Annotated in this window: 48 protein-coding genes (2 of these 48 only partly in view); 36 read left to right on the forward strand and 12 right to left on the reverse strand. The window is 59.9% G+C overall.

Going from position 1 to position 57,671, the window contains the following annotated elements:
- Positions 1-927, reverse strand: partial view of an ISL3 family transposase gene (locus AAY81_RS03505; protein ID WP_066660379.1) — the 5' portion only. 447 nt of this gene lie to the left of the window's left edge; the window shows 927 of its 1,374 coding nt (coding positions 1-927); it begins with the start codon at positions 925-927; the stop codon falls past the left edge of the window.
- Between the two features lie 228 nt (positions 928-1,155).
- Here AAY81_RS03505 and AAY81_RS03510 point away from each other — a divergent pair, with 228 nt between their 5' ends.
- Entirely contained in the window at positions 1,156-1,353 is a 198-nt protein-coding gene (locus AAY81_RS03510) for a chorismate mutase (protein ID WP_240480631.1), read from the forward strand.
- Positions 1,350-2,159: a 3-deoxy-7-phosphoheptulonate synthase gene (gene aroF / locus AAY81_RS03515; RefSeq protein WP_066661436.1), complete on the forward strand. Its 810-nt coding sequence runs from the start codon at positions 1,350-1,352 to the stop codon at positions 2,157-2,159. Before AAY81_RS03510 ends, aroF begins: the two co-directional genes overlap by 4 nt.
- Before the next feature lie 476 nt (positions 2,160-2,635).
- On the opposite strand, the gene AAY81_RS03520 is transcribed toward aroF, so the two are convergent.
- The 5 genes from AAY81_RS03520 to AAY81_RS03540 all read right to left on the reverse strand — a co-directional run bounded on the left by AAY81_RS03520 (position 2,636) and on the right by AAY81_RS03540 (position 7,379).
- Positions 2,636-3,439 (reverse strand): ABC transporter ATP-binding protein, encoded by an 804-nt coding sequence (locus tag AAY81_RS03520; RefSeq protein ID WP_066661438.1) that lies wholly within the window; start codon positions 3,437-3,439, stop codon positions 2,636-2,638.
- Between the two features lie 20 nt (positions 3,440-3,459).
- On the reverse strand, positions 3,460-4,500 hold the full coding sequence (locus tag AAY81_RS03525; protein WP_177168525.1) for an ABC transporter substrate-binding protein: 1,041 nt from the start codon (positions 4,498-4,500) through the stop codon (positions 3,460-3,462).
- Positions 4,500-5,288, reverse strand: a complete 789-nt coding sequence (locus tag AAY81_RS03530; RefSeq protein ID WP_066661441.1) for an ABC transporter permease — start codon at positions 5,286-5,288, stop codon at positions 4,500-4,502. Before AAY81_RS03530 ends, AAY81_RS03525 begins: the two co-directional genes overlap by 1 nt.
- 16 nt (positions 5,289-5,304) lie before the next feature.
- On the reverse strand, positions 5,305-5,637 hold the full coding sequence (locus AAY81_RS03535; protein WP_066661442.1) for a thiamine-binding protein: 333 nt from the start codon (positions 5,635-5,637) through the stop codon (positions 5,305-5,307).
- A gap of 260 nt (positions 5,638-5,897) precedes the next feature.
- Entirely contained in the window at positions 5,898-7,379 is a 1,482-nt protein-coding gene (locus AAY81_RS03540; protein ID WP_066661445.1) for a response regulator transcription factor, read from the reverse strand.
- Between the two features lie 282 nt (positions 7,380-7,661).
- Here AAY81_RS03540 and AAY81_RS03545 point away from each other — a divergent pair, with 282 nt between their 5' ends.
- The 6 genes from AAY81_RS03545 (at position 7,662) to AAY81_RS03570 (ending at position 16,135) form a co-directional block, all read left to right on the forward strand.
- The gene (locus AAY81_RS03545) at positions 7,662-8,801 is read left to right on the forward strand and encodes a CDP-glycerol glycerophosphotransferase family protein (protein WP_082867846.1); all 1,140 of its coding nucleotides are present in this window, start codon (positions 7,662-7,664) and stop codon (positions 8,799-8,801) included.
- Positions 8,802-8,897: 96 nt separating this feature from the next.
- The gene (locus AAY81_RS03550) at positions 8,898-9,932 is read left to right on the forward strand and encodes a glycosyltransferase (protein WP_066661448.1); all 1,035 of its coding nucleotides are present in this window, start codon (positions 8,898-8,900) and stop codon (positions 9,930-9,932) included.
- A gap of 97 nt (positions 9,933-10,029) precedes the next feature.
- On the forward strand, positions 10,030-10,449 hold the full coding sequence (locus AAY81_RS03555; protein WP_066661451.1) for a GtrA family protein: 420 nt from the start codon (positions 10,030-10,032) through the stop codon (positions 10,447-10,449).
- Complete coding sequence (locus AAY81_RS03560) at positions 10,442-12,256, forward strand: DUF6056 family protein (protein ID WP_066661453.1); 1,815 nt, start codon at positions 10,442-10,444, stop codon at positions 12,254-12,256. Before AAY81_RS03555 ends, AAY81_RS03560 begins: the two co-directional genes overlap by 8 nt.
- The gene (locus AAY81_RS03565; protein ID WP_066661455.1) at positions 12,249-13,307 is read left to right on the forward strand and encodes a glycosyltransferase; all 1,059 of its coding nucleotides are present in this window, start codon (positions 12,249-12,251) and stop codon (positions 13,305-13,307) included. The genes AAY81_RS03560 and AAY81_RS03565 overlap by 8 nt, the downstream gene beginning before the upstream one ends.
- Before the next feature lie 8 nt (positions 13,308-13,315).
- Complete coding sequence (locus AAY81_RS03570; RefSeq protein ID WP_066661462.1) at positions 13,316-16,135, forward strand: YfhO family protein; 2,820 nt, start codon at positions 13,316-13,318, stop codon at positions 16,133-16,135.
- Here the strand turns inward: AAY81_RS03570 and AAY81_RS03575 are convergent.
- Positions 16,132-17,208, reverse strand: a complete 1,077-nt coding sequence (locus tag AAY81_RS03575) for a glycosyltransferase family 2 protein (RefSeq protein ID WP_066661464.1) — start codon at positions 17,206-17,208, stop codon at positions 16,132-16,134. The genes AAY81_RS03570 and AAY81_RS03575 overlap by 4 nt on opposite strands.
- Before the next feature lie 109 nt (positions 17,209-17,317).
- Here AAY81_RS03575 and AAY81_RS03580 point away from each other — a divergent pair, with 109 nt between their 5' ends.
- The 21 genes from AAY81_RS03580 (at position 17,318) to dxs (ending at position 42,651) form a co-directional block, all read left to right on the forward strand.
- Positions 17,318-18,406: a glycosyltransferase family 2 protein gene (locus AAY81_RS03580; protein WP_066661474.1), complete on the forward strand. Its 1,089-nt coding sequence runs from the start codon at positions 17,318-17,320 to the stop codon at positions 18,404-18,406.
- Between the two features lie 167 nt (positions 18,407-18,573).
- The gene (locus AAY81_RS03585) at positions 18,574-21,630 is read left to right on the forward strand and encodes a CotH kinase family protein (protein WP_156501487.1); all 3,057 of its coding nucleotides are present in this window, start codon (positions 18,574-18,576) and stop codon (positions 21,628-21,630) included.
- A gap of 71 nt (positions 21,631-21,701) precedes the next feature.
- On the forward strand, positions 21,702-23,018 hold the full coding sequence (locus AAY81_RS03590; protein ID WP_066661479.1) for a replication-associated recombination protein A: 1,317 nt from the start codon (positions 21,702-21,704) through the stop codon (positions 23,016-23,018).
- A 48-nt stretch (positions 23,019-23,066) separates the two neighbouring features.
- A complete protein-coding gene (locus AAY81_RS03595) occupies positions 23,067-23,642 on the forward strand; it encodes a DUF948 domain-containing protein (protein ID WP_066661483.1) in 576 nt (191 codons plus the stop codon).
- Positions 23,643-25,058, forward strand: a complete 1,416-nt coding sequence (locus AAY81_RS03600; protein ID WP_066661488.1) for an AI-2E family transporter — start codon at positions 23,643-23,645, stop codon at positions 25,056-25,058.
- A 161-nt stretch (positions 25,059-25,219) separates the two neighbouring features.
- A complete protein-coding gene (gene alaS / locus AAY81_RS03605) occupies positions 25,220-27,859 on the forward strand; it encodes an alanine--tRNA ligase (RefSeq protein WP_066661491.1) in 2,640 nt (879 codons plus the stop codon).
- Positions 27,859-28,320: a Holliday junction resolvase RuvX gene (ruvX, locus tag AAY81_RS03610; protein ID WP_066661493.1), complete on the forward strand. Its 462-nt coding sequence runs from the start codon at positions 27,859-27,861 to the stop codon at positions 28,318-28,320. The genes alaS and ruvX overlap by 1 nt, the downstream gene beginning before the upstream one ends.
- 127 nt (positions 28,321-28,447) lie before the next feature.
- Positions 28,448-29,482 carry an endolytic transglycosylase MltG gene (mltG, locus tag AAY81_RS03615; protein ID WP_240480618.1) on the forward strand — a complete coding sequence of 345 codons (1,035 nt, stop codon included), beginning with the start codon at positions 28,448-28,450 and terminating at the stop codon, positions 29,480-29,482.
- A gap of 14 nt (positions 29,483-29,496) precedes the next feature.
- Positions 29,497-30,033 (forward strand): YqeG family HAD IIIA-type phosphatase, encoded by a 537-nt coding sequence (locus AAY81_RS03620; protein WP_066661497.1) that lies wholly within the window; start codon positions 29,497-29,499, stop codon positions 30,031-30,033.
- Between the two features lie 107 nt (positions 30,034-30,140).
- Positions 30,141-31,310, forward strand: a complete 1,170-nt coding sequence (gene aroC, locus AAY81_RS03625) for a chorismate synthase (RefSeq protein ID WP_066661499.1) — start codon at positions 30,141-30,143, stop codon at positions 31,308-31,310.
- A 4-nt stretch (positions 31,311-31,314) separates the two neighbouring features.
- Positions 31,315-31,863, forward strand: coding sequence for a shikimate kinase (locus AAY81_RS03630; RefSeq protein WP_066661502.1), 549 nt, complete (start codon positions 31,315-31,317; stop codon positions 31,861-31,863).
- Positions 31,845-32,948, forward strand: a complete 1,104-nt coding sequence (aroB, locus tag AAY81_RS03635; RefSeq protein ID WP_066661505.1) for a 3-dehydroquinate synthase — start codon at positions 31,845-31,847, stop codon at positions 32,946-32,948. The genes AAY81_RS03630 and aroB overlap by 19 nt, the downstream gene beginning before the upstream one ends.
- Before the next feature lie 47 nt (positions 32,949-32,995).
- Positions 32,996-34,102, forward strand: a complete 1,107-nt coding sequence (locus AAY81_RS03640) for a M24 family metallopeptidase (protein ID WP_066664907.1) — start codon at positions 32,996-32,998, stop codon at positions 34,100-34,102.
- A 38-nt stretch (positions 34,103-34,140) separates the two neighbouring features.
- Positions 34,141-34,701, forward strand: coding sequence for an elongation factor P (gene efp / locus AAY81_RS03645; RefSeq protein WP_066661508.1), 561 nt, complete (start codon positions 34,141-34,143; stop codon positions 34,699-34,701).
- Between the two features lie 131 nt (positions 34,702-34,832).
- Positions 34,833-36,086, forward strand: coding sequence for a serine/threonine transporter SstT (gene sstT / locus AAY81_RS03650; RefSeq protein WP_066661517.1), 1,254 nt, complete (start codon positions 34,833-34,835; stop codon positions 36,084-36,086).
- Between the two features lie 198 nt (positions 36,087-36,284).
- Positions 36,285-38,189, forward strand: a complete 1,905-nt coding sequence (gene accB / locus AAY81_RS03655; RefSeq protein ID WP_066661521.1) for an acetyl-CoA carboxylase biotin carboxyl carrier protein — start codon at positions 36,285-36,287, stop codon at positions 38,187-38,189.
- Positions 38,189-39,535, forward strand: a complete 1,347-nt coding sequence (accC, locus tag AAY81_RS03660) for an acetyl-CoA carboxylase biotin carboxylase subunit (protein WP_066661524.1) — start codon at positions 38,189-38,191, stop codon at positions 39,533-39,535. Before accB ends, accC begins: the two co-directional genes overlap by 1 nt.
- Positions 39,536-39,537: 2 nt before the next feature.
- On the forward strand, positions 39,538-39,885 hold the full coding sequence (locus tag AAY81_RS03665; protein ID WP_066661525.1) for an Asp23/Gls24 family envelope stress response protein: 348 nt from the start codon (positions 39,538-39,540) through the stop codon (positions 39,883-39,885).
- 51 nt (positions 39,886-39,936) lie between these two features.
- Entirely contained in the window at positions 39,937-40,425 is a 489-nt protein-coding gene (gene nusB, locus AAY81_RS03670; protein WP_240480619.1) for a transcription antitermination factor NusB, read from the forward strand.
- Between the two features lie 13 nt (positions 40,426-40,438).
- Positions 40,439-40,690 carry an exodeoxyribonuclease VII small subunit gene (locus tag AAY81_RS03675; protein WP_066661527.1) on the forward strand — a complete coding sequence of 84 codons (252 nt, stop codon included), beginning with the start codon at positions 40,439-40,441 and terminating at the stop codon, positions 40,688-40,690.
- 104 nt (positions 40,691-40,794) lie between these two features.
- Positions 40,795-42,651, forward strand: a complete 1,857-nt coding sequence (gene dxs / locus AAY81_RS03680; RefSeq protein ID WP_066664913.1) for a 1-deoxy-D-xylulose-5-phosphate synthase — start codon at positions 40,795-40,797, stop codon at positions 42,649-42,651.
- On the opposite strand, the gene AAY81_RS03685 is transcribed toward dxs, so the two are convergent.
- Complete coding sequence (locus AAY81_RS03685) at positions 42,583-43,596, reverse strand: EFR1 family ferrodoxin (RefSeq protein WP_066661528.1); 1,014 nt, start codon at positions 43,594-43,596, stop codon at positions 42,583-42,585. The two genes, dxs and AAY81_RS03685, sit on opposite strands and share 69 nt — an antisense overlap.
- A gap of 170 nt (positions 43,597-43,766) precedes the next feature.
- Here AAY81_RS03685 and recN point away from each other — a divergent pair, with 170 nt between their 5' ends.
- On the forward strand, positions 43,767-45,395 hold the full coding sequence (gene recN / locus AAY81_RS03690; RefSeq protein ID WP_066661529.1) for a DNA repair protein RecN: 1,629 nt from the start codon (positions 43,767-43,769) through the stop codon (positions 45,393-45,395).
- 17 nt (positions 45,396-45,412) lie between these two features.
- Here the strand turns inward: recN and AAY81_RS03695 are convergent, their stop codons facing one another.
- The gene (locus tag AAY81_RS03695; RefSeq protein WP_169815789.1) at positions 45,413-46,423 is read right to left on the reverse strand and encodes an MBL fold metallo-hydrolase; all 1,011 of its coding nucleotides are present in this window, start codon (positions 46,421-46,423) and stop codon (positions 45,413-45,415) included.
- Positions 46,424-46,515: 92 nt separating this feature from the next.
- Complete coding sequence (locus AAY81_RS03700) at positions 46,516-47,901, reverse strand: CCA tRNA nucleotidyltransferase (protein ID WP_066661532.1); 1,386 nt, start codon at positions 47,899-47,901, stop codon at positions 46,516-46,518.
- 162 nt (positions 47,902-48,063) lie between these two features.
- On the opposite strand from AAY81_RS03700, the gene AAY81_RS03705 reads away from it, so the two are divergent.
- Together AAY81_RS03705 and AAY81_RS03710 are read left to right on the forward strand one after the other, a co-directional pair.
- Positions 48,064-49,014: an NYN domain-containing protein gene (locus AAY81_RS03705; RefSeq protein WP_066661534.1), complete on the forward strand. Its 951-nt coding sequence runs from the start codon at positions 48,064-48,066 to the stop codon at positions 49,012-49,014.
- Between the two features lie 64 nt (positions 49,015-49,078).
- Positions 49,079-49,927 (forward strand): class I SAM-dependent methyltransferase, encoded by an 849-nt coding sequence (locus tag AAY81_RS03710; protein WP_066661537.1) that lies wholly within the window; start codon positions 49,079-49,081, stop codon positions 49,925-49,927.
- Here AAY81_RS03710 and AAY81_RS03715 read toward each other — a convergent pair.
- Complete coding sequence (locus tag AAY81_RS03715; protein ID WP_240480620.1) at positions 49,888-50,730, reverse strand: class I SAM-dependent methyltransferase; 843 nt, start codon at positions 50,728-50,730, stop codon at positions 49,888-49,890. The two genes, AAY81_RS03710 and AAY81_RS03715, sit on opposite strands and share 40 nt — an antisense overlap.
- 153 nt (positions 50,731-50,883) lie before the next feature.
- Here AAY81_RS03715 and AAY81_RS03720 point away from each other — a divergent pair, with 153 nt between their 5' ends.
- A complete protein-coding gene (locus tag AAY81_RS03720; protein WP_066661539.1) occupies positions 50,884-51,969 on the forward strand; it encodes a putative ABC transporter permease in 1,086 nt (361 codons plus the stop codon).
- Positions 51,970-52,041: 72 nt separating this feature from the next.
- Here AAY81_RS03720 and AAY81_RS03725 read toward each other — a convergent pair whose 3' ends face one another.
- Positions 52,042-53,520 (reverse strand): DUF1846 domain-containing protein, encoded by a 1,479-nt coding sequence (locus tag AAY81_RS03725; RefSeq protein ID WP_066661541.1) that lies wholly within the window; start codon positions 53,518-53,520, stop codon positions 52,042-52,044.
- Positions 53,521-53,745: 225 nt separating this feature from the next.
- Between AAY81_RS03725 and AAY81_RS03730 the strand changes: the two genes are divergently transcribed.
- The 3 genes from AAY81_RS03730 to AAY81_RS03740 form a co-directional block, all read left to right on the forward strand.
- Positions 53,746-54,825, forward strand: coding sequence for a PTS sugar transporter subunit IIC (locus tag AAY81_RS03730; RefSeq protein WP_066661543.1), 1,080 nt, complete (start codon positions 53,746-53,748; stop codon positions 54,823-54,825).
- Between the two features lie 119 nt (positions 54,826-54,944).
- On the forward strand, positions 54,945-55,793 hold the full coding sequence (gene proC, locus AAY81_RS03735) for a pyrroline-5-carboxylate reductase (RefSeq protein ID WP_066661545.1): 849 nt from the start codon (positions 54,945-54,947) through the stop codon (positions 55,791-55,793).
- Between the two features lie 132 nt (positions 55,794-55,925).
- Positions 55,926-57,671: the 5' portion of a YhgE/Pip domain-containing protein gene (locus AAY81_RS03740; RefSeq protein ID WP_169815790.1), read on the forward strand. Its footprint extends 813 nt past the window's final position; the window shows 1,746 of its 2,559 coding nt (coding positions 1-1,746); the start codon lies at positions 55,926-55,928; its stop codon lies off the right edge, out of view.

Raw genomic sequence — 57,671 nt, forward strand, 5'->3', positions numbered from 1 at the left:
GGGGTTCTTCACGAGCGCGTAGCGGCTGCCCTTGATGGAGGCCGCCTCCTCCTCGAGCGCCCTGACCTCCTCGGGCGGCAGCTCGCCTTTGGCAGGCCTGCCGCGCTTGCCCTCGGGCCTGGGCCTGGCGGCCCTGGCGGCGGCCCTGGCGGCGTTCCACTCCTCGCAGCGCACGGCGTCGAGCGCGTCGTTCATCCACTGGACCACGTGGAAGGGGTCCATGACCCACCTCGCGTTGGGGCAGCGGCGCTTGACCAGCTGCCTTATCCACCTCGCGCCGTCGGCGGTCACCACCTCTATGGCGCGCCTCTGCTCGCGCGTGAGCTCGTCGAGGAACAGGTTGAGCACGTCCTTGCCGGTGCCCTCGTGCGCCCAGATGAGGCAGCCGCGGTCGTGGTCGACGACCACCGTGACGTACTTGTGGCCCTTCTTGTACGACGTCTCGTCGATGCCGATGCGGCGCACGCCGTCGAACCTCGAGGCGCCGCGCGCGGCCTCCAGCTCGGCGTAGACGCGCCTGCACACGCCGCCCACGCTGTGCCACTCGACGCGGGCGAGCTCGGAGACCGCCGAGGCGGTGCAGCGGACCGCCAGCCACGCCACCCAGTCCTCGAAGTCACGCGTGAAGCGCGCCCCGTGCCGCGCCCAGGGGACGGCCTCGGTGCGCACGCCGTGCTCCGGGCAGCGCACCCTGCAGGGCGCGTACTCCAGGTAGCAGGCCGAGCGCGCCAGGTCCATCGCCCTCCACAGCCTGGGGGCCCCGCGGTTCGCCATGTCGTAGAAGTCGCAGGCCCTGCCGCATACGGGGCAGCGGCGCTGCTCGCGCTTGTAGGGCCGGACGCTCACGACGATGCGCTCGGCCTCGATGCGCGCGCCCAGGACGACCGTGCGGGCCAGACCGAGGGCGAGAAGTAGTAGACTCTTCATGCGTCACACCTCTTCGGTTGTCTGAATTTGGCTTAGCAATCATAGGCGGATGACGCGGAAACGGCCCCTCCCGGGGCCGTTTCAGTTCCAGATCGTTGTTTTCGCCCGCTGAGCTGGGCCTATGCCGGAATCTCTCCCACAGAAACCACCGAAGAGCCGGAAAACTTCGAGCATATTCAGGAGCATCGTGCGCAGATCGACGCTATCGACAAGCAGCTCGTTGCGCTTCTGAACGAGCGTGCCACGCATCAGCTCGCCATTCGCGCGCTGAAGCCGGGCGCTCACATGGGCCTGTTCGACCCCAAGCGCGAGGAAGAGATCTTCGCGCGCGTGCAGGAGTATAACCAGGGTCCCCTGTATCCCGATAACCTCCGTGAGATTTACGCTACCATCCTCAAGGTCTCGAAGGAGATGCCGTCCGCATGAGCGAATCGAAGCTGAAAGGCGTGCAGGGTCTTCCCGATTACGGCACCCGCACCGATGAAATCACCATCTTTGCCGGCCCTTGCGCGGTGGAGTCGTACGAGCAGTTTGCCACCGTTGCCGAGGTAATCGCCGAGGAGGGCCTGCACTGGATACGCGGCGGCGCGTTCAAGCCCCGCACCAATCCCCATTCGTTCCAGGGCCTGGGCGAAGCCGGTCTGCAGATCATGCAGGAAGCCGGGAAGAAGTATGGGCTGAAGACGCTTACCGAGGTGATGGACTCCGCCCATTGCCCCATGGTGCACAGCTACGTCGACGGCCTGCAAATTGGCGCGCGCAACTGCCAGAACTTCAGCTTGCTGCGCACGGTGGGCCAGGTTACAGCCGATACCGATAAGCTGGTGCTGTTCAAGCGCGGCTTGGCCAATAGCGTTTCCGAGTGGCTTTCCGCTACGGAATACATCACCATGAACGGTAACGAGAACGTAATGCTCTGCGAGCGCGGCCTGCGTACGTTTGAAACGTCTACGCGCTTCACGCTGGACATCTCGGCCGTACCCGTTATTCACAAGCAGAGTTTGTATCCCATCTGCGTGGACGTAAGCCATCCGGCTGGCGTACGCGACCTGGTTCCGCCGTTGGCTCGCGCGGCCATTGCCGCCGGTTGCGACGCAATCATGGTGGAGGTGCATCCCGATCCGCAGAACGCCAAGTCCGACAATGCCCAGCAGCTTACGCCTGCTCAGTTCAAGGACCTGCTTGCCGACCTCAGGGAGATTGCGGCAGTGTTTGGAAAGAAGCTCGTCTAGAACGCTAGAGCTTGCATATCGAAAGGAAAAAGCCGGGGCGTCTGGGCCGCCCCGGCTTTTTCATGCGCGCATGTAGGTTAGGGGGTGTGCGCGCGAACGCGCAAAGCGCATTCGGGTCGACGGAGCGCGTCACGGGGTGACTGATGGCAAGCAGGCGGCACCGGGGCAGCGAAGATAGGGGGTTGTGGTCACGCTGCGCGTCCGGATGGAGAGCCGACTGGCAAAGAAAGCCGCCAAAGGTAGGGCATGCAGCCAATGCGTTCGTGCCCGCGCTCGTCTCCCTATGGCTTGCCGCAAGCCCTCCCAGATGTTTGCCTCCGTGCTTCCACGAATGCGGCCTAGCGGTTCGCCATGCGCAGAGTATTCCCCAGTGTGGTGGATTCGTCTACCACCCAAAATGCGGGTATTTTCGTATACGCCAAAACGCTTATCCCCATGTATTGGGGGAATGTACGTTTTGTGAACCCAAGATGGTGCTATTGGGCATTGTCTTGAAGCGCTGCCCATACGCTTCGCTTTGCTTGCAGGAACTCCTCGGTGAGTTCGAATGGTCCGTTGGGGCTTTCGTTCCGCTCCACGTGTATTTCGGCGTGGATGGTCGAGGGCTGTCCCAGTCGGGGGTTTCCCGCAAGCACGTAGACGCGCTGGGCCAGGCTCACTGCTTCGTCTACGTCGTGCGTGATGACAAGCGCTGAAAGCCCAAGCTTCTGGGTGACTTTGGTGAACCAGGAGCGCATGTCGGCGCGCGTGATGGCGTCAAGGGCGCTAAAGGGCTCGTCGAGCAGAAGGCATCGTGCTCCCGTGACGTAGGTGCGCAAGAGGGCGACGCGTTGTCGCATGCCCCCCGAAAGCTGATGGGGCCACAATCCTTCGGTGCCTTCCAGCCCGAACGTGGGGAAGAGGCGCGCGGCCGTTTCGCGCGCCTCTTGCTTCGCCTGCCCCTTCAGCAACAGCGGTAGTGCGGCGTTGTCGATAATGCGCAGGTGGGGAAGGAGTAGGTCCTTCTGGAGCATGTACCCAATGCTTCCCGGCTTCCCCGTGACGTCTTCGCCGAATGAGAGCACGCTGCCTTGCGTGGGCGTTACAAGACCGGCGAGGGTGTTAAGGATGGTCGTCTTCCCGCACCCCGATTTGCCTATGAGGCAGCAGATCTCGCCCGCGTTTACGTGCAGGTTCGCCTGCGCTACGACGGTTGTGTCGTCGTAGCGTATTTCCAGGTTCCGTCCCTCGATTGCGGGAAGTGCGGTCTGCTCTGTCGGTGTCGGGATTGCCTGCGCCATTGTTCGTCCTTGTGCTGGAGCTAGGCCAGATAGTCGTTCGTGAAGCCCGCATCGACGTCGAGCGTGGTTTCTACCAGGCCGTTGTCGTTGAGCCACTGGTAGAAGCGTGCCCAGCGGTCTTTGTCGATGTAGCCCCATTCGCTTGCGTCGTCGATGTACTTGCCCGCCAGGTATTCCGCGCTCTTGGCGACCAGCTGGGCATCGAGCTCGGGTACGGCTTCGACCAGGATGCGCGCGGCGTCGCTGGGATTCGATGCGGCATATTCGTAGCCCCTGCGCGTGGCGCGCATGAAGGCGCGCGCGGTGTCGGCGTTCTTGGCCAGGAATTCGTTGTTTGCCGCGATGACGGGCGTGTAGTAATCGAGCGAGTCGTCGTAGTCTATGAAGGGGAAGTAGCTATAGGCGAAGTTCTGCAGCGAGGCATTCTGAACGGCCCAGCCTTCGTAGACCCAGACGCAATCGAAGGCGTTGCTGCGGAGCCCCGCAACTTCGTCGTCGACAGCGTAGGGCACGAGTTCGATCTTGGAATAGTCGCCGCCGTCATAGGCCATGATGTCCCGAATCATCGCCTGTTCCACGTCCTGGTTCCAGGTAGCGTACTGATGCCCTTCCATGGCGCGAGGGCGGGTGATGCCGTCTTCCTGGCGGCTCATGATACCGCTCGTGTTGTGCTGCACGACAGCGCCAATGGCCGTGTAGGGCAGGGGCGTGCTGCTGGCAAGGTAGTTTGCCATGACGTCCTGATACGAGATTCCCAGCTGGACAGAACCTGCGCCAATGAGCGCATCGGCACCGTCTTCGGGCGGCGAGACGATCGTGAGGGAGATGCCCTCTTCGGCATAGTAGCCAAGGGATTGCGCGACGTAGATGCCCGTGTGATTGGTATTGGGCGTGTAGTCAAGCACGAGGGAAAGCTCGGTCGCGTTTGTCGCGGAGGCGGATTGACGGTTGTCGTCGCAGCCCCCCAGTGCATATGCCGAGGCGATTCCCGCGCCTGCTACGCCTGCGGTTTTCAGAAACGAACGCCTGGTGAGAGCGGTTTTCATGGCGTCGAGGTTCATTATTCGTTCCTTTCGGTATGCTTCCAGGGCATACATATCTTCTTGAGAATGTCGATGATCTTGATGAGCATGAGCGAGAGTGCACTGATCACGATGATGACGGCGAACATGCGGTCGTACGAAAACGACTTGCGAACGCGCGTCATGTAGACGCCCAGTCCTGCGTCGCCACCCAGCCATTCCGCGATGACCGCCCCGATGATGGCGTACGTCGCGCTGATCTTCAGCCCGCTGAAGAAATGGTCGGCCGCCTCGGGCAGCTTTGCATAGCGGAAGATGTCCCAACGCGAGGCGCCCATGGAACGCAGCATGTTCACGGTGTCGGGGTCGACCGAGGTGAACCCTGCAATGAGCGATATGGCTACGGGGAAGAACGTCGTGAGCGTGATGAGGACGATTTTCGGTAGGATGCCGTACCCAAGCCACAGCACCAGCAGGGGCGCAATGGCAACTGTGGGAATGGTTTGCGATATGGTAATGAGCGGCGAAAGGGCCAGGTAAATCACTTCGAATCGATCCATGGCCACAGCTGCTACGAAACCGAGCGCCACGCCGGCGGCAAGACCAATGGCTGCTTCTACGAGCGTTGTGCCCGCATGGCTTGCCAGCAGCTGCCAATCGCTGGCAAGTGCTTGCGCAACCTGCAGCGGAGTGGGCATGAGGAAGTTCGGAACAAGGCCGCTGATAATGGCGAGGTGCCAGCAGATGATGGTGCCCGCTACAACGGCCAGAGGTATTCCGATGCGCTTGGCCTTGCGTGATGTGGTGTCGCTGGGTGCGTGCTTCATCGTGCGTGTGCGCGTGCTATGCGATTTCGCGCGAGCTGAACTCGCTGTCGGTGGGGTGGTACTTGCCGATCTTTTCTTCGGTCGACATGACGCGTCCGCCGGGGCGCCAGCAAATGCGCACGTGGCTTTCCATCTCGGTGCAGCCTGCTGCCTCGCCTGCTTCGATGCAATCCTTCAGTACGCGCATGCAGCTTTCGAAATCGCCTTCCACGGTGGTTTCGAAGGGGCCTACGTAGTAGTCGAGACCGCTTGCGTCGATGGCGGCAATTACCTGGTCGACGATTTCGCAGACGCGTTTGTCATCGTGTGCGTCCAGGGGTAGATAGTGAATTGCGATTGCACATTCCATAGCGTGTTCCTTTCGTACCGCTACGGGGCAAAGCCCCGCGCCAAAGCAGGGCCCGCACATGCGTGCGCGCATTTCCCTACGCTGGCATTATCCAGACAGGTTCCATGAGTCGAGGGCCGCGAGCCCTCCTCTCAGCCGGGCGATCGCCCCAGCTCCCCGAGAAGTTCGGTCATTGTAGCACAGCGTTTTGTGGATGCTATAGCGTGGTGGAGCGCAGATGAGGAATTGCCTCTAGCGGTGCATATGGGCCGGTAAGCGGTTTATTCGTTTGAAATGGCTTCCGCCAGGTCAATGAGTTCCTGCTTCGAATGCACGTTCATCTTCGCGTAGAGCGACTTGGTGTAGCTTCGCACCGTGTTGATGGAAAGCGTAAGGTCCTCGGCGATGTACTTGGCCGTTCGGCCGCGAATGAGAAGAGCCATGATCTCCTCTTCGCGGGGGTTCAAGTTGTAGCGCTGCGAGATGATCTCGTGCGAATCGCGCTTGTCCGCGGCGGGCGTGGGTTCGGGTGCTGGCGCGGGTGCGTTCGAACCATTTTTCGCAAGCGTGTAGATGGAAGTGAAGGCGAATACGACATACACGATTGTCAGTATGATCGACATGCTCGTATCTGCGCTATCGCTTGCGTTCAGATAAAGCGCGTGTCCCAGCCCAATGCCCAGGCTCAATCCAATCCATACGCAGGAAATCATGATGGGCATTGCGCGTCGTCTGAGGCGGGCGTCTTGCGTTGCGACGCATAGGCCCAGAAGCAGGAGCGCCGATATGCGGAAGATGGTGAGCACGATGACGTTGAAGACGCTTACATACCAATCTGGGGCGAAGGGCAGCAAGAACGCGGAGGTGACGTCAATGAGGTAGCAGATGTGTATCAGCATGAGCGGGTTCGCGCGTTCGCACCGGTACTTTGCCTGCAAGAAGATTATTCCCACACTCAGGCACACGGTGAGTACCTGGTTATTCTCGGGGTTTTCCAAGAAGGGCAGCGGTTCGGTGCTTTGCAGGAACATAGGTCCGCTGATGCCGTAAATAAAGCTGAGGATGAGCATCGAAAGCACGACGGCCCGAATGTCGCGCGAAGAAAGGCGCCTGGCCGTTTGGGGCTTCGGGGATGCGGATGCTTGCGAGCGCTCGATGGGGAGCGTCTTTCCCATGAAAGCAACGAGGAGCGCCAATGCGGTCATGAGGACTACGAGCGGGATGGTGGGAATAACGTAGGACAGGCAAAAGAGGATAGCTCCCAGCAAGTATGAGCCCAATAGCTCGAGTCGGACGTTTTCCCAGCCGCGCGTTGCGAGTATGCTTAGCCACGCGTAGCAACCCAGTGCGGATGCGATGCCGGTGATGAATCCCGACGCAAGACGAAGCGCGTGCGAAGGGCAGAATTGCGTTTGCACACCGATGCAGATAATGCATGCGGCAAGCATCACGCCGCTTATCGTCGCGAGCGTTCGGTGGAGGCGGAGGTTGCCATCGTCCGTGGGCGTAATCGGTTTATCGAGTGGTTTGCCCTTGCGAACGAACTCAGTAAATGCAAAGAGCCCCGCGCACGTGACCACGATGCCCGTTGCAAGGGCTGAGTTGAAGAAATCGGCGAATCGCGACAGGTCTTTGGCGGCAAGCTTGCTCGAAAAAAGAATGATGATGTTGAGCGACCATAGCAAGCCAAACCCCAGGCTTTTCCATTGGCCGAAGAGCGCACGTATAGTGATGGTTTCTTTTGTCGCTGTTGCGTACCCCATTGCAATCCTTCCGGAGGGCATAATACGACATCGTTCCTGTTCCTCGGCGTGTGTTTTCGGGGATGGCATGCCTTATTCCAAAATCCCCACGTTTTGGGTGAGTAGTTAGGGGTCTCTCACTATGGGGGTGCATATTTTGGGCGAATTATTAATTCAGACGTGAAAATATATGATTCTACAAAGAGATAATTCTTTTCCTGGGAACGTAGCGTCAAGGCCGAAACCCAGCGTGGTCGCCCCCTCGCTATTGATGCGTGAATGCTCTGATATACTTCTCCGCGTATGAAAACCTTTCTAGTACATATCGCCAAGGGCTTGTTCAATATCCTGTACAAGCTTTTCTGCGCTACCACTAAGCGTAGGGATGAGATTCTCTTTTTCAGCCGCCAGACCAACGAACCAAGTTACGATTTCTGCTCGCTTGCACGTGACTTCGAGGCGTTGGGTTGGCACCCCGTCATCCTGGTGAAGAAGCTCGCCAAGTCCAGCGTCATTCCGTATTCGGGAATGGTATTCAAGGAGATCTACCATCTGGCGCGGTGTCGCATTTGCGTCGTCGATCGCTATGACCCCGTCATTTGCATGCTCAACTTCAGGAACGACGAGCCCACCTTCAAGGGCTCGGTGCCCGTGCATACCGATTACCCCGCCGAGCCGATAGTGGTTCAGATGTGGCACGCATTCGGCGCGTTCAAGAAGTTCGGGTATCAGAGCCTCGATACGCCTGAGGGGCATCGGTCCCAGACGCTCGAGCGCTTCGATATTCACCGCAACTACTCGTGGGTGGTTTGCTCGGGCGAAGCATGCCGCGCGGCGTTCGCCGAGGCCTTCGGCTATCCGAAGGAACGTGTTATCGCACTTCATCGCCCCGAATACCATAAGCTTCAGGGTTTGCGCCGCAGCGGAGGGGCGGAACTGGTGTTCAACGACCCGCCCATTGCTCTTTTTGCGCCTACGCTGCGCAAGAGCAAGGCGTCACCGCATCCGTTTCGCGATGCGTTCGAGCATGGCGACGAGCTGCAAGGGCGCGTCAAAGCGAAGATAGCGTGGTCGTTCCATCCTCTCGACCAAGGGCTTTCGGCGCCAGGCGACGTTTCCGAGGCATTGCTTACCTGCGATTTCGTGGTTACCGATTATTCGTCGATTGTGTACGAGGCGTACTTGCTGGGCAAGCCCGTCATCTTCTATGTCCCCGATATCAAGCGCTATCGTAAGAGCCCCGGCTTGAATGCCGACCCCTTGCGCGTGGCGCCCGAATTGTGCGCTCGTACCGAAGATGAGCTTGTTTCCAAGGTGAACAAGGTTGCCCGCACTCCCGAAAGCTATCGATGGGATGCGTTGGAGCGCTTCGTGGCCCAGGCGTTCGATGGCGGTTGCGATGACTGCGTCGAGACGCTGCGTGCCTTGGCGGAGCGTTCGTAGCGTAGCGGCTCCATGCGTGCGGGCCCGCTTGGCGGCGCGCGCGGCATGGCTATATTGAACATGAGAACTTATCTTCAGTGATGGGGGAATGAGATTATGGGATACGAAGCCCCTCGGGTATCGGTCATCGTTCCATGCTATAACGTGCAAGCCTACATTGGCGAATGCTTGTCTTCGCTGATGGGGCAGTCGTTTGCCGACTTCGAGGTCGTCTGCGTTGACGATGGCTGCACCGACGACACGATGCGCGTTGCGCGCGAGGTCGTGCAGGGCGACGATCGCTTCGTGTTCGTGAGCCGTGCCAACGGCGGGCTTTCGGCGGCGCGCAATACCGGCATCGATGCCGCGCGTGGCGAGTACCTTTTGTTCCTCGATTCCGATGATTACTACGTGCCTACGGCTCTCGAGAGGCTTATGGCCCGTGTAAGCGAAGCGGGCGTCGACGAAGATGGGGTCCCTCTCGAGTATGTGGACTTCACGGCTGAATCGTTCTACGAGAGCAGCGCGCTGCGCAAGTCGAACGAAGAGGAATACGGCACACGTTCGAATATCGAAGGCGTAATGACGGGGCAGGCCCTGTTCGCCCGCTACCAGGGAATGCGTCAGTACATTTGCTCCGCGTGCTTCCACATGCTGCACCGTGGGCTGTTCGAGCGCAGCGGGATTCGCTTCCGCGAGGGAATCATCCACGAAGACGAGCTGTTCTCGCCCATGATCATCGCCTTCGCACGTCGTGCGGCGTTCCTCAACGAGCCGTTGTATATGCGTCGTATGCGCGAGGGGTCCATCATGACGGTTGAGCGCGGGTTGCGTAATGTGAGCAGCTTCTTTGCCCTTACCCAGGAACTGCATGCCTGGGCGCACGAGCATGCTTCCGAATTCGAACCCGCATATGCAGACGCCTTGGCCCAGCGCATCTACGAATTGCGTTCCATTATGGCTGCCGACGTGCGGTCGATTCCCGAGGGCGACATTGCCGCGTTTGCCCGGGGGCTTTCCGCTGCCGACCGCATGGATTTCCAGATGTATGCCGTTCAGCCTGCTGCGTGGGATGCGGAAGTCCGTAATTCCCATTCGTATCGTCTGGGACATGCATTGCTCGCGCCGGTTCGCTTGCTGAAGCGCAAGTAGCCAGCTTACGGCCGTATTCCACGTGAAAAAACGCCTTGGGGTGGCGTTCCTTCCCCTGTACCTGCGATAATACGGGGGAAGAATAATCGGAGGTTACATGAAGAAACTAATTGCCCAGTTCATGAAGTTCGGCGTCGTAGGCGTCATCGCGTTCGTCATCGACTATGGCCTGCTTGCGCTTCTCACCGAAGTGTTTAGTGTGAATTACCTGGTAAGCGCTACCATCTCGTTTACGGTGTCGGTCATTTTCAACTACGTCGCCTCTATGCGCTACGTGTTTACGCACAAGGAGGACATGTCGCGCAGGCGCGAGTTTGTTATCTTCGTCATTCTTTCCGTCATTGGCCTGCTTATCAATAACCTCTGCATGTGGGCGGGCGTGGAGCTTTTCGGCATCCATTACCTCATCACCAAGATCGTGGCCACGGCCATCGTCATGGTATGGAACTTCGTAACGCGAAAGATTTTCCTGGATGCGGGCGATGCCCCGCAGGAGGGGGCAAGTAGTCATGACTGATTCCTCTAGGAAGTCGGGTTCGTTCGCCGTGCGCTCGTACGGCATGAGGCTGGGGAAGGGCGCCAAGGCATCTCAGGAAGCTTCGGCCGTCGCTCCCGCGGTAGCCGCCGCAAAGCCCCAGACGGGGCAGGCCGACGCCCCTACTGCGCCTGCAACCCAGGTGCCTTCTGCCGACACCACCGCAGCCCTTACCCCGGCTCAGGTGGCCGAGCTCGAGTCGCGGAAGCAAGCCGATGGCGCGCAGGCTCCCTCGGGTGATGCTCAGCCTGCTCAAGATGCGGCCCCCACGGCAAGCGCGCCCGTAACCTACAATGCCCCCGTTGCCGCAAGCAAGCGTCAGATGGGCACAGCCGCACGCGTTGCCATCATTCTGGGGGCCATCCTCGTGGCTCTCGTTCTGGTTGCGCCGCTGCTGGCCGTTTCCGTGTACGACCGCCCTAGCGGCGACGACTTTTCCTATGCGCTTGCCACGTCGCAGCTGGTGGCAAGTGTCAATGCCAATCCCATTACGCTCGTTCAAACGGCCGTTCAGACGTCGCTTTCGTATATGCAGACCTGGCAGGGCCTGTATACTTCGGCGTTTTTGCTTGCGCTTCAGCCGGGCATCTTCGGAATGCAGTATTACGGCATTGGGGCAATCCTCCTCATCGTGTGCACGTATCTTGCGAGCCTCTATTTCACGCGTAGGGTCGAGCGCAGCCTGCTCGGCCTTCCTGCGCGCTGGTGGATTCCCGCTGGCATTGCGCTCGCCACGTTTTTGCTCCTGTGCATGCCCGATGTCTGCGAGGGCATCTACTGGTTCAACGGCGCGTGGAACTACACGCCGTTCTTCCTGCTCGCGCTTGTGAATGCGGGTCTGTCCATCAGGTCACTCACGGTGCGGTCCACGGTTGCTCATGGCTTCTGCGTTGTTGGGCTGTGCGTGCTCTTGTTCCTCACGTCGGGCGGCGATCACGTCATGGCGTTCTACAACCTCATGCTTGCCCTGGGGTGTGCCGTCATTGGCTTTGCGCGCCGTCGTTGGGCCCAGATCTTCCCGCTTCTCGTGGGAGCCTTCGGGTTCTACTTGAACGTAACCGCTCCGGGCACGGCCGTGCGCCAGGCGTTCTTCGTGAGCCCGGGCATTCCGAAGACCATTGCCGTTTCCGCCCTATATACGCTGCAGAGCCTGCAAGACCTGCTGAGCGTTTCCTTCTTGCTGCTCCTCGTCATCCTCACGCCCATTCTTTGGTCCTGGGCGGGGGTTACGCAGCGCAAGGTACGCGGAGTCTACCTGGTCGTCTTCTTCGTGCTTTCGTATCTGGCCATTGTGGGCCTGAACTGTGCCCCCTATTACGGCATGGGCGTATTCGGCGAAGGCCGCGTGCGTAATGTCGTGTGGTTCGCCAGCGTGGTGCAGGCGCTCATGCTGTATGGCTACGCGCTGTGCGTCGTTCGCCAGCGTGCACGTAACGCCAGCGTGCGCGTCGACCTCATCACCAAGAACATTCCCTATGCGCTCGTTGCCCTGGGCATCGTGGCGTGCATCGTGGGCGTTGCCGCGTTTGGTGGCGCTTCGGTGGGGAAGAGCAATGCGCTTCTGGCGCTCAACGACATGCGCAATGGCAGCGCCGTCCAGTTCGCCCAAGAGAACGACGAGCGCGATCAGATTCTCTCGGAAGCGAAGTCGACTGAACTCGTTGCCGTCCCACGTTTGGAATCGCATCCCGTTACGCTGTTCTTCACCGACCTCGACAACGATATGGGCGACGACTGGGCTTCCACGGTTGCAGCCTATTACGGATTGGTGGGGGTAGTCTATGAGTAGCGCTGCTCCGCAGCTTTCCGTAATCGTTCCCGTCTACAACGCCCAGACGTACTTGCGCCAGGCGCTCGATTCGGTTGCGCGCCAGACGTTCGAAGACTTCGAGGTGCTGCTCATCAACGATGGGTCTACCGATGAATCTGGTGTCATCTTGGAAGAGTACGCTTCTGCCGATGCGCGCTTTCGGGTTATCTCGAAGGAGAATCAGGGCTACGGGGCAACGGTGAATCGTGGCATCAACGAAGCGCGTGGCGCCTACGTGGCCGTGTTCGAGCCCGACGACTTCCTGGAGCCAAGTGCATACCATACGCTGATGCAGCTGGCGCTGTCCGCTTCGGCCGATGTGGCCAAGGCAAACTATTGGTTCTATTGGAGCAAGCCCCAGGATCGCAACCAGGTTATCTCGGTGGTTACCGAGCAGATGGCCGCGCAGCCGTTTTCCCCGCACGACATTCCCGAAGTCGTATTCGGCATTCCGTCGATCTGGTCGGCGGTATATCGTCGCGCCTTCTTGGACGAACAGGGGATTCGCCTTCTGGAAACGCCCGGCGCCAGCTATCAGGACCTGGGCTTTTCGTTCAAGGTATTTTCCAGCGCGCGCGTCATTGCGGCTACGCAGGAACCCGTGCTTCATTATCGTCAGGACAACGAGTCGTCTTCAGTGAACAGTCCGGGTAAGGCGCTGTGCGTCTGCGGCGAATTCGATGGCATCGATGCGTTCATCGCACAGGATGCCAGCCGTTCGTGGCTTGCGCCCTATGCGTTCCGGTTGCGCTACGACAGCTACATGTGGAACTTCCAGCGACTCGAGGGCGAGTTGCGCACCCAGTTCCTCGATCGCATGCAGGCCGATTTGCAGCAGGGCGTGAACGCGGGTGCCTACGAGCCTAGCCTGTTCAAGCCCCATCAGCGTAAGAACCTCGACGTTATTCTGAATCGTCCCCAGGTGATGCTTCGTCATTTGCCCGCGCATCCTTCCGCATGGCAGAAGATGGCGTATTACACCCGCATTGGCGGGTTGGGAACCGCCCTGGCCATGGTGAAGGCCCGATAGGCTGCGATATGACGACGGTCGCTCGAGCTCGCAGGGAAGAAGGGGGCTTCGTGCGTGCCCGCGTCGCGATTCTTCACATCCTTTCATTCGTCCTTCCCCTGGTCATCCTTGGTTGCGTTTACGCGCTCCGGGGCATGTACCCCTTTGGGGAAACGGGCGTTGCCGTGTGGGATATGGACATCCAGTACATCGGTTACTTCGAATGGTTGCGCGACGTGTTGCATGGGCAGGGTTCGCCCTTCTACTCCTTTTCCATGGGCATGGGCGAAAACACCGCCGCGCTCGTGGCGTATCACCTTTCCAGCCCGTTCAATCTTCTCCTGGCCTTTTGGGGCGAGGATAGCATCGTTGGATTCTTCAACGTAGCAGTGTTGCTGAAGCTCTCTTGCGCGGGGGCGACCTTCTTCGCCTTTGCCCGAAATCGCTGGCATCTGGGTGCGGCCGCATTGCTTGCCTCTACGTCGTATGCGCTGTGTGGATGGGCGTTCGCCCAGGCCAGCAATATCATGTGGCTCGATGGCTTCATCATGTTGCCGTTGGTGGCGTGGGGCACGTATCGCGCCGTTGAGGGCGAGCGATACGGGTTGCTGTTCTGCTCGGTTGCGCTTGCCGTCTTGTTCAACTGGTACACCGCCTACATGGATTGTCTTCTTTCGCTCCTGCTGTTCCTGGTGTATCGCTGGGAAGTTACGGGTGCGTCTCGCCCTGTGGGCGAGGGGGTTTCCCTTGGGACGCGCATCGCGCGCGCCTGTCGTCGCGTCGTGGCGTCTCGTTCGACGCTTCGCTACATTGTCACCATGGTGCTGGCTCTCTGCGCGAGCATGGTGCTATTCCTGCCCTCTATGCTGTGCCTCATGCAAGGTACCGAAAGCAGCTTCAACTTGCTGAAGGCGCTTATGCCCATCCCGCTGTTCCCACCGTGGGATATAGGGGCATATGCTGTTTCGGGCGTGGTTCCCGAAACGTCGACGAGCCGCGTCCCCGCGTTGTACGTGAGTGCGTTTGTCCTGGTTGCGGCCGCTTTGCTCTTCTGCGATAAGGACGTTTCCAAGCGCAAGCGCATCGCCTGGGCGGTGCTGCTTGCCTGCGCCGTTGCGGGCGTCATGTTCGTGGGCCCTTCCGTTGTGTGGAGCGATATGAAGCTCACCACGTCGTTCTACTTCCGCCATGGCTTTGTCGTGGCGTTCGTTCTGGCGGTTTGCGCGTGCGAAGAGCTTTGCTCTCTTCGGCGCGCTTGCGCTGGAAGCGGTGCTTCCGTTGAAACGCCCCAGCACGCAGCGCTCTTCCATGTGCGGGTGACTCGATGCGTGGTCGTTCTCGTTGTCGTCGTGCTTGCGTCGTCGGCTCTTGTCATCGTGACGCATGCCGAGGGCGCTCCCTCGGGTCTTGCCGTGGCCGCTACGGTTGCGTCGCTGCTCGCGTCGGGCGTTCTGCTGGTCGTTTGGCGCGCTCGATCCCAGCGTGCTTCTCTTGCACACGGCAATGGCGGTGTTGCCGCGCGGGTTGTGCTTTGCGTGGCGGTGGCTGTCGTTTCGGTGGACGTGGGCTTCAGCGCATATCAGGCGTTTCGCGTCTATGGCTCTTCCGTGGATGCTCATGCGCAGGAGCAGGCTTCCATCGACGCTCTCGTTCAAGGCTCGGTCGCCGATGCGGCGGGGCAGGATGGTCTGCTCGTGAACATGGCGGGCGCTGATCGCGACGGCACGCGCGCCCAGATGCAGATTCCCCAGACGACCGCGTTGTTTACCAGTTCGGTGCAGAGCATGGGGGAGTATACGTCCATGGTGAATGGTTCGCTGTATACCATGCTCTCAGCGCTTGGCTATACGGAAAACGACCCCATCTTTGGCTACTATGCCAATTCGTCGCAATTGCTTGCCGATTCTCTGCTTGGCGTCGACTACGTGCTTTCCGCAACGCAGCCTGCGGGCGATGCGACGCTCGTTTCCTCGGGTGCTTTGTACGAATACGATTTGTATCGCTATAACGCCTCGCTGCCTGCGGGGTATGGCATTGCGGGGAGTGGCTCTGTTTCGTGGGGCAGCGACCCGTTTGCCAATCAAGTGCTCATGCTCCAGGACGCCACGGGCAGCGATAGCGCCTTGAGCGCATATGTCGACGCAGACGTAACGGAAGTCTCTCGCGTCGCCGAGGGCGCGTGCGAATGCTCGTTCCAGGTCACCGTCGAGCGGGATGGCCCCCTTTATCTGGATTTTCCTGTTATCGCACAAGCGACGCGGAACCATTGCTGGAACATGGTTGCCCAGGTGTACGTGAATGGCTCGCCCGTTGAACTCGTTGGTTCTAATTTCAGTGGAAACGTGCTCTATGCTGGTACGTTCTCCGAAGGTGATACGGTTCAGGTGACATTGTCGTTTGTCGAGCCCCAGGCTTCGTGCGTAACGGTTCTTGATGGCGAGCAGTGCAAGGGCGCGGTGGCGGAATGCGTTGCGCGCGCATCAGCGAGCGATCTCATCGTGGCGAAAACGCTTGATGAGGACGTACTGGCAGATTGCCTCTCCATGCTCGATGCCGAAGGATTCAGCGTTCTTTCTTGGGAAGACGGCCACGTAACCGCCACGTTCAATGCTTCGTCGAGCGAGTTGCTCATGTTGCGCATACCCTATGCGCCGGGTTGGGAGGCGTTCGTGGATGGCGAACGCGTCTCCGTCGTCTCGTGCTATACGGGGCTTTCGGGCGTATGGGTGGAAGAGGGAAGCCATACGGTCGAGCTGCGCTTCACGCCGCCGGGCCTGTACGCGGGCATTGCCCTTTCCGTGTTTGGCGTGCTTGCTTTCTTCGTACTTCGCCGCAGGTGGGAAAGCTAGCGCCCGCTCTTGATGCGCGTGAAGAGCGGCAGCAGCTTACCGCGTGCGATATGAATCAGGCGACCCAGGGCAAGGCAGGTGCCTGTGCGGCGCGCCTTCAAGGGGCGTAGACAGAGCGCAAGCGCGCGGCTGTTCTGGGCCTGCGCATGCGGAATGAGGTCGCGGTACAGCTCGTCGGAAAACGTCTTCCTGATCCATACTTTGCGATCCGCGTGGCTCATGTGCGCTTGGGGGTCGCAGTTGCGTTCCAGGGCGGAAAGGACGTAGCGCGCGAACAAGCTTCCCAGCGTGGCGCGCGTTTCGCCATCGAGCGTTCCCCAGGAGCGTTGCTGGTCGGCGAGCATGCCAATGCGGCGGCGATGGAGCTCGTAGTACTCGGGGATGAACTTGTTCGTTAGGTTGTCGCGCAGGCGGCGTGCGTAATGGTACGGCGTGCTGGCCAGCACGTTGAGCGAATCCAGGTTCTGGAAGACGGCTACGTTGAAGGCGATGTCCTCGATGAGCTTCACCGTCTCGAACCGTGCGCCCGTCGTACGTAGGTATGCCAGGTCGTAGATCTTGTTCCACGCGTATCCCAGAAGCGTCTGCCGTTCCAGCTCGACTACGTGGGGACGCAGTTCTGCGGCGCTTGAAAGCAATTGCCTTGTGGGCGTGATGGCGTGGTTGTAGAGAAACGCGCCCTGCGCATCGAAGTAGCATTCGTCTACGCCAAAAACGGTAACGTGTGCGGGATTTTCCTGCAGCGCATCCAAGCAGTCTTGTAGAAGCGTGGGCTCGTACGTGTCGTCGGGGTCGGGCATCCATAGGTACGTGCCGCGTGCGGCGGCCATGCCCGTGTTTCGCGCTTCCGAAAGGCCCTTGTTCGCATCGTGATGTACCACGCGAATGCGTTCGTCGCTTTGCGCTGCCTGTTCGGCAATGCGCGCGCTTGCATCGGGCGTGGCGTCGTCTACGCAAATGAGCTCCCACGCGGGGCAGGTCTGCGCCTGAATGCACGAGATGGCTTGGGCGATGTAGTCCTCTACGCCGTATACGGGCATGACGATGCTGAATATGGGCTGTTCCTGGGTCATGTTCTCTCGCAAGATTCGTTGGGTTCTTTGAAGATGATACAGGAATGAGGGGCGGTGGCGGTAAGATACGGGAAAACGATAAAGCGCTGCGCGAAGAGTCGGAGGTTCCGTGGCACGCATTTCAGTCATCATGCCGGTCTACAATGCTCAGAGCACCGTGATGCGGGCGCTGCAGTCGCTGCTTGCCCAATCGTTTGCCGACTGGGAGTGCATTTGCGTAGACGATGGGTCCACCGATGGTTCTGGCGAGCTGCTTGACGAAGCGGCGCGCGGCGATAGCCGCATTCGCGTTACGCATCAGGCGAATGCCGGCGTGTCCGCGGCTCGCAATGCGGCTCTGTCCCAGGTCTCTGGCGCGTACGTGACGTTTCTCGATGCCGATGACGAATTCGAGCCCTTCGCGTTCGCACGTATGGTCGAGGCGCTTGGGGTGTCCCCGGCAGACGAGAATTCGCTTGTCGCATGTTCGTGGGATGCGCTTGCGTTTGGTGCGCGATGCGTTCCCGCCGGCAGTGAATCCGCCTGGTTCCAGGCTCATGCCGTCCCGCGCGACGTGGAATATGCCGAGTTCACGCCTGCCTTGCTGTTCGCCGAAAATACTATTCCTCGACTGCAGGTGCTGTTTAGGGCTTCTCTGCTCGAAGATTCGGCCATTCGCTTCGACCCATCTCTGTCGATGGGCGAGGACTTGGCGTTCCTGTGCGCGCTCTATGCGCGCACTCATGGCGCGAAGCTCGTTTCCAGCCGGGTGTATATCTATCACGTCGACAGCCAGGGATCGGCTATGCAGCGCGCTGCGGCAGATGTGCACGACAAGATTGATCGCGACCTCGATGCCCTGTGCGCGGTGTTCGCCGATTGGCAGTCCGCCGGCTTCTTCCCGCAGTATGCCGCCGCGCTCGTGGAATGGTCGGTGGCGTTCATCGAGTACAGCATCTTGCGCCAGGAACCGCAATGGCGTGCTTCCCGTCTGGTGCGCTTGCGCGATGCATGGCGTACGGCTTTGGGCGACGATGATGAGCTGCAAGGTATCGAGCCTCATGCGTTTCCCATGGTGCAGCTTTGCCTTGGCTGCTCCGACGATGGCGCGCTGGCGGTAGGGGAGTCGAAGGCCGCGCGCATTGCCCTTGCGTGGCGTTTGAAGCACTACGGCGTGGGAGATATTGCCTCCAAGGTGGTCGGCAAGCTGCATCGCTAGCACTTCGCTTCGTCTGTTCTCGCCGACGTATTGTTTCACTGGCGGTGGCATATATTGTGCATAACGAGACTTGCGGGTACCCTACTTGTATTGTTTACGCTCGGGAGGGTCACGTGTCTCGTTTGTCAGGTATTGCTCGTTTTCGTTTCGTCGTCCTTTTCATTGGCATGCTCATTGCATGTTGCGCGTTCGCGCCGGTTGCCGCGTATGCTGCCGAGGGCGATGCCGATCAGGTTTCGCCCGTGCAAGCGGTAGCTAATGCGCAGGTTGAAGAGGGCGCCGTAGTGGGCAACGACCCGCTCCCTGCGGTTGAAGGCTCTGCCTCTGAGGGCGGCGCGGACCAGCTTGCGCAGTCCCTTGACGGATCCGGCTCTTCTCAGGGCAATTCCTCCGCGAATGATGAAGTTGGCGAGGGGGTTTCTGGCGATGCGTCGCTTTCGCAATCCGTCGGTGCGGAAGATTCGCTGAACGAGGGCGCGTCGTCTTCGTCCGCTGCCGCGACGGAGGGTGCAGATGCGGCGCTTTCCGCGCAAGGCGAGGTCGATGCCGCGAGTGACGAGACCGAAGGTGACGTTCTGGCCGCTTCGGATTCCAGCTATGAGGAAACCCATCAGAACGTCTATCGCCTCTATAACCCCAATTCGGGCGAGCATTTCTACACGGTTTCGCTCGACGAAGCCGTGTCGGTTTGCCAGGCGGGCTGGCAGTGGGAGTCGGTTGGCTGGGTGGCTCCCATCACGTCGAATGCGCCCGTGTTTCGTCTGTACAACCCCAACGGGGGCGACCATCATTACACGCGCTCGGTCGTGGAGCGCGACCGTCTGAGGGCATTGGGCTGGAAGTACGAAGGCATTAGCTGGTACTCCGATGACTCTTCCCAGCTGCCCATCTATCGCGAGTACAACCCCAATGCGGTCTCGGGCGCGCATAACTTCACCGCAAGCTTGGCCGAGGATACGTCCTTGGGTAAGGCGGGATGGAATCGCGAGGGCATTGGATGGTATGCCACGAATGGCTCCGTTATCGCCATTCAGGGCCAGTGGATCACCACTTCGGCGTGGGGGTCCAAGCAAACGTACTGGCTTGCTTCCGATGGCTCTATCGCCCGTTCCCGCATCGTATCTGTGTCGGAAGGTGCGGGCTTTGATTTCTACGTGGGGTCAAATGGCGTGGTACAAAAGGGGCTCGTGACGCTTTCGGATGGGTCGACGTATTATGCGGGGTCCCATGGCGCTCTTGCCCCATCGTTTTCCGTGGTCGTGGCAAATGGGCAGAGCGGCGTACTGCAGACTCTCTCTTCTGCGGCAGCGTCGAATGGCGTGTATTTGTTCCTTCCCTCGTGCGCGTCCACCGATTCGGTTACGTTTTCCGCTCGAGCGTACGACGGGGAACTGGTGAGCGTTTCGCTTTCGGGCAACGGCATTTCGGCAGTGGTGCAGGATGGCACCGTGATCAGCCTCTCCTCGTTGGATGCCCTGCTTTCCTCGCAGGGAAGCGCGACGTTTTCCATTTCGTACGGCGCGGGGCATACGGCTCCCTTCGTTATCATGAAGTCGGCTTACATCGATGCAATGTTCCTTACCAGCGCAGATGCTGAAAACTATGGGCGGTCCTATGTCGAGGGGAGCGCCGACCATTCTGCGAAGGCGAGCATTGCCGTAACGCTCCTTACGCCTTCGGGCGATGTGGTGTACGATGCCGATGATTTGGCTTCGGGTTCCTTGTCTACTATCAAGGGGCGTGGTAATTCCACGTGGGGGCTTGGCGTGAAAAAGCCCTATCAGATTTCGCTTTCGAAGAAGGCCGACCTGCTGGAAACGGGCGACTCCGCGAATAAGGCGAAGAAGTGGATTCTGCTGGCGGGGTCTGCCGATCCTACCTTGATTCATACCGCCATAGCCTATGACCTAGGTCTTGAGCTGGGGATGCTTGGCATGCAGGGTGCGTTCGTCGACCTGTACTACGATGGCGAGTACCGAGGCACGTACTACCTATGTGAAAAGGTTGAGATCAAGTCGGGGCGCGTTTCCATTACTGATTTGGAAAGCGCCATCGAGAAGGCCTGCAAGAAGGCGGGCGTCGACCTGGAGGCATTGCCTACGGCGCAGGGTACGAATGCGTATGGGTACGCCTACCAGTACGTTGATGGCGCTGAAGATCCCGATGACATAACGGGCGGCTACCTCATCGAGCGTGATGGAGCGTACTATGCCTCCGAGACGTGTTGGTTCTCTACGAGCATCGGCAACTTCGTGGTGAAGAGCCCCGAGCGTTGCTCCGAGGCGTGCATGAAGTACATCAGCGAATACGTGCAGCGTGCCATCGATGCCGTATATGCCGACGTGTTCTATACCGATGGGTCTGCTCCGTCGTTTGACCTAGAGTCCTTGGCCCAATCGTTCGCAGTAAGCGAATTCTTCAAGAACATCGACGCCTTCTATACTTCCACGTTCTTCTATAAGGACGCCGATGGGCCCGATGGTTCGTATTCGGTTCTCTACGCGGAGCCGTTGTGGGATTTTGACGCCTCCATGGGCATGCGCATCGATTGGAGCACCAATGCATTTCGTTCGTACGAGGGCTTTGTGGTCCCGGGTACGAAATGGCTGTACAACAGCACCGTGGTGCTCGAACGCGTGCGCGAATTGCTCTCGACGAGCATCTGCCCTCTCATTTCGAGTGTCGTGCTGGGCGACGCGGATGCGGTGGGCAGCAACGGCGTTGTGCATTCCATTGCCTATTACCAGAACCTCGTGTCGTTTTCCCAGCGCATGAACGAAGTGCTGTTTGGCGTCACCTCGTTCAACAACGAGTTTGAGCCCTTCGAAACGTACGATGCGAACGTTGCTTACCTGGAGGACTGGCTGACTTGGCGCGTTAGGTGGATGAACGACAACATCGACACGTTTACCGCCGACAATGGCGTCATCGAGAACCCGACGAGCGTCTACCAGGGCATCGATTATTCTGACGTGTACGATTTCTACTACTACCAGGCTATGAATCCCGATGTTGCCGCGCGTTACGGAAACGATTACGCGGGTACGCTCCAGCATTTCGTGCAGTACGGCATGGCCGAGGGGCGTATCGCCTCGTACAACTTCAACTGGGCGACGTATCGCGCGCGCTATGCCGATCTGCGTGCGGCGTTCGGCAAGGACAAGGCTGCGTACTATCGCCATTTCATGGAGTACGGGTTCTATGAGGGGCGCACGGCATGCTAGTGCGTTTGCGCTAACGTGGCGTTCCCGTTGCGTTACGGTTGGTCCATGTCCCATGTGCTAAGCTTGCGGACATGGATACTCTTTTCAGCGAAATAGAAAACCAGGCACGCCGTTCGGTTGCGCCCCTGGCTGTGCGCATGCGTCCTCGCGCGCTTGATGAGCTCGTGGGCCAGCAGGAAGCCTGCGGCCCCGATAGCTGGTTGCGTGCCGCCATCGACCGCGACGATCTTACGAGCGTGATTCTGTTCGGGCCTGCGGGTACGGGCAAAACGTCCATCGCGCATATCATTGCCGAGAGCACGAAGGCCACGTTCGTCGAGGTGTCTGCCATCGGCGGTACCGTAGCCGATTTGCGTCGCGAAATCGCGGCGGCGGAAAAGCGCCTTACGTCGAGCGGCCTGCGCACCATCCTGTTCGTCGACGAGATTCACCGGTTCAATCGCAGCCAGCAGGATTCGCTGCTGCATGCCGTGGAAAATCGCATCGTCGTGTTGGTGGGCGCCACTACGGAAAACCCGTTCTTCGAGGTAAATTCCGCGCTTATATCCCGCAGTCGCATTGTGGAGCTGCACGGTCTTTCCAACGAGGACATCAGCACCTTGCTCGATAACGCGCTGAGCGACGAGCGTGGCTTTGGCGGCAGATACGAATTGTCGTCCGAAGCGCGCGAGCGCATTGCGCTGCTCTGCGGTGGCGATGGGCGTTCCGCGCTTACCACGCTCGAGCTGGCCGCCGCCCTGGTGGAGCCGGGCGAGCCGGGCAAGCCCGCGACCATCGACTTGAATGCGGTCGATACTGCCACGCCGTATCGCAGCCTTCCGTACGACAAGAACAAGGACATGCACTACGACGTCATTTCCGCGTTCATCAAGTCTATGCGCGGTAGCGATCCCGATGCGGCGCTGTACTGGCTTGCGCGCATGATCGACGGTGGGGAAGACCCCAAGTTCATTGCGCGTCGCATGATGATTGCCGCTTCGGAAGACGTGGGCAATGCCGACCCCCAGGCGCTGCTCATTGCGCATGCGGCCTTCAAGTCCGCCGAGGTCATTGGCTACCCTGAATGCCGCATCAATCTTGCGCAGGCGGCCATCTACCTGGCGCTTGCCCCCAAGAGCAATGCTGCGGAAGCGGGTATCGACGCCGCCTTGCGTGAAGTGCGCAACGGCCCGGCGCGTCAGGTGCCCTCGTATCTGCGCGACCGCCATCGTCCTGGTTCCGAGAAATACGGGCAGTACAAGTATCCGCATGACTACCCTGCGGGGTGGGTCGATCAGCGGTATCTTCCCGATGGCCTCGAGCCCGGTTGCTTCTTCAACCCCACGGAACGGGGTTGGGAAGGGTATCGCATGGACGTTACCCGACGTGACCGTGGTCAGCGTCGGTAGTGATAGAATCAAAGTAGTATTTGTCTACGCGCACTCAGGAGGATTCCCATGGACGCGTCTTCGGTTTTCGGCATCATCGTTCCCATTGTCTTCTCGCTTGTGGGAATTGCGCTCATCTGGCTCATCATCGAGCTCGTCAAGACGGTGCGCAACGCGAACGATATGGTCGTATCCGCGCAAGAGAAGCTCATTCCCGCACTTGATCACATCGAGAAGGTAACGGGTTCTCTCGAGCCCGCCGCCGAGCGCGTCGATCCGCTCGTCGAGCGCGTATCGCTTACCGTCGACGCTGCGAACCTCGAGCTCATGCGCGTCGATCAGATTCTCGAGGACGTTTCCGAAGTGACGGGTAGCGTTTCCAGTGCTGCTGGTTCCATCGATTCCATCACGAAGGCTCCCGCCAACTTGGTAAGCACCATTTCCACGAAGGTGAGCGATGTCCTGGGTGGTCACAAGTCCAGCGACGTGGCTGAACAGCTGGCCCAGGCGAAGGCTCAGGCCGAGGCTGCCCAGGTGGCTTCCGAAGAGCCTGAGGCCGCTCCCCAGCAGGAGCCCCAGTCCAAGGCCGAAGCTTCTTCCGATGCTCCGGCGTATTTCACCTATGGCCAGGAAAAGGCCGAATAGATGCCACTGCCTGTGGAGGGGGAGGCAACTGCTCCCGACGAGCGTTCGGTGGACGCATCGTCTTCCAGCGAAAAGGTAAAGATTTGGGGCGCACGGGCGCTCAAGGTGTGGACGCTCATTGGTGCTGCGTTCTTGGTGTATGCCTTCGGATTGCTGCTCAAGGTCATGGAGCTTCCCGTTGGCATCGCCATATGGACGGGCATCATCTTCTTCTGCCTGCGCGGGTTCGTGAACGGGCTCTCGAATAGGGGAATGAGCCGTTTTTGGGCCGTGGTGTGCGGTTATGCGTTGTTTGCCGTGGTTATTGCGGCGGTCGTGGTGCTCATGTCGTCGCCCTTCTTTGGCATCGGCGACCAGTTCGTTAGCTTGGTGCAGGATATTCCCGCCTACGCGAACGACCTTGGGGCTGCGTACCAGTCGTTCATGGCCGAGCATCAGGACCTGCTTGCCAACCCCACGGTGAGCGACATTATCAACGATGCCACGAACGCTGCTGCCGATTGGGCGAATGGGCTCGTGTCTTCCAGCGTAACCGCCATGGCGAGCATTGGCTCTGCCGTTTCGGGAACGCTGTTCTGCCTAGGATTCGCTCTGGTGGTTGCGTTTTGGTTGCTGCTCATCTCGCCCGACATGGTGCGCGAGATGCATCGCCTGGTGGGCAACAAGCATCGCGAGGGCCTGTCGTTTCTGCACTTCACGTTCACGCGCGTGGTGGGTGGCTACATCAAGGGCACGGCGCTGCAGTGTGGCATCATTGCCCTGGGGTGCGCCATCGCATTTGCCATACTGGGCATTCCCAACGCCATTGCCTTCGCCATCATTACGGGTTTGCTGAACATCATCCCCGTCATCGGTCCCTGGCTCGGTGGCATTGCCGCCGCTGGCGCCGCGCTTCCGTATAGCCTGCCCGTTGCCGCCATCGCCCTGGTGGTCACCATTACGATCCAGCAGGTGGTCTACACGTTCATCAGCCCGAAGATCATGTCGGAATCCGTTGACGTGCATCCCATGCTCGTCATCTTCGCCATGACCATCGGCCTGGCTGCGGGTACCCAGATGAACGGCATGGTTGGCGGCCTTACCGGCATGTTGCTGGGCATCCCCGTTGCCGCCATGAGCAAGTCGATGTTCGTGTACTTCTTCGAAAAGCGCACCGGTCGTTCCATCGTTTCCGAAGATGGCGTCTTCTTCAAGGGAACGCCGGCGGGCGAGGGGTCGGTCGATCCGCGCCGCGATGCCGTTTCTCCGGTACGGCTTTCCACGCGTTTGAAGTCGGGAATGAAGCGCGCTGCCCACAAGGCGGGCGAGTCGGCGCATCATGCCATCGAGGCTGCCGACGAAGCCGCTCATCATGCGGTAGATTCCGTCGAGGAATCGGTCGATCGCCTTTCCGGTCGCGACGATTCGAAGCGCTAGGCTCCCTTCTTCTATTGATTTGCGGAAACTTCACGTACTCGTGCCCGAGTAACTACGTGGGCGTTAGAATGTACGTTCGGAAATCAACGGGGCCGTAGGCGTAGCCATTGCACGTGCGGCTCTCGTGCATATATTGGGCAATCCAATGGCAGAGGAACCACATGCACTACATGACTACCGCCGAAATACGCGAAGCGTATCTGCATTACTTCGAGGAAAAGGGCTGCAAGCGCATGCCTTCCAGCTCGCTTATCCCCGACGATCCCAGCCTGCTGCTCACGAGCGCCGGCATGGTGCAGTTCAAGCCTTACTTCCTGCAGCAGAAGCACCTCGAGGCTCCCTACATTGGCACCACCACGGTTCAGAAGTGCGTGCGCACCAACGATATCGACATCATCGGCACCGATGGTCGTCACCTGAGCTTCTTCGAGATGCTCGGCAACTTCAGCTTTGGCGAGTACTTTAAGAACGAGATGTGCGCTTGGGCCCTCGACTTTAGCGTGAACGTGCTTGGCCTTCCCATGGAAAAGCTCTATTTCACCGTTTTCGAGAACGACGATGAGACCATCGAGATCTGGAAGGGTCTGGGCGTCGAGGAAAGCCATATCACTAAGCTTGGCGAAGACGACAACTTCTGGCGCGCCGGTCCCACCGGCCCCTGTGGTCCCTGCAGCGAAATCTACTTCGACCAGGGTCCCGAAGTGGGTTGCGGTAGCCCCGATTGCGCTCCCGGTTGCGATTGTGACCGCTTCCTCGAGTACTGGAATTGTGTGTTCACGCAGTACGACGGCCAGGAAGATGGCACGCTTGCCCCGCTTCCGAAGAAGAACATCGATACCGGCATGGGCCTCGAGCGCATCGCGGCCATCATGCAGGGCGTGCAGAGCAACTTCGACACCGACGTGCTCCATGGCCTCATTCAGGTGGGCGAGCGTCTTTCCGGCAAGACGTACGGCGAAGAAGAGGCCGTCGACATGGCGCTGCGCGTTATGGCCGACCATGCGCGTTCCGTCACGTTCATGATTGCCGATGGCATCCTGCCTTCGAACGAGGGCCGTGGCTACGTGCTGCGCCGCCTGCTCCGCCGTGCGGTTATGAAGGGCCATCTGCTGAACATCGAAGGTGCCTTCCTTGGTTCGTTCGTTGACAACATCATCGACGTCATGGGTCCCGTATATCCCGAAATCGTCGAGAATCGCGAGCTCATTCACCGCGTTGTGCTCTCCGAGGAAGAGCGCTTTGGCGCCACGCTGCGCCAGGGTCGTACGTTCCTGGCCGAAGAGCTCGACGCTCTTTCCGGCAACATGCTTTCCGGTCAGGCCGCATTCACCCTGCACGATACCTATGGCTTCCCGCTGGAGGTTACGCAGGAGATGTGCGCCGAGCGCGGCATCGAAGTGGATACGAAGGAATTCGAGGAATGCATGCAGCGTCAGCGCGAGCGCGCGCGTGCTGCCACGCAGGGCGACGCCGAGGCTGCATGGAGCACCTACGATGGCTCCATGAACGCTATCCTCGAGGAAGTGGGCGCTACGGAGTTCTGCGGTTACGCTCAGAACGAGGCCCAGGCTACCGTGAAGGCCCTCGTACGCGATGGCCAGCGCGTTACGGAACTGCATGCGGGCGAAGAGGGCGGCATCGTGCTCGATGTTACGCCGTTCTACGCTGAAATGGGCGGCCAGGTGGGCGATACCGGCGCCATCTTTGGCGCATCCGGCCGTGCTGCCGTAAGCGATACGAAGCAGCCCGAAAAGGGTCTCTACATGCATTATGTTCGCGTCGAAGAGGGAACCCTTTCCCAGGGCGATGCCGTTACGGCATCCATCGACGTACTGCGTCGCGAGCGCATTCGCCGCAATCACACGGCTACCCATATCCTCCATCGTGCCCTGCGCGAGGTGCTGGGCGATCACGTAAAGCAGGCCGGTAGCCTCGTTGCTCCCGATCGTCTGCGTTTCGACTTCACGCACTTCGAAGGCGTCACGCGCGAGCAGCTCGACCAGGTCGAGGAAATCGCCAATCGCATCATCATGGAGAATCATGCTGTCAACACGTACGAGACGTCGCTTTCGCAAGCGCGCGAATCGGGCGTTACGGCGCTGTTCGGCGAGAAGTACGGCGAGGTCGTACGCGTGGTCGACGTCGATGGCTTCAGCAAGGAGCTCTGCGGCGGCACCCATGTGTCCAACACTGCCGAAATTGGCTTCGTGAAGATTACCGTGGAGCAGAGCGTCGGCGCCAACCTTCGCCGTATCGAAGCCGTGAGCAGCTTCGATGCCTTGTCGTACATGCATCGCATGGAAGCCGAGCTGCGCGCTACGGCTGCCGAGCTCAACGTGCCGCTGTTCGACGTGAACGAGCGTACCGCCTCTACGCTGGCCACGCTGAAGGACCTGCAGTTCAAGAACAAGCGTGCTCGCCAGGCGGCCGCTGCTGGTTCGCTCAGGCAGATCGTCGACGAGAATCTGAAGCGCGCGAAGGCGGGCTATCAGCTGCTGGCCGTGCGCATCGACAACATGGATGCCGGCGCGCTGCGTAACTCGTGGGATATCTTCCGTGGTCATGCGGAACCTGCCTGCGCCTGCGTGTTCGTTAGCCTGAACGGCGAAACGCCGCTCATCATGGCTGCTGGCACCGACGAAGCCGTGGAAGCTGGCTTCAACGCTGGTGCGCTCATCAAGAAGATCGCTCCTGCCATCAAGGGTGGCGGCGGTGGCAAGCCCACCATGGCCCAGGCGGGCGGCAAGGATGCCTCTGGTCTCGACGAGGCGCTCCGCCTGGCTCTTCAGGAGCTCATGTAGTGAGGGTCATGGCCCTCGATATCGGCAAGGTTCGCTGCGGCGTCGCAATCTGCGACCCGCGCGAATCCGTTGCCAGCCCCGTGTGCGTTCTTCCCACGAATGAAGTCGTGGGGAATGCCGCCTCGTTCCGTCGGGTGCTCGAAGATTGGGAACCGGACATGCTTCTCTCCGGTCTGCCGTACACCATGGCGGGCGAGGAAGGCCCGCAAGCTCAGCGCATCAGGGCTGCCGCTGGGGCCATTGCGAAGGCAACGGGCCTTCCGCTCGAGTTCACCGACGAGCGCCTGAGCTCTAGCGAGGCGAAACGCTCGTTGCGTGAAAAGGGATATCACGAGCGCGAGATGCGCGGAAAAGTGGATATGATAGCCGCGAGCCTGTTCCTGCAGGCTTGGCTCGATGAGCGTCGTTCGCGGCGTGAGGCCGAAGAAAGCGCCCCGTCATCGAGCACTGGCACTAGGTAATCGTCCGAAAGGTTTGTGCTTATCTATGGCTCTTCATCGACGCGTTACGTACTCTTCGCGTTCCAGCCATGCGGCGCGTCATGCTCATGCGCGTGGTGCACGCGAATTTCGCACGTATGATACATCGATGATTAAACCCAAGAAGCATCGCGGGCCCCTCGTGTTCGGCCTCGTGCTGGCCGTCATTCTCACGGTGCTACTCGTCTTCGGGTTCCGTTCGTGCGCAGGCTGCTCCACGTCCGACGTGCTGCCTGAGGGCACGCAGGCGAGTTTCACCATCGAGCAGGGCGAATCCACCTCTTCCATTGCCCAGACGCTTGCCGATTGCAAGCTCATTTCCCGCACGTCCGATTTCACCGATGCCGTGAAGGCCGCCAACGCGGAAAGCTCGTTGAAGCCTGGTACGTACACCATTGCGGGCGGTACGAGCGTCGAGGACATCATCAATCAGCTCGTTGCGGGCCCCAGTCTCGTTACGTTTACCGTTTCCGAAGGTCTTACCGTTCAGCAGACGGCTGAAGTCGTGGCGGAAGCGTACGATGGCTCCATCTCGGCAGACGATTTCCTTGCCGCTGCCTTCAACGCTTCGGCCTACGTATCCGACTATCCCTTCGTCGAGGGTGCGTACAACAATAGCCTCGAGGGCTTCCTGTTCCCGAAGACGTACAGCATTCAGTCGGGCGATACCGCCGACTCCGTCATTCGCCGCATGCTCGACCAGTATGCGCAGGAGGTTTCCTCGCTCGACTATTCATATGCCCAGAGCAAGGGCCTTTCCGCCTACGACGTGGTGAAGCTCGCGAGCGTCGTTCAGCGCGAGGCTGCTTCCGACAACATGACCACGGTTGCTTCGGTGTTCTACAACCGCCTTGCCTCGAACATGGCCCTGCAAAGCGACGCCACGGTTGCCTATGTTGTGGGGCACGACCCCACGTCCGACGATATCTCTACCGACAGTCCGTACAACACGTATGCCCAGAAGGGCTTGCCGGCTGGCCCCATTTGCTCGCCTGGCCTCGACGCCCTGCAGGCGGTCTGCTCGCCCGATCAGACGAACTACCTGTATTTCTACTTCGTCCCGAACGACCAGGGTGGCACCGACTACTACTTCAGCGAGACGTTTGAAGACCATCGCGCTGCCATCGAGGGCACGTCCAACTAGTTTGGGGCTGCGGTATGGGCATCGTGCATCCCGATAGGTATTTCGCTCGCATTTCCGCAATTGACGTGCAGAAGGACCTCTTGGGGTGCGGCATTACCCATGCGCTGCTCGATATGGACAATACGCTTGTCTCTCGCGCCTCGGGCGATGTGCCCTCTGACGTGCGGAATTGGCTTTCCCGTGCCAGGAATGCGGGCGTGAGTTTCTGCATCGTCTCGAACAACTGGCATGACACGCCTCGTATTCACGGTAGGGAACTGGGTATTCCCGTTGTCGCCAAGGCGTGCAAGCCGCTACCTCATGGGCTCTTGGCCGCCCGCGCTGCCATTGGTGCGCGCAGCAACGATACCGTCGTCATTGGCGACCAGCTGCTCACCGACGTCATGGGCGCCCACATGCTGGGCATGAAGGCGTATCTCGTCGCTCCGCTTTCGGAAGTCGACTTGCGCCACACCAACGCTCTCAAGCCCTTGCGCGAAGCGCTGCTAGCGGGCTTCGTTCCCGAAAACGAACACGCTGCCTCCTCTTGCGCACCAGACGCGCGCGATTAGGCCAAACCGTTCGTTTGCTCCTTTCGCGGCGCAGCTTGACGCGCGGACGCTCTGGCACTTTATCGTGCTAGAATCTCCCTAACATCCACAGCGACGTGAGGAATCGCATGCAGTTCGTTACAGCTGGCGAAAGCCATGGTCCGGCGCTCACCGCCATTGTCAGTGGGGTGCCTGCGGGCCTCCGCATTTCCGAATCACATGTCAACTCCGACCTTCGACGCCGTCAGTCGGGGTACGGCCGTGGTGGTCGTCAGCAAATCGAGACCGACCATGTCGAAGTTCAATCGGGCGTCCGCTTCGGCGTAACGCTGGGCACGCCCGTATGCCTGCGTGTTCCCAACCGCGATTGGCAGAACTGGACGGATCGCATGGCCGCGTCCGGCTCTGCTCCCAACGACCTCGTGCGCGAGGTGACGCCCCGTCCTGGTCATGCCGACTTGGTAGGTATCCTGAAGAACAACTCCGACGATTGCCGTAACGTGCTCGAACGCGCCAGCGCTCGCGAAACCGCTGCTCGCGTTGCTGCTGCCGGCATTGCACGCGAGTTCTTGGCGGAATTGGGCGTCGAAGTATTCAGCTACGTCACGTCCATCGGCAGCGCTCAGTACGAGGAATCCGACGCGTTCATGCGCTGCGGGAAGTACAACCTGGCCGACATCGAGCTCTCCGAAGTTCGCTGCCCCAGCGCCGAAGCTTCTCAGAAGATGATGAAGATGATCGACGTCGCCCGCATCAAGGGGGAAAGCCTTGGCGGTACGTTCCGCGTCGTGGCTACGGGCCTCGTTCCCGGCTTGGGCGATTTCTCGAGTGGCGCCAGCCGCCTTACCAGCAAGATTGGTGCCGCGTTGTTTGGCATCCCCGCCATCAAGGGTGTGGAATTCGGCATGGGCTTCCAGGCCGCTTCGCTTGAGGGCAGTCACGTTCACGACCCCATTGCGCTTACGCACGATGGTTTCACGCGCACCAGCAATAATGCTGGCGGCTTGGAAGGCGGCATGACCACGGGTATGCCACTGGTCGTTACGTGTGCCATGAAGCCCATTCCCACGCTGAAGAACCCTCTGGAAACGGTGAACATCGACACCATGGAACCTGCGCTTGCCAGTAGGGAGCGCAGCGACGTTTGCGCCGTGCCCGCTGCAGCTGTGGTGGGCGAGGCGGAAGTGGCGTTCGCGTTGGCTGCCGCCTACACCGAAAAGTTCGGCAGCGACAACATGCATGACATCAAGGCGAATCTCGCCTCGTACGTGGATCGCATCCGCACGCAGTCACGGTAACGTCATGGAACGCACGTTGTACACGCTTACGCGGCCGGTGTTTCTCATTGGCTTCATGGGGGCGGGCAAGACCACCATGGCGCGCCGTCTTGCGCGCGAGTGCGGTCTCATTTGCGCCGACACCGATCGCTGCATGGAGCGCAAGTACGGCATGAGTGCGAAGGAGCTCTACGAGCAAGCGGGCGAAGAGGGCTTTCGTCAGATGGAAGCCGAAACGCTCGAGGAATTCGTGCAGGGTGAACCTCGCATCATCGCATGCGGTGGCGGCATCGTCATGGGCGAGCGTAGCCGCGAGATCATTCGCACGTGTGGCTTTGCCGTCTATGTGCACGTTACGGCTGACGAAAGTGCCGAGCGCATCAGCAATCACGATTCGCGGCCGTTCTTTCATAGCATGGAATCCGTCCGTTCGGTCAACCAGGTGCGCGTGCCCCTGTACGAAGAGCTGGCCGACGTTACCGTTGATTCCTCTAGTCGCACGTCGGGTCGCATGGCCTATGAAGTGAAGGATATTCTCGTTAAGGAGGGCATACTGTGCCCAGTACGAAAGTAGTCGTCAATTTCGCAGATAAGCCCTCATACGATGTTCGCGTAGGCGCGGGTATTCTGCAGGGCATCGGGCAGCGCGTGCGTGCCACGTGCCCCCAGGCGCATCAGGCGCTCGTCATTACCGATTCGAATGTGGCGCCGCTCTATCTCGATGCTGCCGTTTCCAGCTTGAAGGCCGAGGGTCTGCGCACGTCGAGCATTACGATTCCCGCAGGCGAGGAAAGCAAGAGCGTTACCTGCCTTTCCGAGATTTGGCAGGCCATGGCTCAGAGGGGGCTCGACCGTTCTGCGTGCGTCGTTGCATTGGGTGGCGGCGTCGTTGGCGATTTGGCGGGGTTTGCCGCAGCTACGTACATGCGCGGCATTGGCTTCGTGCAGGCTCCCACCTCGCTGCTTGCCATGGTCGATTCTTCCGTGGGCGGCAAGACGGCCATCGACTTGCCGGCGGGGAAGAACCTGGCGGGAGCGTTCTACCAGCCTGCGTACGTTTGCGCCGATACCTCCACGCTCGCCACGTTGAACCAACGCGAATGGGCGTGCGGTTGCGGCGAGATTGCCAAATCTGCCGTCATAGGTGGCGATGATTTCTTCTTCTGGCTCGTCGAAAATGCATCGCGCCTGGCCGAGCGCGACCCCGAGGTGGTGAACGAGGCCATCGTTCGCAGCGTGGTGTTCAAGGCCGATGTGGTGGCTGCCGACGAGCAGGAACGTTCCGGTACGCGCGAGTGCCTGAACTATGGGCATACGCTGGGTCATGCCATCGAGAAGCTTGCGGGGTACGGTGTGTACTCCCATGGCGCCGCCGTGGCCGAGGGCATGCGCTTCGCGCTGCGCTTGGGCGTTGCCTTGGCCGATGCTCCCATCGACCTGGTGCACGAGCAGGACGCCCTGCTCGACAGCCTGGGCCTCGAGCCGCTTGCATTCAGCGCTTCGCCTAGCCAGATCATCGATGCCATGCGCTCCGACAAGAAGAACCGCGATGGCCAGATTCGCTTCGTCATTCCCAGCGACGTAGGCGCCTGGTCCGTCCTTCCCGTGGAAGAGGATATTCTGCGCGAGCACCTTGACGCTTGGTCTCGCTCGAAATAAGGTTCCAGCTGGAATAACACTATCAATGTAGATGGGGGATGAGCTCCATGAAACGCAGTTGTGCCGCGAGCGACCTTCGCTTGGCGCGCGTACGCAGGAAAATGAAGGTAGAGGGCATCGAGGTCCTTTTCCTGCGTGATACGAGTAACATTGCCTGGCTCACGGCATTCGACGACGTCTTCGACGACGAACGCGCTCATGCCGTTGTGGTTACGGCCGATTCGTGCGTGCTGCATACCGATTCGCGCTACGCTTCGGCATGCCGTGCCGCGGCGCAGGGTTCCCAGGTGGAAGTGGATGACATGCGCGCGGGACATGCCGCCTGGCTTGCGCAGAGATACCCCGATGCGCCCCATGTGGCCATCGAGGACGATATGCCCCTGCTGGAGTTTCGCGCTCTGGAGCGCGCATGGCAGGGGAGCGCCCCGTCGCTCATTGAAACGTCGGGTTTTGGCGTTTCCCTGCGCGCGGTGAAGGATAGTTACGAGGTTGAGCGCCTTATGGCTGCCCAGGCCGTAACCGATGCCGCCTTCAGCCATATCGTTTCGTTCATGAAGCCGGGCATGACCGAGCGCATGGTGCAAATCGAGCTCGAGGATTACATGACGCGCCACGGGGCCCGTGGCCTGGCCTTTTCGTCGATCGTCGCCACGGGTGCGAACGGCGCCCGCCCGCATGCCATTCCCGGTAACACGCGACTCGAAGCGGGGCAGTGCGTGGTCATGGATTTTGGCGCGCGTGCCCTGGGCTATTGCAGCGACATGACGCGCACGGTGTTTCTGGGCGAGCCCAGCGCGCAGCTCGCGCATGCCTACGAGGTATTGCGAAGCGCCAACGAGCAGGTAGAGGCGATGATTCGTCCGGGCGTCACCGGTGCGCAGGCGCATCAGCTGGCCGAGGATGTGCTTGCCGAAGGCGGCTATGCAGGTGCGATGGGGCATGGCCTGGGCCATGGCGTGGGTATCGACATTCACGAGCGTCCCGTGCTCGGCCCGCGCAACGATAAGCCCCTCGAGGCGGGTAACGTCGTGACAGTGGAGCCCGGCATCTACATCGAAGGCGAATTCGGCATGCGCCTCGAGGACTTCGGCTTGGTTACCCATGATGGTTTTAGGGTATTTACACAATCTACGCACGATTTAGTTATAATCTAGCGGTTATCTTGCAAAGAAGACAAGAAGGGTAATCCGATATGGCAATCTCCACCGCAGACTTCAAGAACGGCATCTGCATCGAATACAACAACAAGCTCTGGACCATCGCCGAGTTCCAGCATGTGAAGCCCGGCAAGGGTGGTGCGTTCGTGCGCACGAAGCTTCGCGATATCCGTTCCGGTCGCGTGGTTGAATACACGTTCAACAGTGGAACGAAGTTCGATAGCGTTCGCCTGGAAGAGCGCAAGATGCAGTACCTGTACAACGACGGCGCCGATTACTACTTCATGGATCCCGTTTCCTACGAGCAGATGAGCATCCCCACCGACGTCATCGGCGACAACGCCAAGTGGCTCAAGGAAAACGACGAAGTCACCCTGCAGTACGCCGGCGAAGAGCTCATCAGCATCTCTCCGCAGATGTTCGTTGAACTCGAAATTACCGAGACCGACCCCGGCTTCAAGGGCGACACGGTTCAGGGTGGCACGAAGCCCGCTACGCTCGAAACGGGCGCCGTGGTGAACGTTCCCATGTACATCAACGTGGGTGAAGTCGTTCAGATCGACACGCGCGACGGTCGTTTCGTAAAGCGTGTCTAGTTCGCATTACACTGCATGACGCGGCGGGCGGTTCCTTATGGGGCCGCCCGCCTTTTTATTTGGGTAAACCCTCTTGCCACTACAGCCTAATAGAGTGAAAATAGTTAGATAGTCTAACGAGAGGAACCACCGTGAAAAAGATCTGGGATACTTGGAATTCGTGGAGTCTCATTCTGCGAATCGTTTGCGGTTTGGCCGTGGGTACCATTCTCGCACTTGTCATTCCGAATTCAGAATGGATCGCGTTGCTTGGCACGTTGTTCGTGTCTGCCTTGAAGGCGATTGCCCCCATTCTCGTTTTCTTCCTGATCATCAGCGCATTGTGCAACGCGAACCGTGTGGGTGCCATGAAGCGCATCGTAGTGCTGTACCTGGTAAGCACGTTCATTGCTGGCGTTGTTGCCGTGCTTGCAACGTACATCTTCCCCCTGCACGTTACGCTCGAAGGCGTGGAGGCCGCCACGAAGACGGCGCCCTCTGGCGTGGGCGAAGTGCTCTCCAACTTGCTGGTCAGCGTAGTGTCCAACCCCGTGGGCTCGCTTACGGAAGCGAACTACCTGGGCATCCTCTGCTGGGCCGTGCTTCTTGGCGTGGCGCTGCGCGCCGCTTCCGATGGCACCAAGAACCTGTTCGCCGACATCGCCGAAGCCGTTTCCCGCGTGGTGCGCATCATCATCTCGTTCGCTCCGTTCGGCGTTTTGGGCTTGGTGTACGATGCCGTTTCCACCAGTGGCCTCAGCATCTTCAACGAGTATCGCGATTTGCTGCTGGTGCTCGTGGGCTGCATGCTCTTCATCGCATTCGTCACGAACCCGCTTATGGTCTGGGTCAACATCCGCAAGAACCCGTATCCGCTGGTATTTCGCTGCCTGCGCGACTCGGCCATCACCGCGTTCTTCACGCGTAGCTCCGCGGCAAACATCCCCGTGAACATGGAGCTCTGCCGTAAGCTTGGCCTCGATCCCGACAACTATTCCGTGTCCATTCCGCTGGGCGCTACCATCAACATGGCTGGTGCTTGCGTGACCATTACCGTCATGGCCATGGCTGCCGCCCAGACCATGGGCGTTCAGGTCGACTTCCTCACGGCCGTCATCCTGTGCGTGCTCGCAGCCGTTTCCGCATGCGGTGCTTCCGGCGTCGCTGGCGGTAGCCTGCTGCTCATCCCCGTGGCTTGCTCGCTTCTGGGCATTGGCGGCGACATCGCCATGCAGATGGTGGGCATTGGCTTCATTATCGGCGTGGTGCAGGACTCTTGCGAAACTGCCCTGAACTCTTCTTCCGACGCGCTCTTCACGGCCACGGCGGAATACGTTCAGTGGAACAAGGACGGCAAGGACTACATCCCCGGCAAGGATGCTGAGGGGGTTTCAGCTGCTCTATAGCTCATACCCGCTTTATGTCCGAAACGGGTTGGGGCATAAGCTTCCAGCCCGTTTTTCGTATGCAGCATTCGGTGGGGTAGTGCCCAATGCCGCCATGCACACAGTTTGTGTACCTTGTCCATGAAATTACCCGCGTAAGAGTATCGAACTGCGCGTCTATCTATAATATTGAGTTCGAAACCTAGGAGGTTTGCACATATGCCCAAGCTTCAGATCATGGATACCACCATACGCGATGGCCAGCAGAGCCTGTGGGCTACGCGCATGCCCGTTGGCGATATGCTTCCCATTCTTCCCAAGATGGATGAAGTGGGATACTGGGCCATCGAGGCGTGGGGCGGCGCCACGTTCGATTCCTGCCTTCGCTTCCTCGACGAAGATCCGTGGGAGCGTCTGCGATCGATCAAGGCCAAAACGCCCAATACGCGTCTGTCCATGCTCTCGCGCGGCCAGAATCTCGTTGGCTACAAGCACTACTCGCGTGAAGTCTGCATGCGCTTCATCGCTGCGGCAAAGCGCAACGGCATCGATATCTTCCGCGTGTTCGACGCGCTGAACGACATTCGCAATGTGGTCGACAACGCCGATGCCATCAAGGCATGTGGCGGTCACTTCGAGGGTGCCATCAGCTACACCATGAGCCCCGTCCATACGCTCGATAGCTACTTGGAATACGCTCAGCAGCTGAAGGACCTGGGTGCCGACTCCATCGCCATCAAGGACATGGCCGGCATGCTCACGCCGTATCGCACGGAACGCATGGTACGCGCCCTGAATGCCGAAATCGGCCTGCCCGTGCACGTGCATTGCCACTACGTTGGCGGCATGGCTCCCGCGAACTACATCAAGGCTGCCGAAGCTGGCGCGGCCATCGTCGACACGGCCACGGCGCCGCTCGCGTTCGGTAACAGCCAGCCCGCGGTTGAGATGATCGCCGCTGCTATGCAGGAAAGCCGCTACGACACCGGCTTCAACCTCGACCTGCTGTTCGAAATCGCCGAATACTGGGAGCAGGTGCGCGAGCGCAGCCATTACAAGCGTGGCGTATCCAGCCTCATTCACATGAAGGTCTACAGCCATCAGGTGCCCGGCGGCATGATGAGCAACCTCGTCTCCCAGCTGAAGACGCAGAACGCGCTCGACCGCCTGCCCGATGTCATGGAGGAAATCCCCAAGGTGCGCGCCGAGGTTGGCTATCCGCCGCTCGTTACGCCCATGAGCCAGATCGTTGGCACGCAGGCCGTGTTCAACGTGCTTACGGGCAAGCGCTGGGGCATCGTCTCCAAGGAAATGAAGGACTACATCTGCGGCTACTATGGCAAGGCTCCCGGCCCCATGGATCCCGCTATCGTGAAGAAGGTCGTGGGTGCCGCCGAGCGCCTCGATCCCAGCGTTGCACCTGGCTCTTTGGTCACCACCACGTTCGCCGAGCTCGAAGAGGAAATAGGCGATCTGGCACAGAGCGAAGAAGACGTTCTCATGTACGCCATGTTCCCGAACGAAGCGCGTACGTACCTGAGCAAGCACCGTACATCGAAATCGGTCGAATTCCTGATGGAAGAGGAGTCGAGCGAAACCAAGGAGGAAGATTACGTGGATATCAATCAGATTCGCGAGCTGGTTCGCGTTGCCGAGGAAAGCGGCGTAGGCGAAATCGTCGTTGAAGAGGAAGGCGCTCGTATCGCCGTCCGCATGCCCAGCGCCATGCAGGCTGCTGCTCCCGCCGCAGCCGTTGCTGCCGCGCCTGCTGCTCCCGCGGCTGCCCCGGCTCCCGCTCCCGCAGCTGCCCCGGCTTCCGCTCCCGCGGCCGAGTCGAACCGTCCCGCTTCGTGGGTTCCCGTTACGGCTCCCATGGTGGGCACGTTCTACGTTGCTCCCGCGCCCGACCAGCCGCCCTTCGTTACCGTGGGCGACGAAGTCGCAGCCAACCAGACGCTGTGCATCATCGAGGCCATGAAGCTCATGAACGAAATTGGCGCCGAGCAGATGGGCACCATTCGCGAGGTCTGCCTGGAAGACGCCACGCCCGTTGAGTTTGGCACGGTGCTCTTCTACATCGAGCCCCACAATGCAAACGACGCTACCGGTCCGGAGAACGCATAATGTTCGATAAAATCCTCATCGCCAATCGCGGGGAAGTGGCGCTGCGCGTCATGCGCGCTTGCCGCGAGTTGGGCGTCAAAACGGTTGCGGTGTATTCCACCGAAGATAAAGACACGCTTCCCGTTCGCTATGCCGACGAAGCCGTGTGCATCGGCCCTGCTCCCGCGAACAAGAGCTACCTGGTTATGGCGAATGTCATTGCCGCTGCGAAGAACACCGGCGCGCAGGCCATTCATCCGGGTTATGGCTTCCTGTCCGAGAACGCTGATTTCGCCCGTGCATGCGCCGACAACGACATTGTGTGGATTGGCCCTTCTCCCGAGTGCATCGAGAGCATGGGCAACAAGTCGGTTGCTCGTGACACCATGAAGCGCTGCGGCGTGCCCACCGTTCCTGGTAGCGATGGCACCGTGGAAACGGTTGAAGAGGCTCGCGCCTTCGCCGAGCGCGTGGGCTATCCCGTGCTCATCAAGGCCAGCGCTGGCGGTGGCGGCAAGGGCATGCGCGAAGTCCACAAGGCCGAAGACCTGGAAAGCCAGTTCCTGGCTGCCAAGTCCGAAGCGAAGGCGGCTTTCGCGAACGACGATGTTTACCTGGAAAAACTGGTGCTTCGCCCGCGTCACGTGGAAATTCAGATCCTCGCCGACGACTTCGGCAACCGCGTTGCCCTGTGCGAGCGCGATTGCTCCATCCAGCGTCGTCATCAGAAGCTCCTGGAAGAGGCTCCCAGCCCCGCGCTCGACGCCGAGACGCGTCGTGCCATGGGCGTTGCGGCCATCAAGGCCGTGCGTGCGGTCGACTATCGCTCTGCGGGCACCATCGAGTTCCTGCTCGATCAGGACGGCAAGTTCTATTTCATGGAAATGAACACGCGCGTTCAGGTAGAGCATCCCGTTACGGAACAGATTACGGGCACCGATATCATCAAGGAGCAGATTCGCATTGCCGCTGGCGAACCCATGACGTGCGCCGAACGCGCTCCGTTTACGCCGTATGGCCATGCCATCGAGTTCCGCATCAACGCGGAAGACCCCGAGCATGATTTCCGCCCCAGCCCCGGCACCATCACGAAGTTCACGCTTCCCGCTGGTCCTGGCGTGCGCGTGGAAAGCTATCTCGAGCAGGGTTCCCGCATTAGCCCGTACTACGATTCCCTTATCGCGAAGCTCATCGTATGGGGCTCTACGCGCTCCGAGGCCATTGCCCGCGGCAAGCGTGCGCTCGATGAGTTCAAGATCGAGGGCGTCAACACTACGATTTCCTTCCACCAGTCGGTGCTAAACGTTCCGGCGTTCGTGGAGGGCAATGCCTATACCGATTTCATTGAAACCGAGATGGGGGATTAAACATGTCAGACTTGAATATTGAGGGCATGGCTCTCGCCGAAGGCGTGGTGGAAACCATCATCGCCATCGCGCTGAAGGATGTCGAAGGCGTTGCCAGCGTTGGCGCACCTTCCACCACCAGCGGCCTGCTTTCGGCCATTCAGCAGAAGCCCAGCACCCAGGGCATCGAGGTTCAGGCTACCGAAGCCGGTACCATTTCCGTAAGCGTTCGCGTGGAAGTGTACTTTGGCCAGGTCCTGCCCGAGCTCGCCAACCGTATTCGCGTTGCCGTTGCCGACGCCGTGAATACGCAGGTGGGTATTAATGTTTCTAACGTCGATGTCTTCATCGACGGCATTCGTTTCGAATAGACGTGGTTGTATAGCATGAAAAAACGTCATGAACGTATTCTGTCCCGTCGCATGGCGGTGCAGGTTCTGTATCAAAGTGAAATTACCGGCGTTCCCGCATGGGAAATCGCCGATAAGGGTGATGCCCTGCCCGAGGGCGGCACGCTTCCCCCGTATGCCATCGAGCTGCTTCGTGGCGTAGCTGCGCATCGCGTGCGCATCGACAAGCTTCTCGACGAGGCTTCTTCGAACTGGTCCCTCGAGCGCATGCCGCTCGTCGACCGTTCCATCATGCGCATGGCGGTCTACGAGATGCTGCATGAAACCGATGTGCCCGTTTCCGTATGCATCAACGAGGCAGTCGAGCTGGCCAAGGAATTTGGCGGCGAAGACGATTCCTCGCGCTTCGTGAATGGCGTTCTGGGCCGCATCGCACGCGATCAGGGCCTTTCCGACGACGTGCCCGAGGTCGACGAAGACCTTTCGCTGCATCGTGACGTAATGCCCGAAGGCGTTATCGCCGCAGCCGAAGAAGAGCCTTCTTCGGACGACGAGCAGTAGGAAGCTTACGCGCATGTCCGAAAGCGAAAATCCCTCATTCGAGAGCATCAATACGCGTTTGAAGGAAATCCAGGCGGCTGTCGAAGATGACGACATGCCCCTGGATGATGCGCTTTCTCTGTTCGAGGAAGCGGTTCAACTTGGCATGCAGGCCTCTTCATTGCTGGAAGAGGGTATTGCCCAGGGTGGCGCGCCGGAAGGTGACGAGGTTGGCGCCCCCGGAATCGAAGAATCCGTTGCGAGCGACGGAGAGCGTTCGCTGTAAGCCGTAACCTAACGCTTGCTGGTAAAGCGAGTTTTAGCGTGCTACGGTACTCAGTGACGTTGAATGGAAGGGGAAGCGTGGAAGACAAGCATCGAATTATCGATATGATTTCAAATCCTAGCGATATTAAGCTGCTTTCTGAACCGGAGCTTTCCATCCTCTGCAAGGAAATTCGCGAGGAAATCGTTTCCGTCACCTCCACGAATGGCGGTCACTTGGCCTCTAGCCTGGGCGCCGTGGAAATCATCGTGGCACTCCATTCGCTTCTGAATTGTCCCGAAGACCGCATCGTGTTCGATGTGGGCCATCAGGCGTATGCCCACAAGCTCCTTACGGGGCGCCTTTCCCGGTTCAACACGCTGCGCAAACTCGATGGCATAACCGGATTCCCCAATCCCCTGGAAAGCGAATACGATGCGCATCCTTCGGGTCATGCGTCGGATAGCCTTTCCGTTGCCATGGGCCTGGCCTATGCCTCCAAGCTCAATGGCGATTCTCGCAAGATCGTCTCCGTTATTGGCGATGCATCGCTTGCAGGCGGTATGGCCTTCGAAGCGCTCAACCACATTGGCCAAGAGCAGCTTCCTATCGTTATCGTGCTCAACGACAACGCCATGTCCATTTCGCGTCCCGTTGGCGCGCTCGTGCGCCATTTTGGCTATCTGCGCGCTTCGGCACGCTACCGTCAGACGCGCGATGCCGTGCAGGGCGCCATGGAAGACGGCGGCAATGTGACGCAGGGCATGCTGAACTTGGGCCGCAATATGAAGGATTCGGTAAAGCACCTGGTCATCCCCAAAGCAATGCTCTTCGAGCAGCTGGGTATTACCTGCACGCCGCCTGTTGATGGCCATAATCTGCATCAGCTGCGCGAAATGTTCAACGTGGCGCTCCAGAGTAATGGCCCCGTGTTGGTGCACGTGGTTACCAAGAAGGGTATTGGATATGCCCCCGCTCGCAAGAACCCCGAGCTTTTCCATGGCGTGGGGCCCTATGATATCGCCACGGGCAAGGTGCACAAGAACCCGAATGCGAATCCCAAGTACACGAGCGTATTTGGTAGCGCGTTGGTGAATGAAGCGCGCAAGAACAAGGACATCGTGGCCATTACGGCGGCCATGAAGGACGGTACTGGCCTCGACCCGTTCTCTTCCGAGTTCCCCGATCGTTTCATCGATACGGGTATTACCGAAGAGCATGCAGTCGGTATGGCGAGTGGCTTGGCAGCGGCGGGCAAGGTTCCCGTTGTGGCTATCTACTCAACGTTCCTCCAGCGTTCCATCGACCAGATCATCATCGACAATGCCCTGGCCAAGCGCCATGTGGTATTTGCCATTGATCGCGCTGGCCTGGTTGGCAGCGATGGTCCCACGCACAATGGCGTGTTCGATATGGCGTATTTGCGCATGATTCCCCATATGCGCCTTATGGCGCCTTCCAACGAGGCCGAATTGGTTAATGCGTTGCATACGGCGCTCGAGCTTACGGGTCCCGTTGCGCTGCGTTACCCGCGCGGCGAGGCCGAAGGCGTTGCCTTGCCCGAAGAGCCCCAATCTTGGCCCGTGGGGAAGGGCGTTGTGGTGCGTCAGGGTTCCGATGCTGCCATTTTGGCATTTGGGCATATGGTCAAGTATGCGCAAGCCGCGGCTTCCATGCTGGCCGAAGAAGGCATTTCCGTGCGCGTGGTCGATATGCGCTGGGTGAAGCCCGTCGATGATGAGGCGGTTCGCGACGCCGCCGCTACGGGTTTCGTTCTTACCGTGGAAGAGGGCACCGTGTGTGGTGGTGCTGGTTCGGCTGTGCTCGAGTCTATGGCCCGTCAGGGGCTTTCCACTCCCGTGCGCGTTATGGGTCTGCCCGACGAATTCGTTGAGCAGGGCCCGGTCGACGAACTATTCGACCGCCTTGGCATCGGTGCCAACGGTATCGCCAGCGCCATCCGCTCCCAGCTCGGTCGCTAGGTTCTCTTTTTCGCACTGTTCTTTCTGTTCATCGTGGGGCGACGGAGTCTCTTCCGGATTTGCTTCCTGGGTTTCGCTCTGCTCGAACGCGCTGTAGACAGGTGCTTCCGGTTCGGGTACCTGCATGTCGAGCGTGCGCGCAATCGCTTCGTTCATATATTGGTGACGCTGCAAGATGGGATGCAGGTAGCGTGGCCTGTGCTGGGTCGACGTGCCAAACTGAATGGCGTGAACGGGGCAGCGCTGCAGGCATGCCAGGCATTGCGTGCAATTGCCTTCTATCCATACGGGGTATCCGTTATCCAGGCGAATGGTGTTGGTGGGGCACATTTCCACGCAGGTGCCGCAGTGTAGGCAGGCGTTCGTGTCCACGAGGAACTTGTCTGTGGAGAAGTGCTTTCCCTCTTTGCCAGTAACTGCCGAGAACGCCGAGCCCAGGGGGTTGCGCGCTTCGAAATGCCCGAACTTCATGCTGCTGACGCTTCGTGCGATGGTGCGGGCATTTCTGTGCGCCTCCTCCTGCTTGCGCGTTTGCGACGCGCGAGAACCAGGACTCGTAAGGTAGATGCAGCTGCTCACGTTGCGTACGGAATAGGAGGCATCGAGCCTGATGTTCTGGTATTTCCGCAGCATGCGTTCGAATTGCTTGGGCGTGGTGCCCACGAGAGCCGCGCATGTTACCACGCAATAGCAATACCCAGGAACGAACGGATTGCCATTCGGCGTGATGAAGCGCACGTTGCGCAGGAACTCGTCTACGATGCGGGGCGTGGAAAACATGTACACGGGAAAGACGAACCCCAGGGGTTCTCCTTGCTCCACCTCGAAGCCGTACGCCTCTTCCTTCGTGGCATGGCCAATGCTTGCGATGCGGTCGTTCGTGGCCTCGGCGATGGTATAGGCTGCGTCGAGGGAGTTTCCGGTTGCGGTGAAGTAGAAGATCATATTTTTCCTGGTAAAGCCTGTTGCGTTCGGTTGGGGCGTGAAGTTGGGCACATCGCGTGCGCTTGGATTTCCATGCCCTTTCGTGTTTCGTTCGATTTCAAAGCAGTATTATACGATATGCAAAACATGGTACACTTGTTCGTGTTCTATCTCTTAGAAAAGGCAAGTCTATGATCGACGAACTGCATGTGAAGAATGTTGCCCTCATCCAGGAGGCCACCCTTTCGCCCGCCCAGGGCCTTACGGTGGTTACGGGCGAAACGGGTGCCGGCAAAACGGCCCTGCTGTCGGCGTTGAAGCTACTGGTGGGCGAACGCGCCGATGCCCATATGGTTCGGGAAGGCGCCAGTTCCTTGTCGGTCGAGGGGCGCTTTTATACGCCGTCGTCGAATGATGCGGAGGGCGTGGTGGTAAGCCGTACCCTTTCCGCCGATGGTCGAAGCAGAGTGCACGTCGATGGCTCCATTTCCAGCGTGCAGCAGCTTGCGCAGACGGTGGGCGCCAGCGTCGATCTGTGCGGGCAGCACGAGCATCAGCGCTTGCGCGTGGCTGCCAATCATCGCAAGATGCTCGATGCCTGGATGGGCTCTTCGCTTTCTCAGCCCATGGAAGCGTATGCGCAGGCTTGGCGTGCGGCGGCCGAGGCTGCCAGCGCCTTGCAGGCGGTGCGCGAGGCGGGGAACATGAGCAGCGAGGAAGTGGACCAGGCGCGCTACGTGGTGACGCGCATTGGCGAGGTGAACCCCACGCCTGGCGAGTACGAAGAGCTTCTGGCTAGCGTTCCGCGTGCCGAGAACGCCGAACAGCTTATGATGTCCGTCTCGGGGGCGTACCAGGCCCTTTCGGGCGATGGCGGGGCACTCGATGCGCTCTCGCAGGCCGCGGGCCTTCTAGAGCGTGTCTCGGGCGTCGACGAGGATCTGGGGGCCTTGGCGGCTAGCCTGCGCGAAGCCAGCTATGTTATCGAGGATGTTTCGCGCGACACGCGTGCCTATCGCGACGACTTGGAATATTCGCCCGTGAACCTGGCGGAAATGCAGGAACGCCTTGGCGAGCTGCAGGGGCTCATGCGCACGTGGGGTCCTGGCATGGAACAGGTCTTCGAGGCGCGTGAGAATGCCCTGCAGGCGCTTGCGGCCTACGATTCCCTCGACGAGCGCCTGCGGGAAGCGCAGGCGGAAGTCCAGGCGGCGGAAGAAGCGTTGGCCTGTGCGGCTCGTGAGCTGCACGATGCCCGTGCCAGCGCCGCTCCTCAGTTCGCCGAGGCGGTTTCCGCGCAGATGGGGCGTTTGGAAATGAATGGTGCCGCGTTGGAATGCAGCGTTGTCCAATTGCCGCGCGAATCGTGGACGGCCCAGGGTCCCGATGCCGTGGAATTCCTCTTCAAACCGGGCGCGCACATGAGCGCCCGTCCCTTGGGAAAGATTGCCTCGGGTGGCGAGACGAGCCGCGTCATGCTTGCCATCAAGGTGGTCATGGGGTCGCGCGACGACGTGGAAACGCTTGTGTTCGACGAGGTCGATGCTGGGGTAGGTGGCAGCGCCGCGCGCGCCTTGGCCGACGTTCTGGTCGACCTTTCGAAAACGCACCAAGTCATCGTCGTTACGCATTTGGCCCAGGTGGCGGTAGCGGGTACCTGTCATTACGTGGTGAGCAAAACGGGTGGAAGCGAACCTGCTACCCAGCTCGAGCTTGTGAGTGATACCAATCGCGTGCGCGAAATCGCACGCATGCTTTCGGGCGATGTGAGTAGCATGAGCATGGAACATGCCCGCGCGTTGCTCCAGGAACGGGCGTAGCGAGCTTCCCGGTTGGGCTACGAATGCGCCATCGATGTGAAGCGCATGTCGTTACCGCAGATGGTGCAGGCAACGTGCTCGTTTTGCATCAGGTGCACCAGGTGCGCTAGGGTCTCGCCCAGCGAAAAGTACTTCTGCTGAAGCGACCAGGCATCCCAGTTGGCGTGCTTCCAGGCGCAATTGCGCGCGATGTCCGCAAGCGTGGAATACCCTTCGGCAACCAGCCCGTCGATTTCCTCGAGGCGTTGCGCGTGATGATTCAGCAGGAACGCCAGGCGCTCATGCACCTGCTCGAAGGGCTCTCCGTGTCCGGCGAGGGCAAGGTCGATATCAAGATTTCCCAGCTTGTGCAAGCTGGAAAGGAAATCGCCTAGGTTGTCGCGCGAGGTCAGCCACGTGGATACCGTGGGCGTGATGCGCTCGAGTACGGTATCGCCCGCAATGAGCAAACGAGCGGTGGGCTCGTAGAGGCAGATGTGCCAGTTGTCATGCCCCGGCGTGGCAACTACGCGGAACGTGTACCCGGCGGCCTCGAATTCGTCGCCATCGTCCAGAAAATGAAAGTTCGGACGCTTCTTCAGGGGGAGCAGTTCGCTGGTGAGCACGGTGCGCGATCCGTCGCGGCCGCCGCTGCCGCCCGCAAGGCCAACCTTTTCTCCAACGATGTGCTCGAGGACGGGTTCGATGATCTCGGCTTCCATGGCCAGGTTGTCGCTGACCTCCTGGAAGGAATGCATGTTCGCGTGAATGGTCATGCCAGGCGTCCACAAGCGGTCGAGGCAGCCTGTGTGATCGGGGTGGGAATGCGTGAGGATGACCTCTACGGTATCCCAGCTGCGCCCGAAGTACGCCAGTGCTGCATCGAGCGTATCGGAGCACTCCTGGTTATCGAAGCCCACGTCTACGATGGTCGTCTTGTCATCTCCCAGGATGAAGTAGGAGTTCAGAAAACGGAGGGGGTTGTCGGGCAGGGGAACCTGAACGCGCCAGATGCGCGGTCTGATTTCCTCGATGGGTTGCGGATTCACCATGCCCTCCTTCCGACGTTTCGCTTGATTGCCCGTATTCTATCGCTTGCGAAGGGAATGAGAGCTTTTAAGTGCGCTTAGCGGTTGCTTTTCTACGCTTGCTTTATCTCGGTTTCACGTTTGCTCCACCATTCGCGCGCGAACCGCAGGAGGGCAGCGCGTTCGTTAGGGAGCGTTTCGTCCATGACTGCCTCGAGCATGGCGTTCAATGCCGCGCCAATGTGGGGTCCTTGCGGCATGCCCATTGCCAGCAGGTCTTTTCCGCTTATATCGAGCGCTGCCACCGTGAAGGGCTGGCTTTCCCTAAGGATGAGGTCGAGGCAATCTTCGATGGCCTGCGCATGGGCAACGCCCGAGCGGTATGCGGGGGCGTGCGAGAGCGAATCGGCGCGTTTCACGCTGCAGAGTGCGCGTAGCAGATCGGGGTCTCCGTCGAGCTTGCGCAGGAGTCGCTTCACGTATTTCGGCTCGGGGATGGTTGGACAATCGTGGTAGCGCACGAGCATGGCTACGCGCTCGATGAACGAGGGGCTCATCTTCAGACGCTTCATCGCGCGTTTTGCAGGGGGAATGCCCTCGTGAGCGTGGCCATAGAAATGCCCGATGCCTTCCTCGTCGATCGTGAACGTGCTTGGCTTGCCGATATCGTGAAAGAGCGTCGCCCAACGCGTAAGTGGTTCGGGCGTGGCGTACTGCACGGCGTAGGCGGTGTGCTCCCATACGTCGTAGATGTGGTATTTCGTTTTCTGGTCGAACCCAATCATGGGCGTGATTTCGGGAATGACGCGGCCAATGACGTCGGCGTATGCCATGAGCGCACCATGCACGTGCTTGCCGCATAGCAGCCCTTCGAGTTCATGGGCTATGCGTTCGGTTGCGATGAGGTCCAGGTTGGAAGCCTGCGCGCGCATGCCCGATGCGGTTTCCTGGTCTATGGCGAAGCCAAGCTGGCTTGCGAATCGAACGCCTCGCAGGATGCGCAGGGCGTCTTCCATGAACCGCTTTTCCGGCTCGCCCACGGCACGTAGCGTTCGTGCGTGGAGGTCTGCCTGCCCGTTGAACGGATCGAGTAGTCCTCGCGTGGGGTGCCAGGCCATGGCGTTGATGGTGAAATCACGCCGTGCCAGGTCTTCCTGGATGGAGCGGGTGAATTGCACGGAATCGGGATGACGGCCATCGGTGTACGCTCCGTCGATGCGGTACGTGGTGATTTCCAAGGGCGTGCCCTTGCTGACGGCCGTGAGCGTGCCGTGCGCTATGCCGGTTTCCACGGTGTGGATTCCGCTGGCCTCGAGCACCGCTTGCGTTTCGCTCCAGAGCGCATTGCAGGCAATGTCGAAGTCGTGCACGGGGCGGCCCAGGAGGGCGTCGCGCACGCAGCCGCCCACGAGCCATGCTTCGAGCCCGGCATCTTCCAGGATGCCGATGACGCGAATGGCCTGCTTGCCGTGCTCGTTGTTGTCGAAAGGATTTTCCATGCCCCTATTCTACCCGCATCGACCTGCGCTTGCCTGCCGCGTTCCGCACTTGATATCGACGTGCAATGGGCAATTGCGCAGGCGTTCATATGACGTGCCGCGATGCGCTAGAATGCGAGGTGATTAGAAATTCGCGGCGCGATGCATGATAGGGGCTGGCCCATGGAAGACCGTAAGTCGTTTGCGCTTCTCATCGATTCCGACAACATTTCAGCAAAGTACATCCAGGCCATCATGAACGAGCTGACCAGCCGTCATGGCCAGGTTACGTATCGTCGCATCTACGGCGACTGGACGAGCAGCCAGATGGGGAAGTGGAAGGACGTGCTGGCAGAGTATTCGCTTACTCCCATGCAGCAGTTCGCCAACACCAAGGGCAAGAACGCCACCGATTCGTTTCTCATCATCGATGCCATGGATATCCTCTACGAAGGCAAGGTCCAGGGGTTCTGCATCGTTTCCAGCGATAGCGATTTCACGCGCCTGGCGAGCCGCCTGCGCGATGCCGGCATGACGGTGGTGGGCATGGGCGAGCAGAAGACGCCCCGCTCGTTCCGTAATGCCTGTACGGTGTTCACTGCGCTCGAGGTCATCAGCCAGGGCCAGGAAGATGCCGAGACAGCCGCATCCGAAGTTCATTCCCTCGAGGAAAATGGCGTCAGCCTGAAGGAGACGTCGTCGGCCATTGTCGACATCATCAATGAGTATAGCGGCAAGGGCACGCAGATTTCGTTGGCTGAAATCGGCAGTCGTCTGGTGGATATCTATCCCGATTTCGACGTACGCGCCTTCGGGTACAGCCAGCTGTCGAAGTTCCTGGAAAGCTTCCCGAATCTGCAGTTGGAACGGCGACATAACGTGGTGCTCGTGGCCCTGCGGGATGCCGATAGCCTGCGTGGCGAAGTTTCGTCGTTCATCGTCGACGAGGTGCGCAAGGGGAAGACGGACGGCGTGAGCTTGAGCAAGATTGGCGATATGGTCTACGAGGCGTATCCCGATTTCAACGTGAAGGACTTTGGCTATTCGAAGCTCTCGAAGTTCGTGCGCGATGTCGACGGCGTCATCGTGAGCGTCGACGAGTCGGGCGCCCGCGTGTACCCTGACTACGATTAGGTGGGGCCTGCATGCTGCATGAATGCAAGGGCATGCTTGCCGCTGCTTGTTGCGAGGTGCGTTCGTGAGGAATGACACTGCGGTAGCGCTTGCCAGCCTTAACAATGCCTTCTACGCCGCCCATGCCGATTCGTTTGCATCGACGCGCCGCTCGGCTTGGGCAGGGTGGGTTCGGTGCGCCCAGCAGCTGCGTGCGTGCTGGGGCGAAGGTGACCCGCGTCTTTCGGGCGAGGTTCCGCTGCGCGTTCTCGACGTGGCATGTGGCACGCTGCGTTTCGAGCGATACCTGAGGGAGGCGTTTCCCGAAGCGGACCTACGCGTGACGGCGCTTGATTCGTGCCCCCAGCTCGTGCGCGAGGATGGGCTGGAAGGCGTTGCCATCGAATACCATTGCATCGATATCGTGCAGGCGCTTTTGGGCCAGGCTGCGCAGACGGATGCGTGGCTGGGCGTTCCTGCGGGCGCCTTCGACATCGTGGCTTGCTTTGGCTTCTTCCATCACGTGCCCGGGGCTGCCAACAGGGACATGCTCGCGGATGCGCTTTTGAGGGCGCGTGCGCCCAAGGGGGCCTTGGCGGTTTCCCTGTGGCGGTTCATGGACGATGCGGGGCTTGCGGCCAAGGCGCGCATTGCGCATGAGCAGGCTCAGACAGCATTGTCCCTGCAAGGGGGTTCGTTTGATTTTGCCGACTTGGAGCCAGGCGATTGGATTATTGGCTGGCAGGGGCGCCCGGGTGCATATCGCTACTGCCATAGCTTCGACGACGGGGATGTGGCATTGCTAAGGGAGCACACGGCCCGCGTGCAAGAGGTCGACGTAGCGTGCTTTCGCGCCGACGGCCGCACGCATGCGCTCAACGAGTACCTAATGGCCTATTCCGCGACTACGCTTGGCAAGGCGATGCAATCGTAGCGCACGGCCTTTCCCGCTAGGGAATAGCTTGGCTTGCGATCTGCCAGGTATGGCCCCTTGACGGGGCGCTTGATGACCACCTTGCGAGGATGTGACGCCAGTGCGGCTTGCAGCAGCTCGTCCTGGTTCTCGCAGGGGCGTTCCAGATGATGAAGCAGCTGGAACTTCTTCTTTACGGCAGCGCTTTTCGTGCGCTCGGGAAACATGGGATCCAGGTAGACCACATCGGGCGCATGCCTGCCTTCCGCAAGCGCCTGAATGCTATCACCTTCGATGACGTGCATGCGCTCTGCCGCCTGTGCGCATGCGGGGTCTTTCGCCGCACGTGCGATGGTGTCGGCGAGCAGGGCGGCGATGATGGGGTTTGCCTCGTAGGCATATACCGTGAACCCTGCTGCGGCAAGCAGCATGGCGTCTTCGCCCAGGCCAGCGGTCGCGTCAAGCGCCACTGGGTCCGTGACGCCCTTCAGCTTCGCCGCGCGTACGAGCAGCTCGCAGTGAACCTTGCTGGGGTGCAGGCGGCGGGCCAGATGGCTCAGGTCGACACGCATGGTCATTCCATCGGAAACGAGCGCCATGCCCGCCTCGTCGATGGTCAGGAGCGTGGCGGCAGGCGTTTCCGATGCGTTGGGAGCAAGGTAGGGCACGCCCAGGTGCTCGGCAAGCTCTCTGGCTGCCTTGTCGTATTGGTTCAGGGTGGCGCGTACGGCGATGTCGTATGTCTTCGGGGTTTCCATGGTGCCAGTGTAGCGTGTTGTTCCGTGCTGCACGGCGAAATGGGTGCGGCACGGGGGCGTTTCCATGGCTCGCACAAGTTGCCTTCCATCGCGTGCGCGCATGATACGCGCACAAAGAGCATTCGGCAGGTAACAATTGCCTTCCCGATGCCCGCGCCCGAGCTACCGGCTGGGCATGCGGGATACACTGGCACTATGCGCTCGTGAGAGGGGGTTCGAATGAAGCATGCCGCGCCAAATGGCTCGCGCCGTCAGGCTCTGCCGCCGCTGGGCCCTGGCCTGCAGATCGTGCGTGCCCTGTTCGTCTTGGAGCTCCTGCTTGCCTTCGCGAATGCGGCTATCCTGAATCCTGCCGAGTTCGATTACGACCTTTCGCTCTTTCGCTCGGTGTTCGCCGTTATTTCCTCCATGCTATCCGTTTGGTTTATTTCCAGGCGCGCTGCCTTTGGCGGGCCGTTCATCGTGGTTACCTCGCTTCTTACGTGCATTCTGATGCTCGTCGACGAGTTCTACCTTGGCGCGGGCAACGAGGTGGTCACCTCCATTGGCGTGATTCCCATGCTCGCCATTGTGACCTTTCAGCTGCTGATATACGTATCGGCGGCATCGTATGTGGCGGTGTCCAGCCGCGTGCGGGCAACGCTCGTCGTGCGCTTGCGCAGCGTTACCCAGGTCGAGAAGTTCCTCACCGCCGCCGTTCCCGTGCGCCATCGCATGCGGAAGTGGCCGTTCTGGCGTGACCTTGCCATCTACTTCGTGGCCTTCTCGTTCCTGGGGCATTGGGCGGAAATGCTGTTTTGCCAGCTCATTGCCGCGGGTGTCTTCATGGGCGACTACGATTTGAGCAATGCGATGCTTTGGGAGCAATGGCTGTATCCGTTTTCTGCCGAGGGCATCGCCATTGCATTGGTCGTCGTGATCCTGCATCCCTTCAAGGAATGGCTCATGAAGCGTACGGGTGGCCGCGTGGCCATAGCGCTGCCGCTGAGCTTCGTGCTCATCGCGCTTTCGTGTACTGCCATCGACTTCACCACGGGCATTACGGCGAATGCCGACTACCATCTATGGGATTATCGCAACATGCCCTTCAATTTCATGGGGCAGATTTGCCTGCAGAATTCGCTCGTGTATTCCATAGCCGCCACGCTGATCGTGTGGTACGTCTATCCGCTTATGGACAAGGGCATGTCGCGCGTGCCGCGATGGTTCGCCGATATGCTGTTCTGGGTACTCGTTTCTGCCTATGGCTTCCTTGCCCTGCTGCATTTCATGTATCTGAGCCCCACGGGCTGGGTGTTTGGCTAGCGTTCATTGCGCAAAAAAAGAGCGCCCTGCAAGATGACAGGACGCTCTTCGGCGTTTGACATGGCGTGACGCTTATTTGTGGTAGTACGTGCTCAGCTCGTAGCGCGGTTCACAGCATACGTTGATGCCGAGCTTCTTGTACAGGCGCTCGTCGGCTTCGGAGATGATGACGCTGAAGAACGCGTCGCAACCGCGCAGGGCGTCGGTGTGTTTCATGAGCTCCTCGGCAATGGGATTCGTCGTCGTGCTCACGGAAAGCGCCAGCAGCGTTTCGTCGGAATGCAGGCGCGGGTTGCGGCTGCCCAGGTGCTGCGTCTTCAGGTGGCAGATGGGGTGAATGGCCGTATCGCTGATGACGTCGATGTCGCCGATGCCCGCAGCGTACTTGAGCGCGTTCATGAGCGTTGCCGATGCGGCACCCAGAAGATCGCTCGTCTTGCCCGTGAGGATGTGGCCGTCGGGCATTTCGATGGCGCCCGCGGGGCCACCCGTGGCCTCGGCCTTCAGCAGAGCCTTCGTGCGAACTTCGAAGTCGGCTTCGTTTACGCCCGCCTGGTTCATGAGCAGGCGCAGCTTTTCGATCTGTATGCTTTCCGCCTTGCCCTGCTTCACGGCAACCGAGGTGTGGAAGTAGCGGCGCAGGATTTCGCGCTTGGCGGCTTCGCGAACGATCTCGTCGTCGGAAATGCCCAGGCCGGCCATGTTCACGCCCATGTCGGTGGGGCTCTGGTAGGGGCTTTCGCCCATGATGCGCTCCATGAGCGCCTTCAGCACGGGGAAGACTTCGATGTCGCGGTTGTAGTTGACGGTGGATTCGCCATAAGCCTCCAGGTGGAAGGGGTCGATGGCGTTGGCGTCGTCGAGGTCGACCGTAGCGGCTTCGTAGGCAATGTTCACGGGGTGACGCAGCGGCAGGTTCCAGATGGGGAACGTCTCGTACTTGGCATAGCCGGCCTTCACGCCGCGCTTGTGCTCGTGGTAGATCTGCGAGAGGCAGGTGGCCATCTTGCCCGAACCGGGGCCGGGGGCCGTAACCACTACGAGGGGACGCGTCGTTTCCATGAACTCGTTCTTGCCGAAGCCGTTGTCGCTTACGATGCCCTCGATATCGGTGGGATAGTTCGCGATGGGGTAGTGCAGGCAGCTGCGCACGCCCAGAGCAGCCAGGCGGGTGCGGAATGCTTCCGCGGAAGGCTGGCCGGTGTAGCGCGTGATGACCACGCCGCCCACCATGAATCCCATGCTGGAAAAGACGTCGAGCAGACGCAGCACGTCATCGTCGTAGCCGATGCCCAAGTCGCCGCGGATCTTGTTCTTCTCGATGTCGTTGGCGTTGATGGCGATGATGATCTCGACGTCGTCCATCATGCTCTTGAGCATGCGGATCTTCGAGTCGGGCTCGAATCCGGGAAGTACGCGGCTCGCATGGTAGTCGTCGAAGAGCTTGCCGCCGAATTCCAGGTACAGCTTGCCGTCGAATTGGGCAATGCGTTCGCGGATGTGGTTTGCCTGAAGTTCGATGTACTTGTCGTTATCAAAGCCTATGCGCATACGTGTTCCTAACTTGCTAGCCAATGGCGAAACCGGGATTGTGCAACCCCTCCATGTTAATGCAAATGCCCCGCGCTTTGCGTTCGGTGCCGGACCATTCACCATCGTTTCATTTCGCCAGGTTGGGAATGAGTTCACCCTTTGAAGATTGTTCATTTGCGGAATTGATTTTTTGCACGAAGCGTAATGTATCCGCCAATAATCTCAACAAGGGAAGGATGTGTCATGGCGCGTGCTGGTGGTCAGGTAGCGAAGGGCGGGCAGGGCGGTTTCCGCGGATTCCTGTCGCGTAAGGACATCGAGGTGAGTTTTCAGCGGTATGCCATCGATGCCATGTCGGCCATGGCCCAGGGTCTGTTTGCATCGCTGCTCATGGGCACGATTCTGAACACCATCGGTTCGCTTACGGGCGTTTCGTTCTTCAACGACATCGGCGCATTTGCCCAGGCTGCCACGGGTGCTGCCATGGCCGTTGCCATTGGCTACGCACTCAAGAGCCCCGGCCTGGTTCTGTTCTCGCTTGCCGCAGTGGGCTATGCGTCCAACACCGCCGGCGGCGCGGGCGGGCCACTTGCCGTGCTCGTCATTGCCGTCATCGCCGCCGAATTCGGCAAGGCGGTCCATGGCGAAACGAAGGTGGACATCCTCGTTACCCCTGGCGTGACTATCTTGGTTGGCTGCGGCCTCGCGATGGCCATCGGTCCCTGGATTGGCGCGCTTGCCTCTGCCGTGGGCGGCTTCATCATGTGGGCTACCGAGCTCCAGCCGCTTTGGATGGGCATCATCGTTTCGGTCGTGGTGGGCATCGCTCTTACGCTGCCCATCTCCTCGGCTGCCATTTGCGCTGCCCTGGGCCTTACGGGCTTGGCCGGCGGTGCCGCGCTTGCCGGCTGCTGCGCCCAGATGGTCGGCTTTGCCGTGCTGAGCTTCCGCGATAACGGTTGGGGTGGCGTCGTTTCCCAGGGCCTGGGCACCTCGATGCTGCAGATGGGCAACATCATGCGCAAGCCCGTCGTGTGGGTCGTGCCCATCCTCGTGTCCGCCATTACCGGCCCGGTGGCAACGTGCCTGTTCCACATGGAGCAGAATGGCGCTGCCATTGCCAGCGGCATGGGCACGTGCGGTTTGGTGGGCCCCATTGGCCTGTATACGGGCTGGGTCTCGGGCGGTGCCGTGCCCGGCGTCGCGGAGTGGCTGGGTATGATCCTCGTTTGCTTCGTGCTTCCCGCCGTTCTCGCCTGGGCATTTGGCATCTTGTTCCGCCGCCTTGGCATTATTCGCGAAGGGGATTTGAAGCTTGACTAGCCGTTTATAGTGGCTTTATGGCAAAAGCGCCCATCTGGACGAATCGCGCAAGATGTACGATTCGTTCGGGGGCGCTTTTCGGTATTATAGAACCATATGTATACAGGAGGTGCTTGAGCATGAAAATCGGCTTTATCGGTGCAGGTAATATGGCATCGGCGATCATGGGCGGCATTATCGAATCCGGCCTTGTCGACGCCTCGAGCGTATTCGCCAGCAATCCTTCTCGCGAGAAGCTCGACGAGCTTTCCTCGCGCTTGGGCATTACCCCGGCAAGCAGCAACTCCGAAATCGTGCGCACGTGCGATGTGGTGGTGCTGGCGGTCAAGCCGGCCGTGCTCGAAACGGTTATCTCGGAAGTCGCGACCGTCGATTCCGATCCTCTGTTTATCTCCATCGCCGCGGGCAAGAGCATCGAATGGATCGAAGCCTCGTTCGTGCACGCGCGTGCCTTGGAAGGCAATCTGAATGTGTTCGAGCGCATCGAGGGCGCGGCGCGCTCCGTGCGCCTCGTGCGTTGCATGCCCAACACCCCCGCGTTGGTTGGCCAGGGCATGTCGGGGCTGTGCGCCAATGCTACCGCCACCGAAGAGGACATGCGCATTGCGCTCGACATCTTCGGCTCGTGCGGTCGCGCTCTGCCGATGTCCGAGCAGATGGTCGACGTCATTGGCGTCGTTGCGGGGTGCACGCCCGCGTTCACGTTCCTGTTCATCGAAGCGCTTGCCGATGCGGCCGTTGCCGAGGGCATGTCGCGCGCCGATGCCTACCAGGTCGTTTCGCAGGCCGTTATGGGCAGCGCCCAGCTTGCGCGCGACACGGGGAAGCACCCGGGTCAGCTGAAGGATATGGTCACGTCGCCCGCGGGCACTACCATAGAAGGCGTGCAGGCGCTTGAGGAAGACGGATTCCGCGCTGCTGCCATGCATGCCGTTCGTCGCGCCATGGAGAAGACCCGGAAACTGTAGCCGAGCCTGTGGTGCCTCTGCTTCGTAACACGGTCTCGGGCATGCTCGGGGCCGTGACTTGCTTATTGGATACGAGAAAAGGGAAGGAAGGGTAGCTTGCGAAATATTCTGCGCGTATTCGGTCGCGATTTCATGCGGTTGCTTAAATCGCCCGCTGCGCTTGTCGTAATCGTCGCCCTCATCGTTCTCCCGTCTATGTATACGTGGTTCAACGTCCTGGGCTTTTGGGACCCGTATAGCAATACGGGCAATTTGAAGGTCTGCGTCGTCAACGAGGATACGGGAGCCTATTCCGAGGATATGGGTCAGCTCGACCTCGGTAGCCAGATCGTTTCGAACCTCGAGGAAAATACCCAGCTGGGCTGGGAGTTTACCGACCGCGATACCGCCATCCAGAAGGTGCAGTCGGGTGAGGCGTACGCCGCATTCGTCATTCCCTCCGATTTCAGCTCGTGCTTTACCACCCTTTTGTCGGGCGACATCCAACGCCCCCAGCTCGAGTACTACGTGAACGAGAAGCTGGGTGCCGTGTCGCCGAAGATCACCGATACGGGTGCTACCTCGCTCGACCAGACGATCAACGCCGCGTTCGTTTCGTCGGCAAGCGAAGTGGTTACCGCCAAGCTCGACGAGGCCGTTGACAATGCCCAGGCCGACATTGGCCAGGCGCGGGAAAACGTGATCGCGCGCTTCACCACGGCGCAGGAGAGCATTGCCTCGGCCCGCCAGTCTGCATCCGAGCTGTCCAGTTCCGCCGAAGAGGCGCTTACGAAGTCGGCCGATGCGCGGCAGAAGCTGCAGGATGCCAAGGGCGACATCGCGTTCATCTCCGGCTCTCTGAACGACGTCCAATCGCTTACGCTCACCGCGCAGGACAATCTGGCGACCATGTCGTCCACCGTGTTCACCAACATGGACCAGGGCTCGGTGCTTGCTTCGCGCGCGGCTTCCAATGCCAATATTGCTGTGAGCGAGACCTGCTCGTCCGTTATTGCCGCCGAGGGCTCCGTGGAAAGCGCCATCGCATATGGGGAGTCGTCCGTTTCGCAAAACGAGACGACTATCGCTCAGCTAAAGGCCATCGCCAACGCTCTACCCGATGGCCAGGAGAAGACCTCGCTGCTTGCCGCAATCGACGCCATGGAGACGCGCAACCAAAGTCTCTCCTCGTCTCTGCAGAACCTGAAGACCATCAGCGAGGATACGAAGAAGGCCGCATCCGACACGTCTGACGCGGGCAATGCGGCCAACGAAGCGGCTCAGTCGGCCATTGCGAACGCCGACGAATACCGTACGGTGCTTGCCACCTCCGTCATTCCCAACGTCGATAGCGCACTGTCCAGCATCGCCTCCACGTCTGGTTCTCTTTCCTCTACGGTGGCGCGCCAGTCTCTTCTCATCGATCAGGCGCTTGCCGTTCTCGATCAGCTCGACGAGACGCTGCGCTCTTCCAAGGACGCCCTTGACCAAACCGACGACCTGCTGGCTACGCTTCAGGCGAGCATCGATACGGTAAAGGCCGACGTAGAGGCGCTGGGTACGTCGCAGCTGTTCGGACAGATCTTTGGGGTCGATGGGAACATCGATTCATCGAAGGTGGCCGACTTCATGCTTTCGCCCACCGAGCTCACCACCGAAACGCTCTATTCCGTGAATTGCTTCGGTTCGGCCATGGCACCGTTGTTCACCAACCTTACGCTCTGGATTGGCGTGTTCATGCTCATGGTCATCCTGAAGCAAGAGGTCGATAGGGGAGACATCAAGGGGCTTACCCTGCGCCAGGCCTATGTTGGACGCGGCCTCTTCCTATCGGTGCTCGTCATGCTGCAGGCGATCGTGTGCTGCGTGGGCAACATGTTTCTGGGCGTGCAAACGGTA

Origin of the sequence: Denitrobacterium detoxificans (genome assembly GCF_001643775.1) — a bacterium.
Lineage (GTDB): Bacteria > Actinomycetota > Coriobacteriia > Coriobacteriales > Eggerthellaceae > Denitrobacterium > Denitrobacterium detoxificans.

What these genes read in the sequence shown, in the direction of transcription:
- efp (WP_066661508.1), top strand. Translation starts at nt 34,141, where the DNA reads ATGGCAATCTCCACCGCAGACTTCAAGAACGGCATCTGCATCGAATAC.
- AAY81_RS03630 (WP_066661502.1), top strand. Translation starts at nt 31,315, where the DNA reads ATGGAACGCACGTTGTACACGCTTACGCGGCCGGTGTTTCTCATTGGC.
- AAY81_RS03620 (WP_066661497.1), top strand. Translation starts at nt 29,497, where the DNA reads ATGGGCATCGTGCATCCCGATAGGTATTTCGCTCGCATTTCCGCAATT.
- AAY81_RS03715 (WP_240480620.1), bottom strand. Translation starts at nt 50,730, where the DNA reads ATGGAAACGCCCCCGTGCCGCACCCATTTCGCCGTGCAGCACGGAACA.
- aroC (WP_066661499.1), top strand. Translation starts at nt 30,141, where the DNA reads ATGCAGTTCGTTACAGCTGGCGAAAGCCATGGTCCGGCGCTCACCGCC.
- aroF (WP_066661436.1), top strand. Translation starts at nt 1,350, where the DNA reads ATGAGCGAATCGAAGCTGAAAGGCGTGCAGGGTCTTCCCGATTACGGC.
- proC (WP_066661545.1), top strand. Translation starts at nt 54,945, where the DNA reads ATGAAAATCGGCTTTATCGGTGCAGGTAATATGGCATCGGCGATCATG.
- AAY81_RS03600 (WP_066661488.1), top strand. Translation starts at nt 23,643, where the DNA reads ATGCCACTGCCTGTGGAGGGGGAGGCAACTGCTCCCGACGAGCGTTCG.
- AAY81_RS03520 (WP_066661438.1), bottom strand. Translation starts at nt 3,439, where the DNA reads ATGGCGCAGGCAATCCCGACACCGACAGAGCAGACCGCACTTCCCGCA.
- AAY81_RS03575 (WP_066661464.1), bottom strand. Translation starts at nt 17,208, where the DNA reads ATGACCCAGGAACAGCCCATATTCAGCATCGTCATGCCCGTATACGGC.
- AAY81_RS03555 (WP_066661451.1), top strand. Translation starts at nt 10,030, where the DNA reads ATGAAGAAACTAATTGCCCAGTTCATGAAGTTCGGCGTCGTAGGCGTC.
- AAY81_RS03585 (WP_156501487.1), top strand. Translation starts at nt 18,574, where the DNA reads ATGCTCATTGCATGTTGCGCGTTCGCGCCGGTTGCCGCGTATGCTGCC.
- AAY81_RS03540 (WP_066661445.1), bottom strand. Translation starts at nt 7,379, where the DNA reads ATGGGGTACGCAACAGCGACAAAAGAAACCATCACTATACGTGCGCTC.
- AAY81_RS03700 (WP_066661532.1), bottom strand. Translation starts at nt 47,901, where the DNA reads ATGGAAAATCCTTTCGACAACAACGAGCACGGCAAGCAGGCCATTCGC.
- recN (WP_066661529.1), top strand. Translation starts at nt 43,767, where the DNA reads ATGATCGACGAACTGCATGTGAAGAATGTTGCCCTCATCCAGGAGGCC.
- AAY81_RS03685 (WP_066661528.1), bottom strand. Translation starts at nt 43,596, where the DNA reads ATGATCTTCTACTTCACCGCAACCGGAAACTCCCTCGACGCAGCCTAT.
- AAY81_RS03665 (WP_066661525.1), top strand. Translation starts at nt 39,538, where the DNA reads ATGTCAGACTTGAATATTGAGGGCATGGCTCTCGCCGAAGGCGTGGTG.
- AAY81_RS03675 (WP_066661527.1), top strand. Translation starts at nt 40,439, where the DNA reads ATGTCCGAAAGCGAAAATCCCTCATTCGAGAGCATCAATACGCGTTTG.
- AAY81_RS03545 (WP_082867846.1), top strand. Translation starts at nt 7,662, where the DNA reads ATGAAAACCTTTCTAGTACATATCGCCAAGGGCTTGTTCAATATCCTG.
- AAY81_RS03525 (WP_177168525.1), bottom strand. Translation starts at nt 4,500, where the DNA reads ATGAACCTCGACGCCATGAAAACCGCTCTCACCAGGCGTTCGTTTCTG.
- AAY81_RS03725 (WP_066661541.1), bottom strand. Translation starts at nt 53,520, where the DNA reads ATGCGCATAGGCTTTGATAACGACAAGTACATCGAACTTCAGGCAAAC.
- nusB (WP_240480619.1), top strand. Translation starts at nt 39,937, where the DNA reads ATGGCGGTGCAGGTTCTGTATCAAAGTGAAATTACCGGCGTTCCCGCA.
- AAY81_RS03730 (WP_066661543.1), top strand. Translation starts at nt 53,746, where the DNA reads ATGGCGCGTGCTGGTGGTCAGGTAGCGAAGGGCGGGCAGGGCGGTTTC.
- accB (WP_066661521.1), top strand. Translation starts at nt 36,285, where the DNA reads ATGCCCAAGCTTCAGATCATGGATACCACCATACGCGATGGCCAGCAG.
- dxs (WP_066664913.1), top strand. Translation starts at nt 40,795, where the DNA reads ATGATTTCAAATCCTAGCGATATTAAGCTGCTTTCTGAACCGGAGCTT.
- alaS (WP_066661491.1), top strand. Translation starts at nt 25,220, where the DNA reads ATGCACTACATGACTACCGCCGAAATACGCGAAGCGTATCTGCATTAC.
- AAY81_RS03530 (WP_066661441.1), bottom strand. Translation starts at nt 5,288, where the DNA reads ATGAAGCACGCACCCAGCGACACCACATCACGCAAGGCCAAGCGCATC.
- AAY81_RS03705 (WP_066661534.1), top strand. Translation starts at nt 48,064, where the DNA reads ATGGAAGACCGTAAGTCGTTTGCGCTTCTCATCGATTCCGACAACATT.
- AAY81_RS03570 (WP_066661462.1), top strand. Translation starts at nt 13,316, where the DNA reads ATGACGACGGTCGCTCGAGCTCGCAGGGAAGAAGGGGGCTTCGTGCGT.
- AAY81_RS03565 (WP_066661455.1), top strand. Translation starts at nt 12,249, where the DNA reads ATGAGTAGCGCTGCTCCGCAGCTTTCCGTAATCGTTCCCGTCTACAAC.
- AAY81_RS03535 (WP_066661442.1), bottom strand. Translation starts at nt 5,637, where the DNA reads ATGGAATGTGCAATCGCAATTCACTATCTACCCCTGGACGCACACGAT.
- AAY81_RS03720 (WP_066661539.1), top strand. Translation starts at nt 50,884, where the DNA reads ATGAAGCATGCCGCGCCAAATGGCTCGCGCCGTCAGGCTCTGCCGCCG.
- AAY81_RS03595 (WP_066661483.1), top strand. Translation starts at nt 23,067, where the DNA reads ATGGACGCGTCTTCGGTTTTCGGCATCATCGTTCCCATTGTCTTCTCG.
- accC (WP_066661524.1), top strand. Translation starts at nt 38,189, where the DNA reads ATGTTCGATAAAATCCTCATCGCCAATCGCGGGGAAGTGGCGCTGCGC.
- AAY81_RS03550 (WP_066661448.1), top strand. Translation starts at nt 8,898, where the DNA reads ATGGGATACGAAGCCCCTCGGGTATCGGTCATCGTTCCATGCTATAAC.
- AAY81_RS03560 (WP_066661453.1), top strand. Translation starts at nt 10,442, where the DNA reads ATGACTGATTCCTCTAGGAAGTCGGGTTCGTTCGCCGTGCGCTCGTAC.
- AAY81_RS03640 (WP_066664907.1), top strand. Translation starts at nt 32,996, where the DNA reads ATGAAACGCAGTTGTGCCGCGAGCGACCTTCGCTTGGCGCGCGTACGC.
- mltG (WP_240480618.1), top strand. Translation starts at nt 28,448, where the DNA reads ATGATTAAACCCAAGAAGCATCGCGGGCCCCTCGTGTTCGGCCTCGTG.
- AAY81_RS03590 (WP_066661479.1), top strand. Translation starts at nt 21,702, where the DNA reads ATGGATACTCTTTTCAGCGAAATAGAAAACCAGGCACGCCGTTCGGTT.